The sequence below is a fragment of the Pseudomonas sp. IzPS59 genome, from assembly GCF_014863505.1.
Classification (GTDB): Bacteria; Pseudomonadota; Gammaproteobacteria; order Pseudomonadales; family Pseudomonadaceae; genus Aquipseudomonas; species Aquipseudomonas kribbensis.
Genome location: NZ_CP062251.1, coordinates 2,410,389 through 2,464,177 on the forward strand (window position 1 = coordinate 2,410,389; position 53,789 = coordinate 2,464,177).

Consider the following 53,789-nt stretch of genomic DNA (forward strand, 5'->3'; position numbering starts at 1 on the left):
TCGCGACTATGACCGTCGCGACGGGCGTCGCTACCATCGCGGCGATAACGACGACCAGTAATGGGCAAAAAGGGGCGTTCCCTCACGGGAACGCCCCTTGGCATTAAAAATGAGCGTTCGCCCGGACGCTGGATCGCGCAGGCACGGAGGCCTCGATGTCCAGCAAATGGGTGGCGAGTATGTCGCTCAGAAAGCGGAACTGATCGTTGAGGCCCACCACTTCATTGCTGAAGTGATTACTCGCGGCGGGCATCAGCAGATCTTCGAAATCTTCGTTGAACACCAGCGCCTGTGTCTTCAGCGACACCGGATGCTGGTCGTAATAGTTGTTGCCGAAGACCGGGAAGCTCACGGCGAGGGTGACGGTATGACTCATGATGTGAACTCCTCGTGGTGTGTGTCTCGGATGGGTGAATCCTGCGCCGGACGCGTCTGATGCGGAAGGCAATCGTCGTAATGGTGATCATCGACGTCAGTGATGGTTGGAACAAAAGCTGAAATCCCGCGCCCGGAATCGAGGATTGATACAACCGGACAAACGGCTGAAACCCGCACCTATACTCAAGTCGTTACCTCCAGATCTGACCCACCAAAGGACACCGCCACCGTGAACCTGCGTGCGCTGCTCGTCGCCGCACTGATGTTGCTGGCCGGTTGCGCGAGTTCGGCGCGGGGCCCGGCGAGCGCGCCGGCGGTGGTGGTTTCGCCGGGCACCTGGCAACAGATCGACCGGGATATCGTTGTGGCTTCCCGGCAGTCCACCGAACAGGTCAAGGCTTTTGCCCGCGGTTCGATGGAACATTGGCGCATTCGCGTCTACGAGCAAACTGAAGAAAAATTCATCCCGTGGTTCAGCAGCTACTGGACCCAGGAATGGCTGTCGATGAAGGTCAGCTGGTACACCCTCAGCGCCGGTGGCGAGCAGGACGCCTCATCCAAGCGTCTGGCCGCCTATTTGCTGGAGCAATATCAGGAGCGGGTGCTGGCCCCGGTGGCTCAGGAGATCGATCCGGACGCGATCCTCGCCCAGTCCACCGCGTTTTACGCGCAGCTGATGGCACAGCAGATGCCGGTCATCGCCCAGCGCTATGGCGTGCCCGTCGCCCAGCTCAACGGGCATTTGCAGAAAATTCCCGCCATCGCCCTCGGGCCACCGCCGGCCCGGGATGCCTCGCTGTATCAGGTCGTCAGCACCGAGCCGTTGAACACCTTGCCGGCCTATGCCGCGCTGATCGACAAGATTCACACCGAAGGCGGGGCCAAGGGCATCGCCTCGACCGATGCCGGCATGGCCCCGGTGGCCAAGCGTGCCAGCCAGCGCATGGAGGCGGAGATGGCGCCCCGGGGCGCGGCCAGTGCGGTGGCGGCGGCGGCCGGCAAACTTGTCGGCGGGGTGATCTCGGTCGGCGTGGCGGGCATCCGCGCCATCCTTCAGGCCAATGATCGTCCGGACAGCGAAGCGCTGATCCGCAGCAGCCTGGGCAACACGTTCGACAAGGCCTGGCTGAAACTGGTGCAGAACCCGACGACCGGCGTGATGGCCGGTACGCTACACATGGCGGCGCAGGTCGAGGGTAATCTCGGGGGAGCAGAGCAACCGTCGGTCGGATTGGGCACCACACCTGTCGAATGGCATCCGCCTGAGTCGACTAGTCAGCAGATCAATCCCTAAACCCGCAGGAGCACGACCATGGCTTACATCGATGTTTTTGTCGCACCCGTTCCGAACGCCAATCGCGAACAGTACAAAAAACACTGCGAAATCGCCGAGAAGTTGTTCAAGGAATACGGCGCCCTGGAGGTGGTTCAAGGCTGGGGCGATGACGTGCCGGACGGCAAGGCCACCTCATTTCCGATGGCGGTGAAACTCAAGGAGGGCGAAACCGTGTCGGCAGGTTGGCTGGTCTGGCCGGACAAGGCTACCCGCGACGCCGGCATGGGCAAAATGATGGAAGATCCGCGCATGCAGCCGGACGTCAATCCGATGCCATTCGATGGGATGCGAATGATTTTCGGCGGCTTCAAGAACATTCTCGAGTCTTGAGGCAGAACAGCCGGATCACTCCGCCGACGGGGTGATCCGGCAGCCTTTGCGGTTGCGAATCTGCTCGTCCGTCGGCCGCTCGCGCACGAATTCGAAACGCGGTTCTCCCTCGTTGTAATGCACCAGCCAGCCCCACTCCAGTTCGCTTTCATCCTGCCCGGGATTCGGCGGTCGGGCCCACCAGGGTTCTTTGCTGAGGATCTCGCGCATGACGTCCTCCGGTTGATGGCAATCGTTGAACTATAAACCCCAGGCCGAGAGTCGCCAGAAACGGGCGTGTAGAATCCAGGGATCTCGACGAACGAAGGAGCGTGGCCATGACGGACGAAACACGCGGGGATCAACCGTTCAAGCGGCTGTTCTTTGCCTTGGACTGCCCGCCGACGCAGCGCAAGGCGATTGCCCAGTGGCGCAGCGAACTGGGGCTGCGCACCGGCAAACCGGTGCCGGCGGACAACTTTCACCTGACGCTACTGTTTCTCGGCGCGGTGCCGTTGGCGCAGATTGGTGAAGTCTGTGAGGCGGCAGCGAAAGTGCGCACGCCGGGCGAGGCGCTGAGGATTTCGCTGGACCGGTTGCAGGTCTGGCATCGCGCCGGGGTGTTGTCGCTGGCGCCGGAGCAGGCACCACAGGGATTGCTGCGATTGGTCTACGCGCTGGAGCAGGCAATGTTGCCGTTCGGGTTTGAGGAGGCGACGCGTGAGTATCGTCCGCACCTGACGCTGGCCCGGGACTATCGCGCTCCGGAGCCGGAATCCGCCACGCCACCGGAGTTCTTCCTGCGGGCTGAACGCTTTGCGCTGTTCGAATCCCACAAGGGCCGCTACCGATCGTTGGCCGATTGGCCGCTGACCTGAGCCCACAAAAAAAGGCGCCCGAGGGCGCCTGAATTCACCTGAACCGAGGGAGGCCAGGTGAGGCCGTTCAGAGCGAGGGTGCAGCGGTGGTAAGGCGCTGCGTGAACGGAAATTGATGTGTGTTTACTTGCCAAGTTTCACGCGGGTCCAGCCCCGGGTCATGATCCGTTGCGTGGCAATCGGTTGATCCGGCACCGCGTACAGCGTGGCCATCACTTCCTGCGACGGGTACGAGCCCGGGTCGTTGCGGATCGCTTCGTCCACCAGTGGCGTGGCGGCGGCGTTGGCGTTGCTGTAGCCGTTGCTGTTGGTGATTTCGGCGATGATGTCCGGACGCATCAGGAAGTCCATGAACAGGTACGCGTTCTCGACGTTCGCCGCATCGCGCGGGATGGCGACCATGTCGTAGAAGCTGCCGGCACCTTCCTTGGGAATGCTGTAGTCGATCACCACGTTGTTGCCCGATTCCACCGCGCGGGCCTTGGCCTGCAGCACGTCACCGGAGTAACCGACCGCCACGCAGATGTTGCCGTTGGCCAGGTCCGAGATGTATTTCGACGAGTGGAAGTACGCCACGTTCGGGCGAATCTTCATGAACAGTGCCTCGGCTTCCTTGATGTGCGCGGTGTCCTTGTCGTTCACCGGATAGCCCAGGTAGTGCAGGGCAGCCGGGATCATTTCGGTCGGCGAGTCGAGGAAACTGATGCCGCAAGCCTTGAGCTTTTCGGCGTTCTCCGGTTTGAACAACAGGTCCCAGGAATTGGTCGGCGCGTTCTTGCCGAGCACTTCCTTGACCTTGGCCGGGTTGAAACCGATGCCGATCGAGCCCCACATGTACGGGAACGCATGGGCGTTGCCCGGATCACTGGCGGAGGCGTTTTTCAGCAGCACCGGGTTGAGATTCTTCCAGTTCGGCAGCTTCGATTTGTCCAGGGTCTGATAAACCCCGGCCTTGATCTGCTTGGCCAGGAAACTGTTGGACGGCACCACGATGTCGTAGCCGGATTTGCCCGCGAGCAGACGCGCTTCGAGGGTTTCATTGCTGTCGAACACATCGTAGGTCACGCGGATGCCGGTCTCGTCCTCGAACTTCTTGACGGTGTCCGGGGCGATGTAGTCCGACCAGTTGTAAACGCGCAGCACCTTGTCGTTGGCCTGGGCACCCGTGGCGATTGCGCCCAATAAGGACAGTGTCAGCAGAGTCCTGCCAAACATTTTCATCGGTACAACTCCATTCTTTTTATTCAAAAGCTTTATTCAAAAACACAAAGCGGAATTTCAGTGAATCGGTGGCGGGGGAGAGCCTCCCTCGCCACCCGGTACTCAGGCTGTCGCTGCCACTCGTTGAGGTTGCGGTTGCTGCCACGATTCGTTGGCGGTCTGATCCATCGCTTCCTGAATCGCACGCTTGCGGTTGGCTTCTGCCTTGCGACCGAAGTACCAGACCAGGAAGGTCACCAGCGACACCGCCAGCAGAATCAGGCTGGCCACGGCGTTGATCTCGGGTTTCACGCCCAGACGCACCGCCGAGAACACTTCCATCGGCAGGGTCGTCGAACCCGGGCCGGAGACGAAGCTCGCCAATACCAGGTCATCCAGCGACAGGGCGAACGACATCATGCCGCCCGCTGCCAGCGACGGCGCGATCATCGGGATGGTGATCAGGAAAAACACCTTGAACGGTTTCGCGCCCAGATCCATCGCCGCTTCTTCGATCGACAGGTCCAGCTCGCGCAAGCGGGCGGAGACTACCACCGCCACATAAGCGGCACAAAACGTGGTGTGGGCGATCCAGATGGTGACGATGCCACGCTCCTGGGGCCAGCCGATCAATTGCGCCATCGCCACGAACAGCAGCAACAGCGACAGACCGGTGATCACCTCAGGCATAACCAGCGGTGCGGTGACGAGACCACCGAACAGCGTACGGCCCTTGAAGCGCGTCACGCGGGTCAGCACGAACGCGGCGAGGGTGCCCAGCGCCACCGCTGCGACAGCGGTGTAGCAGGCGATTTCCAGCGAACGCACCACCGAGCCCATCAACTGAGTGTTGTCGAGCAAACCGACGTACCACTTCACCGACCAGCCGCCCCAGACCGTCACCAGTTTGGAGGCGTTGAACGAGTAGATCACCAGAATCAGCATCGGCAGATAGATGAACATCAGGCCGAAGATCAGCATGAACTTTGAAAATCCGAAGCGTTTCATCCCCGTCCCTCCATCTCTTTGGCCTGGCTGCGGTTGAACAGCAGGATCGGCACAATCAGGATCAACAGCATCACCACCGCCAGAGCAGATGCCACCGGCCAGTCGCGGTTATTGAAGAACTCTTGCCACAGCACGCGACCGATCATCAGGGTCTCCGGGCCACCCAGCAGTTCCGGAATCACGAACTCGCCCACCACCGGAATAAACACCAGCATGCAGCCGGCGATGATGCCGTTCTTGGCCAGCGGCACGGTGATTTTCCAGAAGTTGTTGAAGTTGCTCGAACCCAGATCCTGCGCGGCTTCCAGCAGGCTGCCGTCGTGTTTCACCAGGTTGGCGTAGAGCGGCAGCACCATGAATGGCAGGTACGCATAGACCACGCCGATATACACCGCCGTGTTGGTGTTGAGGATCTCGATCGGGTGATCGGTAAGCCCGGTCCACATCAGGAACGCGTTGAGCAGGCCGTTGTTGCTGAGGATGCCCATCCACGCATACACGCGGATCAGGATCGCGGTCCAGGTCGGCATCATGATCAACAGCAGCAGGACGTTTTGCGCTTCCTTGCTGGCCTTGGTGATCGCGTAAGCCATCGGGAAACCGATCACCAGGCACATCATCGTGCTCAGCGCCGCGACCTTCAGCGAACCGAGGTACGCCGACAGATACAGCTCGTCTTCGCCGAGCATGGTGTAGTTGCCGATGTTCAGGAACAGCTGGAATTTCTGTTCGGCGTAGGTGTAGATCTCCGAGTACGGAGGGATCGACAGCGCGGCTTCCGAGAAGCTGATCTTCATCACCAGGAAGAACGGCAGCATGAAGAACAGGAACAACCAGATGAACGGGATGCCGATGACGAACTTTCGCCCGCTGGGCACCAGGCGCAGGAATTGCTGATTGAAGGTTCTCATGAGCGCAGTACCACGCCGCTGTCGTCTTCCCACCAGACGTAGACCTTGTCGTCCCAGGTCGGACGCGCGCCACGGCGTTCGGCGTTGGCCATGAACGACTGGACGATCTTGCCGCTCGGCAATTCGACGTAGAACACCGAGTGGCCGCCGAGGTAGGCGATGTCATGCACCTTGCCTTCGGACCAGTTGTAGCGGGTCTCCGGCTTGATCGTGCTGACGAGCATTTTTTCCGGGCGGATCGCGTAGGTGATCGACTTGTCCTGCACCGACGTGCTGACGCCATGACCGACGTAGATCTTTTGCTGCAAGTCCGGGCTGTGAATGATCGCGTGACCTTCGAGGTCCTCGACCACGGTGCCGTCGAAGGCGTTCACGTTGCCGATGAATTCGCAGACCATGCGGCTGACCGGCGCTTCATAGATGTCGACCGGGCTGCCGATCTGGGCGATCCAGCCCAGGTGCATGATCGCGATGCGCTCGGCCATGGTCATGGCCTCTTCCTGGTCGTGGGTCACCATCACGCAAGTCACGCCGACGCGCTCGATGATCTCAACCAGCTCAAGCTGCATTTGCGAGCGCAGCTTTTTATCCAGTGCGCCCATCGGTTCGTCGAGCAGCAACAGCTTCGGACGCTTGGCCAGGGAGCGGGCGAGGGCCACGCGCTGACGCTGGCCGCCGGACAGTTGATGCGGGCGGCGCTTGGCGTATTGGGTCATGTGGACGAGGCGCAGCATTTCTTCGACGCGGGCGTCGATTTCGCTGGCCGGCAAACGGTCCTGCTTGAGGCCGAAGGCGATGTTCTGCGCGACAGTCATGTGCGGGAACAGGGCGTAGGACTGGAACATCATGTTGATCGGCCGCTCGTAGGGCGGCATGTCGGTGATGTCGACACCGTCGAGCAGAATGCGTCCTTCAGTCGGCCGCTCGAAACCGGCGAGCATGCGCAGCAGGGTCGATTTGCCCGAGCCGGAGCCGCCGAGCAGGGCGAAGATTTCGCCCTGATGGATCTCCAGGGACACATCGTCCACCGCAGTGGTTTCGTCGAACTTCTTGGTGACTCGATCGACTTTCACCAGAACCTTTTTCGGTTGCTGATGACCTTCAAGAGCCTTCCTGTAAGTGCTGGAGGCGTTTGCCATGTGAAACTCCCAACAGGTTTCAGTCGCCGGGCCAACGCGGCCTGGCTTAAGAGTGGATTGCAGACTTGCAAGAGCATTTCCAGTCGGACCACATCCCCTGTGGGAGCGGGCTTGCCCGCGATGGCGGCGGGTCAGTCACCTCTATGTCGAAAGTGACGGCCTCATCGCTGGCAAGCCAGCTCCCACAGGGTTTTGCATTGATCCGAATGGCACTGCTCTTGCCGATCCGTCTTGGTCGGCGCCGCCGTCCTGGCTGCCTGGGTAGTACTTGTTGTTATTACGGTTTGTTGTTTTCACGGATGACGGATGCGCAAACGCGCAGCCGCCGACCCCGCGGGGGCAGTAAATGGTTTTGCAATCGTTGGGTGGCGTCAGCGCTGGTTGCGTCGCGCCGCACGCTGGCGGCAGGCCTCGCCGAACGCCTGGAAAATTCGCAGGTAGTTCGGGTTGTCCAGCACCTGCCATTCCGGGTGCCATTGCACGCCGAGGGCAAAGGTCGGGCTGTGCTCCACCGAGACCGCCTCGATCAGGCCATCCGGCGCCACGGCTTCGGCGCGCAGGCCGGGAGCGATGCGGTCGATGCCCTGACTGTGAATCGAGTTGACCTGGAATTCACCCGGCAGCTCCAGCGCTTCGAACACGCCACCGGGCAGTACCGACACGGCATGAGCCGGGGCGTATTGCACGGCGACATCCGGGCTGTCGGCTTCGCGGTGATCGAGCATGCCCGGCAGCTCATGCACCTTCTGGTGCAGGCTGCCGCCGAACGCCACGTTCATTTCCTGGAAACCGCGGCAGATGCCGAGTAGCGGAACGCCCGCCGCGATGGCTGCACGTAATAGAGGAAGGGTAGTGGCATCCCGCGCCGGATCGTGATCCGTGCCGGGAGCGCTGGCCGGGCCCTGATAGTGGAAGGGTTCCACATTGGACGGCGAGCCGGTCAGCAACAGACCGTCGAGCTGACCCAGCAGGTCTTCGATTTCAGTCAGTTTGCCAAGTGAAGGAATGACGACGGGCAACCCCAGCGCCGCAACGCTGACAGCGCGAACGTACTTGTCGCCGCTGATGTGATAGGGGTGCAGGCCAATCTGTTTGACGCACGCAGTAACGCCGATCAATGGCTTGAATGCCATTTTTATTCACCTCGAAGTTTGACACTTGAACGAGCTTTTCCGGAGCTTAGCCTCGTTGATTTTAATTAACAACTCCCATGTAAAAAATTCTAAACGCCGTTCATCAAATCTTCATCAAGACCGGGGCTCTGGCGCCTGCGTTGGCACGAGATTGTTAAAAAAAGCCCGAAAAATAAACGCTGAACGGCCATGTGTTCGCTATTGACTTCACTTTGCCGTTCGGGTTGACTGGCTCCGCGAAACAGCAGTGAACATAATAATTAACAGCTAAATAGGTGCATCATGTCGGTCCCTCTGCGTGCCGTTCAACTCAACGAAGCAAACGCATTCCTTAAGAAACATCCTGAGGTTTTGTACGTCGACCTTCTGATTGCAGACATGAACGGTGTGGTGCGCGGCAAGCGCATCGAGCGCACCAGTCTTCATAAGGTGTACGAAAAAGGCATCAACCTGCCGGCCTCGCTTTTCGCCCTCGACATCAATGGCTCCACGGTGGAAAGCACCGGTCTGGGCCTGGACATCGGCGACGCCGACCGTATCTGCTACCCGATCCCGGGCACCCTGAGCATCGAGCCTTGGCAGAAGCGTCCGACCGCCCAACTGCTGATGACCATGCACGAACTGGAAGGCGAGCCGTTCTTCGCCGACCCGCGTGAAGTGCTGGCCAACGTGGTACGCAAATTCGACGAATTGGGCCTGACCATCTGCGCCGCGTTCGAACTCGAGTTCTACCTGATCGACCAGGACAACGTGAACGGCCGTCCGCAATCGCCGCGTTCACCGGTGTCGGGCAAGCGTCCGGTATCGACTCAGGTTTATCTGATCGACGATCTCGACGAATACGTCGACTGCCTGCAAGACATCCTCGAAGGCGCGAAAGAGCAGGGCATTCCTGCCGACGCCATCGTCAAGGAAAGCGCCCCGGCGCAGTTCGAAGTCAACCTGCACCATGTTTCCGATCCTGTTAAGGCGTGCGACTACGCCGTCCTGCTCAAGCGTCTGGTGAAAAACATCGCCTACGACCACGAAATGGACACCACCTTCATGGCCAAGCCGTATCCGGGCCAGGCGGGCAACGGTCTGCACGTGCACATTTCGATTCTGGACAAAGAAGGCAACAACATCTTCGCCAGCGAGGATCCCGAGCAGAACGCCGCGCTGCGCCACGCGATCGGCGGTGTGCTGGAGACCCTGCCTGCGCAAATGGCCTTCCTGTGCCCGAACGTCAACTCGTACCGCCGCTTTGGCGCGCAGTTCTACGTGCCGAACTCGCCGAGCTGGGGCATCGACAACCGCACCGTGGCCGTCCGCGTACCGACCGGCTCGGCGGACGCCGTGCGCATTGAACACCGTGTCGCCGGTGCCGACGCTAACCCGTACCTGCTGATGGCTTCCGTTCTGGCCGGTATTCACCACGGCCTGACCAACCAGATCGAGCCGGGCGCCCCGGTCGAAGGCAACAGCTACGAGCAGAACGAACAGAGCCTGCCGAACAACCTGCGCGACGCCCTGCGTGAGCTGGACGACAGCGAAGTCATGGCCCGCTACATCGACCCGATGTACATCGACGTGTTCGTCGCGTGCAAGGAAAGCGAGCTGGCCGAGTTCGAAAACTCGATCTCTGACCTTGAGTACAACTGGTATCTGCATACCGTCTGACGCTCGAGCGCTCACCCCGCAAGCACCGCTGCTCCCGAGGGAGCGGCGGTCACCTCTTTCTCTGTGTGAGTCACCCCCATGACCATGACCCGCAACGACTGGGAACAACGCTTCCAGTCCCTGACCCTCGAATCCCGCGCCTTCATCAACGGCGAATACCGCCCGGCCATCAGCGGCGATACCTTCGAATGCCTGAGCCCCGTCGACGGCCGTTTCCTGGCCTCCGTCGCCAGCACCGATGAAGCTGACGCCAACCTCGCCGTCGAAGTCGCGCGCCAATCCTTCAATTCCGGCGTGTGGGCGAACAAGGCCCCGGCGGAGCGCAAGCGCATCCTGATCCGCTTCGCCGACCTGATCCTGCAACACCAGGAAGAACTGGCGCTGCTCGAAACCCTCGACATGGGCAAACCGATCAGCGACTCGATGAGCATCGACATCCCGGCGACCGCCAACGCGATCCGCTGGAGCGCCGAGGCCATCGACAAGATCTACGACGAAGTCGCCGCCACCCCGCACGATCAACTGGGTCTGGTCACTCGCGAGCCAGCGGGCGTAGTCGCGGCCATCGTGCCGTGGAACTTCCCGCTGATCATGGCCAGCTGGAAATTCGCCCCGGCGCTGGCGGCGGGTAACTCGTTCATCCTCAAGCCTTCGGAAAAATCCCCGCTGACCGCGATCCGCATCGCGCAACTCGCATTGGACGCGGGCATTCCGAAAGGCGTGTTCAACGTCCTGCCAGGCTTCGGCCACACCGTCGGCAAGGCGCTGGCGCTGCACATGGACGTCGACGTGCTGGCCTTCACCGGCTCCACGGCGATTGCCAAGCAACTGATGATTTATGCCGGCCAAAGCAACATGAAACGCGTCTGGCTCGAAGCAGGGGGCAAAAGCCCGAACGTGGTGTTTGCCGACGCACCGGACTTGCGCGCGGCAGCACAAGCGGCGGCCGGCGCCATTGCGTTCAACCAGGGCGAAGTCTGCACCGCCGGCTCGCGCCTGCTGGTGGAGCGCTCGATCCGCGAGCAATTCATCCCGCTGCTGGTGGAAGCGTTGCAGGCATGGAAACCGGGCCACGCCCTCGACCCATCGACCACCGTCGGCGCCGTGGTCGATCAGCGGCAACTGGACAACGTGCTGCGCTATATCAGCATCGGCCGGGAGCAGGGCGCCGAGCTGATCGCCGGCGGCCGCCGCACTCTCGAAGAAACCGGCGGCACCTATGTCGAGCCAACGATTTTCGACGGCGTGACCAACGCCATGACCATTGCCAAGGAAGAAATCTTCGGCCCGGTGCTGTCGCTGATCACCTTCGACACCGTTGAAGAAGCACTGCAGATCGCCAACGACAGCATCTTCGGTCTCGCCGCCGGGGTCTGGACCAGCAACCTGAGCAAGGCCCACACCTTCGCCCGTGGCCTGCGCGCCGGCAGCGTCTGGGTCAACCAGTACGACGGCGGCGACATGACCGCGCCGTTCGGTGGCTTCAAACAGTCGGGCAACGGTCGCGACAAATCGCTGCACGCATTCGACAAGTACACCGAGCTGAAAGCGACCTGGATCAAGCTCTGACTCTTTTACAGCGGTGGTCGCCTGCAACCGGCGACCCTCGGAGAATAAAAAAATGAAACAACAACACGTGAACAGCTACTACGCCGCCACCCGCAACGAAGTGATCGATTTTCCGGTCCTCGAAGAGTCGGTGGAGTGCGATGTCTGCATCATCGGCGCCGGCTACACCGGCCTGTCCTCGGCGCTGTTCCTGAGCGAAGCCGGCTACAAGGTGACGGTGCTGGAAGCGGCGAAAGTCGGCTATGGCGCCAGCGGTCGCAACGGCGGTCAACTGGTCAACTCCTACAGCCGCGACGTCGACGTGATCGAAGAGCGCTACGGCGACAAGACCGCCGAAATCCTCGGCAGCATGATCTTCGAAGGCGCCGACATCATCCGTTCGCGCATCAAGGAATACGACATCAAGTGCGACTACCGCCCGGGCGGCATTTTCGCGGCGATGAACAACAAGCAGCTCAAGGGCCTCGCCGAGCAAAAGCGCAGCTGGGAACGTTACGGCAATAAAAACCTGAAGATGCTCGACGCTGCGGACATCCGCCGCGAAGTCGGCTCCGACGCCTACGTCGGCGGCCTGCTGGACATGCAGGGCGGTCACATCCATCCGCTGAACCTGGCCCTCGGTGAAGCTGCGGCCATCGTGCGTCTGGGTGGCAAGATCTACGAGCAGTCCGCTGCGGTGGAAATCAAGTACGGCGAGCCGAACGTCGTGCGCACCGCCAAAGGCCAGGTCCGCGCCAAGTACCTGCTGATCGCCGGCAACGCCTACCTGCCGCAAGGCCTCGACAACCGCGTGACCGCCAAGAGCATGCCGTGCGGCTCGCAGATTTGCGTCACCGAACCGTTGACCGAGAAACAGGCCCGCAGCCTGATCACCAATAACTATTGCGTCGAAGACTGCAACTATCTGCTCGACTACTACCGCCTCACCGCCGACAACCGTCTGCTCTACGGCGGCGGCGTGGTCTACGGCGCCCGTGAACCGGACGACATCGAAACCCTGATCCGCCCGAAGATCCTCAAGACCTTCCCGCAGCTCAAGGACGTTAAAATCGACTACCGCTGGACCGGCAACTTCCTGCTGACCATGTCCCGCATGCCGCAATTCGGCCGCATCGAGAAAAACGCCTACTACATGCAGGGCTACAGCGGCCACGGCGTCACGTGCTCGCACCTGGCCGGCAAACTGATCTCGGAAATGATCCGTGGCGACGCCGAACGCTTCGATGCCTTCGCCTCGCTGCCACACATGCCGATGATCGGCGGCCGTACCTTCTCGGCCCCGCTGACCGCCCTCGGCGCGGTGTATTACTCGCTGCGCGACCGTTTCGGCATCTGATTTACCTCGCCGGCAGCGCCCCCGAAAAGGGCGCTGCCGGCTTTTTCATGTGCCGTCCATCGAACCTGCTGAGCAACACCGACAAACGTGATTTAATAGCCGCCTTTCACGGTTCCGGGACACGGGAGCAACGTGATCCGCGCGCCTTGCGCGGCACCCGCCACCCACCCCCATTACCCTTAAGTCGTTCTCACATAAGGCTGTCATGGATACGGGTTCTCGACTCAAACTAGTACGCGAAAGCTACAAACTCTCCCAGCGCGAGCTGGCCCGGCGTAGCGGCGTGACCAATGCCACCATCTCCCTGATCGAACAGAATCGTGTCAGTCCTTCCGTCAGCTCACTGAAAAAGCTGCTCGAAGGCATCCCGATGTCCCTGGCCGACTTCTTCACCTTCGACCAGCCCCCCCGCGAACACCAATACGTCTTCCGCGCCAACGAACAACCCGACCTCGGCCGCCACGGCCTGCGCCTGCTGCTCATCGGCGCCTCGGTCCCCAGCCGCCAGATGCGCCTGCTGCGCGAGCAATACGCGCCGGGCGCGAGTTCCGGGGAAGAGCCGATCGTTCACGCGGAAGGTGAAGAGTGTGGGTTGGTGACACGCGGCACCGTGGAGTTGACGGTGGACGGGCAGGTGAGCGTGTTGAGTGCGGGGGATGGGTATTACTTCCCGACGACGCTACCGCACAAGTTCCGGAATATCGGGGCGGATGAGGCGGAGATTATCAGTGCGAATACGCCGGCGAATTTTTGAGGGCGTTGTTTGCCGAGAGTCCATTAGATAGGAAATGGCGTGTTAAACCATTTCCTTTCAACGTTCTCTTACTTTGGGTCAGGATACGGTGGAATCGTTATCTTAATTCCTGTAGACCCTGGTTCTATTGTTGGGACTTTGTAGTTGTCTTTAACCTCCTCATATTTCTCTGGAGAAAAATACTGACCGCTTTGTGGGTCGAAGTACCATCCAGGTTTGACATTTTCAGGGCATACAATATGACTCTTGTCATACATTGCTGCAACTCCGGTGGGGAGCTGGGTTTCGTCAATGACGGAGCTGACCAGCAATAAGCTGGAGCCGTGTACTTCGGTGTGAGTCGCGAAATAATCCATCTTTAACGCCTCTTGTTGTCGGCTTGAGTCGTGTAGAAGCATAAGTAAGTGCAAGATTCTAATCACCTGTCAGAATTGACAGTTTTTTAGGTTTTGTGGTTATAGGCTTTATTACGGTTTCGAATAGATTTTGGATTGGCTCAAAAACAATACTCCGGAGAATGCTGCCTTAATTATTCAAGCTTCTTTCGCTCAATCACCCTAAATAAATCACTCACATCTTGCACCATGATTCTGGCGATGTTGGTTACTGTGTAGATGTCGTGCTCGGCATGGTCGTGGAGGCGGATGCAGGCCATCAGATCCAGGTATTTGGAGAGAAAAGGTGACAGAAAAGGTGACAGATTTATTTATGTGAATCTGTCACCTTCAAATGTTCTACCCAGGAACATCAAACCCTCGTTGCTCTATAACTCGGAACACATCACTTACGTCTTGCACCATGATTCTGGCGATGGTGGTGACGGTGTTGATGTCGTGTTCGGCGTGGTCAGGTAAGTGAATGCAGGCCATGAGATCCAGAAATTTGAGGACGGCATTCAGGCGTTCGCTGAGGCAGGCGTGTAAGTCGCGCAGTGGGGTGTCGGCGTCGATGAGCAGCACCGGGTGGTCGGTGGCCGGGTGGGACATGTTCGCGCAATGGCGCATAAGTTTCGGTGTTGTCATGGTGTTAATCCTTTGTTGAGAAGAATTGCCACCGTTCTGCTGCGAAACAAAATGGGTGGCAGCTATGCGCGGGTTCGCAGACCGGAGGATTAACACCAAGACCCGGCAGACCCGAAGGTCTCCCACGCACAACCGCCATAAAATTTGCGCAGCCGGGAGTCGGCCGTGCCAGACGGAATAGGGTGTCAATCTTAAGGGCTGCGAAACCCTATCGCCAAATTCGTTCAGCGACAGACCCACTCTAGGCACCGCTCCCCACCGTCGCAATCAGCCTGTAGGACGGGAAATCACCACGTGCGGCCAAAGGTTTTGCTCTCGCTCGGCGGCGCAACCGGCGTAATTCAAGGGCTGCAGATTACGAAGGGAAAATGACTCGCCGGGTTTGGAACCGCTTCGCAGCCGCGTAAGAACAAGCCCCCTCACCACGCGGAGCAATTTCCTACGGCGTTTTCAGATCAAAAAATTCCCCACACATTCCACCCCCGGAACTTTCCACAAAACCGATGTCAATTTGATGGCGTGTCGCGACGTTCATTCATCGGCTCAAGCAGTGCCAGGCTGGTTCCTGGTCAACCATGGAAGTGTGTGATGAGACTATTACTCGCAATGTTGTTGATGTTCAGCGGCTACAGCTTTGCCAGTTGCGGCAACATTGATGACCACGATCAGCGCGCCTATTGCAATGCGAGGGAGAGCGGTAGCAGTTGCGGCAATATCGATAATCACGATCTGCGGGCGGCGTGTAACGCGGAGATGGGCGGCAGTTCCTGCGGCAACATCGACGACCATGACCAGCGCGCCTACTGCAATGCCAAAAAGAGCGGCAGCAGCTGCGGCAACATCGATGATCATGACCTGCGTGCACGGTGCAACGCGGAGCAGGGTGGCAGTTCCTGCGGCAACATCGATGACCACGACCAGCGTGCCTACTGCAATGCCACGACGGGTGGCAGCAGTTGCGGGAATATCGACAATCATGATTTGCGAGCGCGGTGTGAGGCCATGAAGCGCTGATCTGGTTTTGATTGCGTCAAGCAGTGCCAGGCTGTTTCCTGGTCGATCAAGGAAGTGTGTGATGAAGAAAATACTGGCGATGCTGTTGATGTTTGCCTTCGCCGGCCATGCCTTTGCGAGCTGCATGAATATCAACGATCCGGATCAGCGCAGATATTGCGAGGCCAAGTCCGGCAGTGGCAGCTGTAACGACATCAACAATACGGACCTGCGCAGGATGTGCGATGCGGAAAAAGGCAGTGGTAGCTGCAACTCGATCAATGACGGCGATCAACGTCGTTACTGCGAGGCCAAAACCCGTGGCGGCAGTTGCAACAGCATCAACGATACGAATCTGCGCAGGATGTGCGATGCAGAAACAGGAGGCGGTAGCTGCAACTCGATCAATGATACCGACCAGCGTCTTTTCTGTGAGGCGAAAACCCGAGGTGGCAGTTGCAACAGCATCGGCAGCCAGGACCTGCGTAATCAGTGCGAAGCGATGAAGCGTTGATTGGGTGTGATTGCGTCAACCAGTGCCAGTCTGCTCACTGGTAAGCCAAGGAAGCGTGTGATGAAGAAAATACTTGCGATGTTGTTCATGTTTGCCTTCGCTGGCCATGCTTTTGCTGGCTGCATCGGTATCAACGATCAGGATCAGCGCAGATATTGCGAAGCCAAGACTGGCAGCGGCAATTGCAGCGGGATCGGCAATCAGGATTTGCGCAGGATGTGCGAGGCAGAAACCGGCCACGGCAACTGCAGTGGGATCTCTGATCAGGATCAGCGCCGCTATTGCGAAGCCAAGTCCGGCAGTGGTAATTGCAGCGGGATTGGCAGTCAGGATTTACGCAGGATGTGCGAGGCAGAAACCGGCCATGGCAATTGCAGCGGTATCGATAATCAGGACCAGCGCCGGTTCTGTGAGGCCAAAACCGGAAACGGCAATTGCAGTGGCATCGGTGATCAGGATCTGCGCCGTCAGTGCGAAGCCATGAAGCGTTGATCGATTGACCAAACGCCATACGCAAAAAGGGACACCCAACGGTGTCCCTTTTTCGTGGACGCCTGAAACGGAATCCCCGGACCACCCAGTCAATCTTTTCACTTGCCACAACCCGGTTCATCACCAAAGGTTCCCCCCATCCGCACCACGTCGTAGACTGCGAAACAAGTTGTAACGCCTCTCCCACGGACGGAACCGCGCATGATTCAGATCGGCCATCGCAACAACGCCCCCACGCCGCAGCACAAAAGCCAGGACATCTACATCTTCAGCATCGACCTGTCACGACCGGCGACGCCGTTCTGTTTCGAGCAATCGATTGGCGGCGGGCATGTGGAGCAGGGCGGTGCGCGGTGGCTGGCGCTGGATGAGCTGGATGGCTGGCCCGGGGAGTGGCGCGAGCATCTGAAGAAGGCCAATTGTGCCTGGGTGGCCGAGTTGCTGGATGCGCATCCGGGGGAGAGTCAGGCTGATCTGGTCTCGCTGATTCTCCAGCGCTACGCCGAGCCGGCGCAGCCGACCGGGCGTTTGCAGGCGATCGGGCGCTGGTTCAAGCGTCATTTCTATATTGGCGGCCGGTATGGCGTCTGACCCGAGGAAACGCCCATGACTCAGACTCTGGAACGCGCCATCGCCATTGCCGCCACGGCCCACGCCGGGCAGGTGGACAAGGGTGGTGCGCCGTACATTTTGCATCCGCTGAAAGTCATGCTGCGCATGAGCAGCCTGGAAGAACGCATCGTCGCGGTGCTGCACGATGTGGTCGAGGATTGCGGCATCAGCCTGGATGATTTGCGCAAGGAAGGCTTCAGCGAAGAGGTTTTGTCGGCTATCGAATCGGTGACCAAAGTGCCGGGCGAATCCTACGAGGACTTCGTCGAGCGTGCGGCGCAGAACCCGATCGGGCGGGTGGTGAAACTGGCGGATCTGGAAGAGAACAGCGACCTGTCGCGGATTGCCTCGCCGAGCTGGGAGGATCTGGAGCGGATCGAAAAGTATCGGCGGGCGATTGGACGGTTGCGCGCCTGACGTCATTTGAATAGCCAGGAAGGCGACCATGAAATCCATTCTGTGTTTGTTAATTGCTGCCGGATTCGGCGCGCTGTTGCAGTTCGAGGGCGTGCCCCACGGGTTGCTGTTGGGCTCGATCCTTGTCACCGCACTGGCTGCTACCAAATTTGGCTTCGCACCCAGAACCCCCTATGGCCTGGGTTACATCCAGGTCACCCTCGGCATTGCCACAGGCTTGATGTTCGAGGCCTGGGACAGTGCGACCGTTTCGACGATGTTGCCAAGCCTTGGACTGTTGCTGCTGTGCCTGACAGTACAAGTGGCGCTGTCCGCCTGGTGGCTGGCGCGCGGTGCAGGGTGGAATCGCACCGACGCCTTGCTGGCGGTCTATCCGGGAGCGTTGGCGGCGGTGTTTGATTTGCTGGAATCGCATCAGGCCTCGAGCAAAGTCATCATCGTGCACCTGATGCGTTTGCTGCTGATCACGGTGCTGGTGAGTTTGCTGATTCCCGGTCAGGCAACGGTCGCGGTGGCCGAGGTCGATCCGCTGTCCACGGGCATGGCGTTGACCGTGTTCTCGCTGATTATTTCGAGCATCGTGGTCGGGCGATTGCTGCTGGCGATTGGTGTACCGGCGCCGTTCATGTTGACTGCAATCATCCTCACCGCTGTGTTCCTGAAATCGGGATGGCTGCACGGTTTTCACATGCCGGACTGGAGCCTGAATCTGGCGGCGTTGATTCTCGGTGTGCGGATCGGCTCACGCTTCCAGGGCCTCGGACTCGCGGAACTGGGACGTCATGGCCGCACGGCACTGGTCTCGGTTGGTTTGATGATCCTGATTGCGGCGGGGTTTGCCGAAGTGGCGGCGCGGTTGCTGGGCAGTGATGCGTTGTCGCTGTGGCTGGCCTACATGCCGGGGGCGATCGAGACCATTGCCATCGTGGCGTTTGGTGGCGGGTTGAACGTGGTGTTTATCCTGACTCACCATCTGGTGCGGATGGTGCTGCTGCACTTTGCACCGGCGTTGCTAGTTCAGGTGCGTAGAGCGCGGGAAGAGGTTTGATTTGTGCGTCGTTCACTTATTTGTGTCTTGAGGTAGGTCATGGGGTCATGGGTTCGGTGCAAATGTGATGAGCTGGTTCACAAAAACTGGTTTTGTGGGACGGGTGTATCTCTCGTGGCTTCAGAGGATGCGCTTGATCTGCCGGATGGAAATCAAATGACCGCCAATCAACTCGTCGACAAGCTGTTTGCAGAGTCCGACATGCTTCTCAGATGCTGGAATTGCTCTCGGATCATTTTGTTGAACGAGCGGGGCGGGGAGTTTGTCGTCAAGTTCTTCGCGCCCGAAGAAGATTGATCTGTTGTGACGTGATTGTGAGCCTGGGCTGCCTGGCAGCCGACAGGAAAACTCTAGATAAGGCAATTAGAGGTGCGCCGCAAATCCTTCACTACGTGATGGCGACGTCCGCGTAAATCACGCGTGCCCCAACGCAATCGCAAACGACACAACGATCATGCACGCAAACGCAAAATTGAGATTCATGAGCTGTTCATCCTGAGCCTTATTGAAGTGGGGCCATTGTGAACAGGCTGAAAGCAAAGAAAAAATTCGGCTTCATGATTTCAAAGATCGAAACAATTGATATCAGCCGGTTTGTGTTTGGCAGAGGCATTGGTTAGGCTCGCCAAACCTGCAACTACAAGCACAAACAGGCAAAACCATGCATGATCATTCCGCTTCCGAGCTTCCCTCCCTGCGTCGGCAGAAAATCCTGCTGATCCTCGAACGTGACGGCAAGGTCATGGCGTCCGAGTTGAGCCAGCATTTTGCGGTGTCCGAAGACACGATCCGCCGCGATCTGGCGGAACTGGACAATGCCGGACTGGTGCAGCGGGTGCACGGCGGGGCGCTGCCGCGACCGAAGGATACCGGCAAGGATTACTTCACGCGGATCAGTGAAACCGACGAGGTGAAAACCAGCCTTGCGCAGCTGGCGGCGGGAAGGGTGAAGGACGGTCAGATCGTGCTGTTCGATTCCGGCACCACCACGTTGCAGATCGCCCGTTCGTTGCCCTCGGATATTTCGATCACCGCCGTGACCACGTCACCGATGACGGCGATCACTCTGGCTGAATACAAGGGGATCAAGGTGATTCTGGCGGGCGGACAGCTGAATCTTGCGACGATGTCGGTCAGTGGCCACGAGACGGTGCGACTGCTGCAAAGCATCAAGGCTGACCTGTTGTTTACCGGGGTTTGCGCGATTCATCCGGAGGTGGGGTTGAGTTCGCTGTATTTCGATGAGGTGCCGGTTAAACAGGCGTTGTTCGACAGTGCGGCGCAGGTGATTGCCGTGACCACCGCCGACAAGTTGGGGGCAGTGGAGCCGTTTGTGGTGGCGCCGTGCAGCCGGGTGCAGACGTTGATTACCGAGCGGCATCTGGCGTCGGGCAGTGCCGAGGATTATCGGCGGTTGGGGATTGAGGTCGAACAACTGCAGGATTGAGATTTTGTGGTGATGCTGATGGCCCCATCGCTGGCAAGCCAGCTCCCACAAAGTCCGCCATGTACGCGATATCTATGTACAACTCCGAACCTGTGGGAGCTGGCTTGCCAGCGATGAGGCCAGTCGACTCAATGCATAAACCGGCATGCAGTCAAAAGGCGATCAGCGCAATTTTTCCAGCATCTGGTAGTACCACATGCCCGCCGCCAGCATCGGATTCCCCAGCAGATCTCCCATAGGCACGCGAATGTGCGAACACGCGGCAAACGTGTCGAACTGCTGCATTTGCCCGGTGATCGCCCGGCTCATGATTTCGCCCATGATGTGGGTCGTGGCGATGCCATGGCCGGAGTAGCCCTGGCAATACCAGACGTTGTCCGAGAGCTTGCCCAGTTGCGGAATGCGGTTGATGACGATGCCCATCGCGCAGCTCCACTGGTAGTCGATCTTCACCCCTTTGAGCGCCGGGAAGGTCTGCTCGATGCACGGCCGCAGTTCGCCGGCGATGTCCCGTGAGTCCTTGCCGCTGTAGTTGGCGCCGCCGCCGAACAGCAGGCGGCCGTCGGCGGTGAGGCGGTAGTAGTCGAGGACGAAGCGGCAGTCGTAAACGGCGAGGTCTTCGGGGTTGATCTGCCGGGCCAGATCCCCCAGCGGTTCAGTGGTGACGATGCCGCCCATGGCCGGGAAAATCTTGCCCTTGAGCTGGCCAGGTTCGAGCTTGTGGTAGACATCGCCGGCCAGCAGCACCTGATTGGCGTCGATCCGGCCATGGGCCGTGCGAACGCCCGGACTGTCGCCGTGGATGATCTCCAGCACTTCGCTGTTTTCGAAGATCAGCGCGCCAAGGCTTTCCGCCGCCCGTGCTTCACCGATGCACAGGTTGAGCGGGTGCAGATGCATGTTGCGGGTGTTCTTGATCGCGCCGTGATAAAGATCACTTTGCAGCAGGTCGCGCACCTGGCTGCGGTCGAGCAGGCTGACTTCATCGCCCATGCCTCGGCGTACGGCTTCGTCGTAGTCGCTGCGTAAACCGGCCATGTGGCTCGGCTTGTAGGCGGCGTGCAGGTGACCGTGCTTGAGGTCGCACTCGATGCCGTATTTCTCGACGCGCTGCTTGATGATTTCGTGGCCGCGCCAGCGCAGGTGCCAGATGAAGTCGTCGACCTCATCGCCCAAGGTGTTGCGCATCTGTTTGCGCATCGCGCCGTCGCCGGACAGGCTGCCGGTCACCTGTCCGCCATTGCGCCCGGTGGCGCCCCAGCCGATCTTGTGGCTTTCGACGATGGCGACTTTCAGGCCTTTTTCGGCCAGTTCGACGGCGGTGGCGACGCCGGTGAAACCGCCGCCGATGATCACCACATCGACCTTGTGCCGGCCTTGCAGGGTCGGGTAGTCGGTGTCGCGGTTGAGGGTGGCGGTGTAGTAGGAATTGCTGCGTTCAGTCATTTTAAGTTCCACACAAAATTCGGGAGGCCAAGCGCGATCCCTGTGGGAGCTGGCTTGCCAGCGATAGCGGAGTGTCAGTCACCAGAGATGTGGAATGTGCCAACCCCATCGCTGGCAAGCCAGCTCCCACAGTGGACCGAGGGGAATGTTCAGGCTTCGGTCAAATACCAGCGCCAGTCCTGCTCACCCACTTCGGCCATGAACTGCCGGTATTCCGCACGTTTCACTGCCAGATATACACCGAGAAATTCCTGCCCCAGCGCATCCCGTGCCCAGGCCGATTTTTCCAGCGCCGTGAGCGAAGTCAGCCAGTCGGTCGGCAGCAATTCCTTCGCCTGCGCATAGCCATTGCCTTGCACCGGTTCGCCCGGATCGATGTCTTCTTTTATGCCGCGATGAATGCCCGCGAGGATCGCCGCAGCCGCCAGATACGGGTTGGCATCAGCGCCGCAGATGCGGTGTTCGATGTGCCGGGTGTTGGCCGGGCCGCCGGGCACGCGCAGGCTGACGGTGCGGTTGTCGACGCCCCAGGTCGGCGCCAGTGGCGCGTAACTGTTGGCCTGGAAGCGACGGTAGGAGTTAGCGTTGGGGCAGAACAGCAGCAGCGAATCGAGCAACGAGGCGAGCATCCCGCCAATCGCGGTACGCAGCAGCGGCGTGCCGGCCGGATCCTCGGAGGCAAACAGATTGCGGCCCTCGGCATCGGCGAGGCTGACGTGCATGTGCATGCCGGTGCCCGCCAGATCATCGAAGGGTTTGGCCATGAACGTTGCCTGCATGCCGTGCTTGTGCGCCACGGCTTTGACCAGCCGTTTGTAGCGCACGGCCTGGTCCATCGCCTCCAGCGCATCGCCGTGTTCGAGGGTGATTTCCACCTGGCCCGGCGCGTATTCCGAGATCGCCGTGCGCGACGGAATACCGTGCAGTTTGCAGGCGCTGTAGAGGTCGGCGAGGAACGGTTCGATCTGCTCCAGCTCACGCAAACCGTAGACCTGCGTGTGCCTCGGTCGACCGCCGTCGGCATCCAGCGCCGGTTGCGGGCGACCGTTGTGATCGCGTTTGGCGTCGAGCAGATAGAACTCCAGCTCGCAGGCCATCACCGGGTGATAACCCTCGGCCTTGAGGGCGTCGATGACCTTGATCAGCAGGTGACGCGGATCGGCAATGCTCGCCGGCATGCCTTGTTCCGGGTGCATGCTGACCTGCACCGCAGCGGTGGGAATCTGCCGCCACGGCAGGCGCACCAGACTGCCTTCCAGCGGGTAGGCGCGGCAGTCGATGTCGCCGACGTCCCACACCAGACCGGAGTTTTCCACGTCCTCGCCGTGCACGGTCAGGCCGAGGATGGTGCTCGGCAGCGGGCGACCGCTTTCGTACACGGCGAGCAGTTCTTCGCGGTGCAACAGTTTGCCGCGCGGCACGCCGTTGGCGTCGAGGATGAACAGCTCGATCATGTCGATGTCGGGGTTCTGATCCAGAAAATTGCGTGCGTCTTCAATGGCTGCGAATTTCATAATCAATCACTCACGATGGCGCCGCACAGGCGCGCAGATTCGGTCCGGACGCAGCTCGGCAAAAGGCGCGGGCGTCCTGGCAGGGATATCGAAAAAGAGGGGGGAGCTGTCGCGGTTTTTAACGGCGCGATCAGACGGGCAGGCAGATATCCGGCGGGCGTGCGGAGTGGCGCAGCTTGGAACGGCTCAGGGCCATGGGGAGATTGACGATGCGATTCATGCGCAGCCCCTGTGAAGGAGGGCGCACAGTGCAGAGACGTTCAACGATTCTGATTGTTGTAGTGACGTGCTCATGACGCGTGTTTCCGTTGGCGGAAAACGTCGGCGGCGGGAGTGTCCCGCCATGCCGGTGTGGTTGGATAGTAAGGGGGAAGTCCGGGATAAGTAAACGCCTGATTCCGATGCGCGCGGCAAGCCACCGGCTCAGCGCAACAGATGAAACCCCAGCCCGACGAGGGCGCAAACGATCAACACCTCGATCACGCCACGCTTGAAAACAAACAACCCGAGGGTGGCGGCGAGGGCGAGCAGCAGCGCAAAAAAATCTGGCTGTGCGGCAAAACCTTTGGGCCAGAACACGTGGTAAGCAAAGAAACATGCGAGATTGAGGATTACCCCGACCACGGCTGCGGTGATCGCCGTCAGCGGTGCGGTGAACTTCAGTTCGTTGTGCGTCGACTCCACCAACGGCCCGCCGGCAAGGATGAACAGGAACGAGGGCAGGAAGGTGAACCAGGTCACCAGCGTCGCCGCCAGTGCGCCGGCGGCAAACGCATGTTCCGGGCCGAACGTCGGTTGCACGTAAGCGCCGACGAACCCGACGAATGCCACGACCATGATCAGTGGCCCCGGCGTGGTTTCGCCCAGGGCCAGTCCGTCGATCATCTGCGTCGGGGTCAGCCAGCCGTAATGCCCGACCGCGCCTTGATACACGTAAGGCAGCACGGCGTAAGCGCCGCCGAACGTCAGCAGCGCCGCTTTGGTGAAGAACCAGCCCATCTGGGTGAAGGTGCCGTCCCAGCCGAACAATGCTGTCAGCAGCGCCATCGGCAGGCACCACAGCAACGCGCCGATCAGTACCAGACGCCACAGCCTCGGCAGACTGAATCGCGCATGTTCGGGTGGTGGGGTGTCGTCATCGATCAGCGCCGGGCCGAAAGACTTTTCGCTGCCACGATGACCGCCATTGTTGAATCGCTGTGGGGACCAGCGTCCGCCGAAATAGCCGATCACTGTCGCACCGAGCACGATCAGCGGAAACGGCACGTTGAAGGCGAAGATCGCCACGAATGCCGCTCCGGCAATTGCCCACAACCACCCATTTTTCAAGGCTCGCGAGCCGATGCGATGGGCCGCGTGCAACACAATCGCGGTCACCGCCGGTTTGATCCCGTAAAACACCCCGGCCACCACCGGTACGTCGCCAAACGCGATGTACACCCAGGACAGGGCAATCAGGATCAGCAGCGAAGGCAGCACAAACAATGCGCCCGCCAACACACCGCCACGGGTTCGGTGCAGCAGCCAGCCGATGTAGGTCGCCAGTTGCTGGGCCTCGGGGCCGGGCAGCAACATGCAGTAGTTGAGCGCATGCAGAAAGCGCCGCTCGGAAATCCAGCGCCGGCGCTCCACCAGTTCCTGATGCATGATCGCGATCTGCCCGGCGGGGCCGCCGAAGCCGATGCAGCCGAGTTTGAGCCAAAAGGGCCAGGCCTGACGCAGGCTGACAGGCTGGGGGCGGGGCAAGTCCTCGGGGGGCGTTGTGCTCAAGTGCGGCTCCACGGTCCAATCGGTGCGAGCCGCTATCTAATCAGGCTTTTGTTGCAGCCGACAGTGCCCCGTCAGGCATGCGCCAGACTCCAGCGAAACGCCGCATTCTGATCACTCTCCCGTGCCTCGACCCAATGCGAACCATCAGGCGTGGTCTCACGCTTCCAGAACGGCGCACGGGTCTTGAGCACATCCATGATGAACGCACAGGCCTCGAACGCCGCATGCCGGTGCTTGCTGCTGACGCCGACAAACACGATCGGCTCGGTTACCGACAGCGCGCCGACCCGATGCACGATCTCCACCGCCAGTAGCGGCCAGCGTTCGCGGGCCTGTTCGGCGATCTGCTCCAGAGCCTTCTCGGTCATGCCCGGATAGTGCTCCAGAAACAGCTCCGTCACCGACTGCCCGACGTTCAGATCCCGCACATAACCAATGAAATTCACCACCGCGCCCACCCGTGGATTGCGCGCATGCAGATCCGCAATCAATTGACCGGCATCGAAGCCTTTACGCTGGACTCGAACCCCCATGGTTCAACCTCCCGTGACCGGCGGGAAAAACGCAATCTCGTCGAAATCCTCGATGGCCTGATCCGGCTGACACAACTCCTGGTTCACCGCACACATCAGGTTGCCGGCACCGAGTACTTCACGCCAGATATCGCCGCGCTGCATCAGCATCTGCCGCACATCCTCGACACAGGCAAGGGCGCTGCTGGCGGGAATCTTTTCACCGCCCAGATTGAGCCGGTCACGGTAGCTGGCGAAGTAGTTGATCAGGATCATTGCGGGTTCTCCCATTGAAAGTGCCCTGAGCGGCCGCCCTGTTTACTCAGCAGGCGGATGTCGCCGATGACCATCGCCCGGTCCACCGCTTTGCACATGTCGTAGATCGTCAGCGCGGCGACGCTGGCGGCGGTCAGGGCTTCGAGTTCGACGCCGGTCTGGCCGGTGAGGCGGCAAGTGCTGGTGATCTGCACGCGGTCCGGTTCGCAGGCCTTGAGTTCGACGTGGATCGAACTGAGCAACAGCGCATGACACAGCGGAATCAACTCGTGGGTGCGCTTGGCCGCCTGAATCCCGGCGATCCGCGCCACGGCGAACACGTCGCCCTTGGGGTGGCCGTTGGACTGGATCATTTGCAGGGTTTCAGGACGCATCTGCACCCAGGCTTGCGCGGTGGCTTCGCGGCGGGTCGCGGCCTTGTCGCTGACGTCGACCATGTTGGCGCGGCCCTGATCGTCGAGGTGAGTGAGGGTGTTGCTCATGCGGTTGGCTCCTGGATCGGGCTGTAGATTCGGGGGGCGTTGCGGTGTGGGACGTGGATCAGGTTCAAGCGGTGCTTGAGTGCCCAGCGCACGGTCAGCGCGGTGGGGGCGGACAGGCTAACGAGGGTGCCAAGACGGGCGCGCACGGCTTTGTGGATCAATTCGAGGCTGCAACGGCTGGTGACCACGACGAAGCCCTGACGTGCATCAAGGCCTTCGAATTGCAGGGCGCCGATCAGCTTGTCGAGGGCGTTGTGCCGGCCGATGTCTTCGCGGCACAGCAGCGCTTCGCCAGCGGCGTCGAAGTACAACGCCGCGTGCAGGGCGCCGCTGCTGCGCGCCAGTTGCTGAGCCTGTTCGATGCGCTGGCGGATGCCGTCGAAATGCGCTGCCGGTGGCAACGGTGTCGGCGTCAGGATTTCCAGTTGCGGCAGCGCCTGTTCAAGGGCCTCTACGCCGCAGAGCCCGCAACCGCTGGTGCCCGCCATTTGCCGGCGATGATCCTTCAGCGCCCAGAATGCGCGGCTGGAAATCTGCACGTCGGCCTGACAGGCCTGGTCAAAGTGAGTTAGACGGATGTCGTGGATATCATCGAGGCTGTCGACGATGGCGTTGCTCAGGCTGAAGCCGCGAATGAAGTCTTCGATGTTGCCGGGCGAGACCATCATCACCGCCTGGTTCAAGCCGTTGTAGCTGATGGCCAGTGCGATTTCCGCCGCCAGCGCCGCGTGGGACAGCGGCGCGTCGCCGAGGTATTCGCGATAAGCGACCTGCGCCGGTTGTGGCGCGGGGGCGTTGGCGTCGCCCGTTTCGATGGTTGGTTCAACCTGGCACAGCATCTTGAAAATCCCCGAAGCGCTGAAGTGGGTTCAGGCTACGGGGCAGGGAAAAGTGCGTCCAATCGCTTGTTCCGATGCAGTGATTGGATTGGTCGATCACTGAAGGCGTTAAACGGCAGGCGCCTCGATCCCGAACATCTTCCGCGCCTCGGCAAAACACTTCTCGGCAATCGCCGAGCGCGGTTCAGTCTTGCGCATCACCAGCCCCAACGGCGCGAGCACGCTGGCATCCGGCAGGTTGATGAAAGCCAGATGTTCGATCGGTTCTTCCAGACCGCTGTCCAGCGGCATGATCGAGCAGCAGAAACCCTGGTGAATCGCCTGCAGCAGTTGATAGGTCGAATCGCTTTCCATGATCGGCTGCGGATTCAACCCGCGACTGCGGAAACTCAGGTCGATGGATTTGCGGTAATGCATGCCGGTGGTGATCATCCCCAGCGGCAGTTCGGCGGCGTCTTCCCAGCTCATCTCCGGGCCTTCGAAATGGAAGTGACGGGTGTCGTAAAGCAGGCCGACGCGGGTCTCGCCGATCTCGAAAAACTCGAAATAGTTCGGGTTGACGTGGTCGAGATAACACACGCCCAGGTCCAGCTGGTTGTTGCCCAGACCCTCGATGATCTCGTCCGAACTCAGGGACGACAGGCTGTATTTCAGCTCGGGAAATATCCCGGACAACCCCTGAATGTAATTGACCGGATTGAAGTTGCTCAGCGGCACCAGCCCCAGACGCAGGCTGCCGACCAGTTGCCCGCGACAGGCAGCGGCTTCGGCGAACAACCCGTCGTGGGCGGCCAGCAGGGTGCGGGCCCAGGCCAGTACGCGTTCGCCGGCCTGGGTGAAACCTTCGAAGCGCTGGCCGCGATTGACCAGCACCAGATCCAGCTCGTCTTCCAGATTGCGCAGGCGCATCGACAGGGTCGGCTGGGTGATGTGGCAGCGCGCGGCGGCCTGGCCGAAGTGGCGGGTTTCGTCCAGCGCAATCAGGAACTTGAGTTGTTTGATGTCCACGATGGCACCTGCTCGAAGGGAAATTTGGATTGAGTATTGACGCAGATGCGTACGGCGCACGAAAAGCGCAGGTGGCGACGATCCCACTGATCGCGTTTTACGTCCAATCGGAAGCGTTGAAGAGGCTATCGAGGGATTCAATCATGGCCGGTTTCATTGGCTGGATCAGTGAGCGCCGCCCGATAAAAAACAGCCGATAGAGCGGGTCGATAATGTGGTTGGTTAGAGTGATTAGACAGTCTTCATAAGTGGCACTTAGGCTCTGGCCCAATTGAATTGACGAAGGCCGGAGAGTGCCATGAGTGTTAAAGCGGATGCCCTGTTTGTTCCCTTGAATATTGCCGTGCTGACGGTCAGCGATACCCGCGATTACGCCAGCGATACCTCCGGCCAGTTGCTGGTCAGCCGCTTGCTCGAAGCCGGCCATACCTTGAGTGAACGCAACCTGCTCAAGGACGACCTGTACAAGATCCGCGCCCAGGTCGCGCAGTGGATCGCCGACGACAACATCCAAGTGGTACTGATCACCGGCGGCACCGGTTTCACTGGCCGCGACAGCACCCCGGAAGCGGTGGCTTGCCTGCTGGACAAGCAGATCGACGGCTTTGGCGAGCTGTTCCGCGCCATTTCGATTCTCGACATCGGCACCTCGACCGTACAAAGCCGCGCACTGGCGGGCCTGTCCAACGGTACGCTGGTGTGCTGCCTGCCGGGTTCCACCGGCGCGTGCCGCACTGCGTGGGAAGGCATCCTTTCCGAACAACTGGATAACCGTCACCGCCCGTGCAACTTCGTCCCGCACCTCAAACCGGTGCAAGCCTGCGGGCCACGGGGATGAGCAAGCCTGGATTGATGCCGGTCGAGGATGCACTCGACCAGTTGCTGGCGATGGCCAACGAACAGCGCCTGCCGGACAGCGAACCGGTGCCGCTCACTGAGGCGCGCGGTCGAGTATTGGCCAGCGATCTGGTCGCCACCCTCGATCTGCCGCCATGGCCGAACAGTGCCATGGACGGTTACGCCTTGAACCTCGCCGATCTGCACCGCCAGCCATTGAGCGTCTCGCAACGGGTCTATGCCGGGCTGGCGCCGGACGCCTTGCTGCCCGGCACCTGCGCGCGGATCTTCACTGGCGCGCCGTTGCCTCCCGGTGCCAATTGCGTGGAAATGCAGGAAAACACCGAGGTACTGGAGGACGGTCGCATACGTTTCCTGCAACCGCTGAAAGTCGGCCAGAACATCCGCGCCCAGGGTCAGGAAAACCGTGTCGGCGACACTCTGCTTCGCGCCGGCAAACGCCTCGGCCCGTTCGAACTGGCGGTGGCGGCGGGGCAGGGCATGACCCATTTGCCGGTGGTCCGTCGTCCGCGTGTGGCATTGCTGTCGACCGGTGACGAACTGGTGGAACCGGGCCAGCCGTTGCGTCCCGGCAGCATCTACAACAGCAACCGCACGTTGCTCGACCACTGGTTGCGCGAACTGGGTTGCGAGGTGATCGACGCCGGTATTCTTCCCGATCGCCCGGCGCAGACCCGGCTCAAACTTGAGCAGTTGCAAGTGGCGGCCGATCTGATTCTGACCACCGGCGGCGTGTCTGCCGGTGATGCCGACTGCCTCGGCCAGGTGCTGCGTGACAACGGCAAACCGCTGTTGTGGAAGCTTGCGATCAAACCCGGCAAACCGCTGACGGTCGGGCATTTCGGCACGGTGCCGGTGATCGGTCTGCCGGGCAATCCGACCTCGGCGCTGGTGACCTTCGGCCTGCTGGCGCGCCCGTACCTGCTGCGTGTTCAAGGTGTGGAAGAGGTGATGCCGTTGAGCTTCACGGTCAACGCCGGGTTCGACTGGCCGAAACCCGGCAGCCGCCGCGAGTACCTGCGGGTGCGTCTGGAAGGCGGGCAGGCGGCGCTGTATCCGAACCAGAGCTCCGGGGTTCTGCTCGGCGCGACCTGGGCCGACGGGCTGGTGGAAATCCCGGAGAACAGCACGTTGCGAATGGGCGATCCACTGCGCTTCATTCCGTTCAGCGAGCTGTTCTGAGGACGATCAGAAGGTGTAGATCACTTGCCCGGCAAGGGACGTCTGCAGCCGACGCTCGACAATCGGGCTGTCGGCGGCTTCGTGATTCAGGTACTGCACCGCCAACACCGTCGATACGCTCCACTGTTTGTCCAGCGACAATGACCACGTCAGGTCTGCACCGCGACTGATCAACCCGGCCCGGGCCTTGTACGCGCGGAACTGGCTGCGCGAGGCCTGGGCATCGCTGACGCCGTACCAGGTGCGCATGTAGTTGCTGTCGCCGAACTGGCTGTTGAGGCCGCCGGTCACCTTGCCGAACCGTCCTTCGTAGAGCGGCGCGCTGATACTCAGCTTGAGGCGGTTCCAGGCCGAGCCGGTGTCGTGGTCATCGTCGTCCTTTTCCAGCGCATGTTCGAAACTCGCGCCGAGAATGAGCGGGCCGAGGTGGTACGTCCCGTCGAGGCCGATCACCGGGCGCGACTTGATCGAACCCATGCCGTTGAGTTCGTCCGAGCCCTTGTAGCCGGTCTTGCGATCCTTGCGCACGTCGCTGGCGCCGATGTAGACGCTGAGGCCGAAATCCTCTTCATCGAAACCCCAGCCCAGACCTCGGCTAGTGTCGAGGAACACGCCGTAGGGGCTGACGATTTCAACGCCCACCAACGGCGCCACCACCCGTTCATCACTGCCGCTGTAACGCGGCGCACTGGCGGCCCCGGCGCGCAGGGTGGTGTGCCAGTCTTCGGCGCGCAGCGAGTCGCCGGCCAGCAGCAGGCAAAGGGAGGTCAGGGACAGCGAGAACGTACGCAACGAAACCGGCATGGGGCACCCGATGGGGAATGTAGATGCGCCATGCTAGGCGGGTGCCCACCGGCAATCTTTGGCAGCTTTGTCGGGAAACTGTCAAAGACTGTGAAGGCAGCTAACGGGTCAATCCCAGCCGTTCGTGCCATTGGGCGATGGACTCTTCGGGGTAGACCTCGAATTGCCGGTCCTTCGCGCTCGCCTGCACTTCGACCCACGGCGCTTTCGAGCCGAGCATCAGGTGGGTGTGTTCCGGCGGCACCGGCAACGGTGTGTCGATGGCCGAGGCGAACGGGTGGATCAGCTCCGGCCACTCCGGGCTGAACAGCCACAGTCCGCTGCCGCACAGCGAGCAGAAGTGTCGTTCGGCGGTGCTGCGATGGGCGCGTTTTTCGCCATCGTCTTTCATTTTCGCGTGGTAGATCGTGATGTTTTTGCGACCGCGCACCTTGAGGCTGGCCGCGTCGCCGCCGAGGTTGATCGCATAGCCGCCACCGCCCTGGGTCTTGCGGCAGATCGAGCAGTAGCAGCGTTGATAAGGGTAGGGGTGGGCGCTGTCGAGGGTGAATGAAACCGCGCCGCAGTGGCAGGAGCCTTCGAGGTGCATGGTGGCCTCCGGTCTGGCGTTGTCGATGCGGTTCAGCCTAGAAGATATGTCGCGCCTGTGCCGCTGCATTCGCGGCACAACTGGACGCCCACGAAAAGCCCCGTCAGCATGTCCGCAAAAAAAGGGACTCAACCCATGCGCCGACTACCTTCCCTGGCCGCCCTGCGAACCTTCGAATGCGCCGCCCGCCACGCGCATTTCGGCCGGGCCGCCGCCGAGCTGTGCGTCACCGACAGCGCCGTCAGCCATCAGATCCGCCAACTCGAAGAGCAACTGGGCGTGTCGCTGTTCATCCGCGAGGGCCGGCAGATTCGCCCGACCATCGCCGCCGGACGCCTGATGCAGAGCCTGCAACAGGCTTTCGAACTGATCGGCGATGCCTGCGATGAATTACGCGATCCATCCTCGCTCGCCGTGTTGCGGCTGGCGGTGACGGCGGAGCTGGCGCAGAAGTGGCTGATGAACCGCCTCACCGATTTCTACGCGCGTTATCCGCACATCACCTTGCACCTCTACGAACAGCCGATCGACGCCACAGCACCCGGCGAAGACATCGATCTGGCGATCACCTACGGCACCGGCCCGGTGGACAGCAGCGCGTACTTCGTCCGCCCGTTGCCGGCGCTGCAGTTCTTCCCGGTGTGCAGCCCCGGCCTGTTCAACCAGGGCACCCTGAAAGCCCCGAAGGACCTGGCCCGGCATTGCCTGCTGCACGATGATCAGGACGGCAAGACCTGGACCGCGTGGCTCACCAGCCATGCCGGCGACCTGCGCCCGGAGCGCCAGTTGTATTTCGCCCATGCCGGGCTGGCGCTGGAAGCCGCTGCGCAAGGGCAGGGCGTGGCGATGGGCGACAACCTCACCGCGCAGGAGGATTTACAGAACGGGCGTCTGGTGCGGCCATTCACCTCCAGCATGACCGCGCTGGGTCAATATGCGCTGGTCTGCGAGCGGGTGCGGCTGGAGCGTCCGGCGGTGGCGCAGATGCTGGAATGGTTCAACGATCAACTGGCGGATTGATGAGTTGAATTCAACTGTTCCGAAATAATCATCGTTGGCGAGCCGACCGCTCGCGACCGTAGCCTGAGGTCATTCCCATCCCGATGACGAGGTTTGACCATGGCACGTTTGCTCGACACCACCCCGAAACAGGACGGCTTCCGTCTGCCCGGCGAATTCGAAGCCAAGTCCGGCTGCTGGCTCGGCTGGCCGGAACGCACCGATGTCTGGCGCAACGGCGCCAAGCCAGCACAGAAAGTCTGGGTGCAGATTGTCACCGAGATCTCCCACAGCGAACCGGTGACGGTCTGCGCCTCGGCCTCCCAGTTCGCCACTGCCCGTCGCCAGTTGCCGCCGCAAGTGCGGGTAGTCGAGATGACCTGCAACGACACCTGGTTTCGCGACAGCGGCCCGTGCTTCGTGGTCAACGACCAGAGCGGTGAAGTGCGTGGTGTCGACTTTGAATTCAACGCCTACGGCGGCCTCGATGGCGGGCTCTACTATCCGTGGGACAAGGACGACCAGATCGCCAGCAAGATCCTCGAAATCGAACGCTTCGACCGCTATCGCGCACCGTTGATCGCCGAACTCGGCGGCATTCAGAGCGACGGCCAGGGCAGCATCCTCACCACCGAACAATGCCTGCTCAACCGCAATCGCAACCAGCATCTGGGCAAGGACGAAGTGACCCGCCGGCTGACCGATTACCTCGGCGCCGAGCAAGTGATCTGGCTGCCGCGCGGCTGCAAGTTCGACGAAACCGACGGCCATGTCGACGACCTCGCGTGCTTCGTGCGCCCCGGCGAAGTGGTGCTGCAATGGACCGACAACCGCGATGACCCGCAGTGGGAAATTTATCAGGAGGCCTACGACATTCTGCGCAGTACCCGCGACAGCCGTGGCCGCGAACTGATCGTGCACAAATTGCCGCAACCGGACGTGCTGGAGTGGACCGCCGAAGAAGCCGAAGGACTCGATCAGCAGGACAGCACCCACACCCGCCAGGCCGGCACCAAAATCTGCGCCTCGTACATCAACTACTACGCCGGCAACAGCTCGATCGTGGTGCCGCTGTTCGGTGATCGCAACGATCAGGTGGCGCTGGCGACCCTCGCCGAACTGTTCCCGCAGCACAAGATCGTCGGCATCGAAAACTCCCGGGAAATCCTGCTCGGTGGCGGCAACGTCGCGTGCATCACCATGCCGCAATACGCCGGCCAGAAAAAAGGAGCCTGAGCATGGGCCTGCACAAACTGAGTAAAGCGTTATTGCTGGTGCTTGCACCCCTGTGTGTGCAGGCCGCCGAACCGGCGAAACCGGTGGTCAATCTGTATATCTGGGGCGAGTACCTGGCCCCGGATACCCTGAAGAATTTCGAGGCGAAAACCGGGATTCAGGTGGTCGCCGATCACTTCGATTCACTGGAGACCGTCGAAACCAAACTGCTCACCGGCCGCAGCGGCTACGACCTGGTGCTGACCGCCGGCCAGCACCTGTCGCGGGCCATCGAGAGCGGTGCGATCCAGACCCTGAACAAGCAGCAGCTCCCGCACTTTGCCGGAGTCGGTGAAGAGTTCCGTCAGCACATGGCGGTGTTTGATCCGGGCAACCGCTATGCCGGGATTTACGCCTGGGGCACCACCGGCGTCGGCTATCAGGAGGAGGCCGTGAAGCAGCGCCTGCCGGAGGCACCACGGGACAGCTGGGCGATGTTGTTCGATCCGGCGGTGGTGTCGAAATTCGCCGATTGCGGGGTGAGCCTGCTCAACGATCCGAACGAAGTGTTCGCGGCAGTCATGAAGTACATGGGCCTGGACATCAATCGCCAGAGCCTCGATGACCTGAAGCTCGCCGAGCAACAATTGGCGAAGATCCGCCCGTACATCCGCTACTTCGACAACGACCTGAACATCAGCGACCTGGCCAACGGCAACACCTGCGTGGCGATGTCGTGGAACGGCAACGTTGCCATTGCGGCGGGTCAGGCAGAGGCGGCGAAAAAATCGTTCAAGTTGAATTACCGGATTCCGAAGGAGGGCACGCTGATCTGGTTCGACGCCATGGTCATTCCCAAGGATGCACCGCATCCCGAGGCTGGCCTGGCATTGATGGATTATTTGATGACGCCTGAGGTGATTGCGCCGATCACCGATACGATTCACTACGCCAATGCGATCACGGCGGCGGACGGGTTGATTGATCCGGCGATTCGTAATGATCCGGGGACTTATCCGCCGGAGGCGGTGAGGGCTTCGTTGTATAGCAAGAATGACAATGGCAAGGCGTTCAACCGGGCTTTGATTCGGGCGTTCAGTCGGTTGAAGTCAGGCCTTTGAAAGCCGCCCTCACTTACGGTGAGGGCGCTTTTGGCACCCGCCACAAATACCAAGCCGCCACCGTCCGAAACGGCTTCCAATCCAACCCGATCTCAATTATCTGCTTACGCGTCGGCTGCACCTCCAGCCCCTTCAACCGCCGATACCCTTCGCGCACGCCAAAGTCATCCGCCGGCAGAATATCCGGCCGCTCCAGGCTATAAATCAGCAACATTTCGACAGTCCAGCGCCCAACCCCGCGCAAACTGACCAACCGCTCGATCAGCGCTTCATCCTCCATCGCCAGCGCAGTCGAGTAATCCGGCACCACGCCGTCCAGAGTCGCCCGGGCGATCCCCTGAATCGTCGCAATCTTGCCCGCCGAAAACCCGCAACCGCGCAGTCGATCAAAGTCCGTGGCAAGGATCTGCTCCGGACGCGGAAACGTCTGCCCGGGAAACAACCCCACCAGCCGCCCGACAATCGCGTCGCCAGCCTTGGCATGCAGTTGCTGATAGGCAATCGCCCGTACCAGCGATTCATAAGGATCGCGCGCCGGATGCGGCTGATGCAGGCAGGGGCCGACCGCAGCAATGTGGCGCTGCCAGTCGGCGTCGAGGCTGGCCAGAAACTCGCTGGCCGGTTGATAAGGATCGGGCATGGCTTACTTCAGCAAACCGTTGACTTCGCCATAGGTGAAAGCCTTGAGGTCATGAGTGTCGAGCTTGCCGCTGGCGAGGAAGCTTTTCACCAAAGAGCCCATGGCGCCGTACATGAACTCGGCGATGCCGGAGCCGGCGCTCAAGCGGCGCACGCCGAGGGTTTTCAGTTCGTCGGGGGAGGGCAGGCCGGCGAAGCCCAGGACGTTGACCGGCAACATCGTACCTTTGCAGATGGCTTCGATTTCATAGGCGGAAGTCACCCCGGCGGCGAACAGGCCATCGGCCCCGGCTGCTTGATACAGCGCGGCGCGGTGCAAGGTTTCGGCAACGCGATCCTCGGCCGGCACCAGCCCTTTGAGGTAAACGTCGGTGCGGGCATTGATGAACAACTTCACATCGCGTTTGTCGGCAACCTTGCGCGCCACTTCGATCTTGCGCGCCAGCAGTTCCGGCGTGCCGCTGCCGTCTTCGATATTGATCCCGACCGCGCCGGCGGCGACAACCGCATCGATCACTTCGGCGACCCGGTCGAGGTCATCGGAATAACCGGCCTCGATGTCCACGCTCAACGGCACCTTGATGACACGGGCAATCGACTCCACGGTGCTGATCAAACGCTCCAGCGGCAGGGTGTTGCCATCCGGGTAACCATGGGCCCAGGCCACGGCGGCGCTGCTGCTGGCCACCGCTTTGCCGCCGAGCTGCTCGACCAGTCGCGCGCCGGTGGCGTCGGCGACGTTGGTCAGGATCAGCAGGCCATCGTGGTGCAACTGGTGAAATTGTTTATCGAGCGCGTTCATCGAAATCCCTTCTTGTCGTCGTTCAGAAAGCCAGCGATTGCGTCAGTTGCACGGCAGCGTTTTCCAGCCTGAGCAGAAACGCCTTGCGCGGTTGCCCACCACCATAGCCGGTCAGCGAGCCGTCCGCACCGATCACCCGATGGCACGGCACCACGATCGACAGCCGATTGTGCCCGTTGGCCAGACCCACCGCGCGACTGGCGCCGGGTTTGCCCAGCCGTGCGGCGATGGTGCCGTAAGTGCTGGTGTGGCCGTAGGGGATTTGCCGCAGTTCGGCCCAGACCTGGCGGGCAAACTCGCTGCCGGGCAGGTGCAACGGCACACTGAATTCGCTCAGTTTGCCGGCGAAGTACAGCGCCAGCTCGTTTTCGATCTGCTGCAAGTGCGCGTTGTGCCCCGGTGCGACCACGTAGCCGTAGCGGTTTTGCAGTTCTTCGACTTCGCGGGTCAGCGCCGGGCGGTCGAGAAACTCCAGCAGCACCAGCCCACGTCGCTCGGCCATGGCGATCATCGGCCCCAGCGGTGTGGTCAGGCGAGTGAACAGCAGCGGCTCGCTGGCCGCCGCACGGCCCGGCGTAATGTGGAACGACTTCTGAAATGCATCGCGAAAACCGCTGAGGGATTCATAGCCGGAGTCGAACGCCGCGTGGTCGATGGACGTGCCTTGTTTGATCCCGCCCAGTGCCACACCGAGTCGACGGGTGCGCAGCCACGCATGGAAGGTCATGCCGAAATGCTGCTTGAACCAGCGCCGCAGTTTCAGCGGTTCGATGCCTTCGGCGAGCAATTGTGCATCGCTCCAGCGCAGTTCCGGATCGGCGTCGACGGCTTTCAATAGCCGTTGTACCCAGTCCGGGGCGATGGCGGCAGCGTCCAGCGGCTTGCAGCGCAAACAGGCGCGGTAACCGGCGGACAGGCAGTCGTCAGCGTGGGCGAAGAACTCGACGTTTTCCGGTTTCGGCTTGCGCGCCGTGCAGGTCGGGCGGCAGAAGATCCCGGTGGTTTTCACCGCCGTGAAGAACACGCCTTCATAGGCAGTGTCGCTTGCGAGCATGGCGCGAACCATTTCGGCGTGAGGGGGCAGGACAGCGGTCTGTATGTTCATGGGCCGAGGATAAAACCAGTTATTCGATGGCTCCACCGAAAAATCGACAGTGAATTTTCGGGCCGCTGCACTACAGTGATCGGGTCGCTACAACTCGGGAAATGAAGGTATGCCACCGTTCACGATTCACCACATCGATCACATCGTGCTGCGCGTCGCCGATCTGCAGCGCAGCATCGATTTCTACGACCGGGTCTTCGGTGCCGAAGTGGTCAAGCGCAACGAAAAGTTCGGTCTGGTGCACCTGCGCGCCGGCACGTCGATGATCGATCTGGTCGACCTCGACGGCGAAATCGGCCGCAAGGGCGGCGCCGCTGCCGGCAGCGAACGGCGCAATGTCGATCACTTCTGCCTGCGCATCGAGCCGTTCGATGAAGCGGCGCTGATCAGCCATTTGCAATCCTGCGGCCTGACCGTCGACAAGGCCGCCACCCGTTTCGGCGCCGAGGGCAACGGCCTGTCGCTGTACTGCTTCGATCCGGACGGCAATCAGGTCGAGCTCAAAGGTCCGTCCGAAGCTTAGGCCCGTTTGGCCATCAGCAACACCGAAGCCGCCGCCGACAACAGCCCCGCGCAGCAGCGATTGAAAATCCGTTTGCCGCGCGGCTCGGCGAACCAGCGGCGCATGTGCAGGCCCATGTAGGCGTAGGCGCTGATGGCGATCCATTCCAGCAACAGGAACAGCACGCCCAGCAGCATGAACTGCGGGGTGATGGCGCGGTTCGGGTCGACGAACTGCGGCAGGAATGCGGTGAAGATGAGAATTGCCTTCGGATTGCCTGCGGCCACTAAAAACTCCTGACGTGCCAAGGCCAGCAGCCCACTCGCCGGCGCCGCAACGGCGTCTTCGGCAGTCGGATTGGCCCGCCACAGCTGCCACGCCAGATACAACAGATACCCTGCGCCTACGATCTTGATCCCGTAGAACAACAACTCGGACGTCTGCAGCACCACCGCCAGCCCTGCCGCTGCGAGGGCGATCATCCCCGCAAATGCCAGCAACCGGCCGATACCGGCCACGCAGGCGCGACGATAACCATAACGGGTGGCGTTGCTGACCGACAGCAGGTTGTTCGGGCCGGGCGCCATGTTCAAGGCGAAACAGGCGGGCAGAAACAGGGAAAGGGTGGCGAGATCCATGGCGCGGGCTCCGGTGGCGGGACGGCTATTTTTATCACGCCGGCGGCAGGCCGGAACCGTACAGTCAGGCTGCGGAGTCGCGGTACAGCAATTGTCGGGCGTGAATCCGTTCGAACTTTCTTCTGCCCCGTCAACTCTGAAACCGTCACAGGGTGATGAATCCGCCAGAAAAAATTATCTGCCGGGTCAGAAAGGACAATTGCCGTGTAAGCTTTCGCGCCATGCGTTTTCATTCCCCAATGGCCCCAGGCGGCCCACTGTACGAGCGACTACATGCAAGCAAAGGCCCGCGAGGTTCATGTGCCACCGGTGTTGCAGGACTTGCGCGCCGGCACCGCCGAACTGCACATCGCACTGGAAAAACGCCTTCCTTTTTTCTCCGACACCCTTGATCTGCACGCTTTCGAGCGATTGATGCGCGCCTATTACGGCTTCTATCAGCCACTGGAAGCCGCAATGCAGGACAGCGGCGCCATCCCTGCCGATTTCGATCTGGCTTCACGCCTCAAGGCGCCGACCTTGCAACGGGATCTGCACGCGTTGGGCGCAAATCCGGAGGTTTCCTCAATCTGCCGCCAGTTGCCCGCCATTGATTCAGCCGCCGCATGCCTGGGCGTGCTGTACGTGCTGGAAGGCGCGACCCTCGGCGGGCAGATCCTGCGCCGGGAAATCGCCACACGACTGAGTCTGGGCGCGGACAACGGCGCGGCGTTTCTGGATATCTATGGCGCCGCCACCGGCCGGCGCTGGCGCGATTTCATCGAATACCTGGGCAGCCGCCCGATGGACGCCGACGAGCGTGAAGCCGTCGTGGCGGCCGCTCACACCACATTCAGCTGTTTCGAGCGCTGGCTCGAAAGCCAGGAGGTTCTGGTATGACCCCGCAAGACAAAGAAGCCTTTGAAGAATTGCTGGCCAACTGTGCCGACGAGCCGATCCGCTTTCCCGGTGCGATCCAGCCACACGGTCTGCTGCTGACCCTGAGCGAGCCCGACCTTTCGATCATCCAGATCAGCGCCAACGTTGAGACCTTGCTCGCGCGCCCGGCACAGGAACTGATCGGCCAGCCGCTGCAAAGCCTGATTGGCGATGCCCATGCCGCGCAGGTTCGCGAGGCCTTGCAACAGCCGACCCTGTCCGACGCGCCGCCGCTGCACTTTCGCCTCAACGGCACGGCATTCGAAGGCTTGCTGCACCGGCATCAGGATGTGCTGATCCTGGAGCTGGAAATCCACGTCGAAAACTTCCAGCCGCGCAACGTCGCCGGCACCGAAACCCACCTCGGGCGGATGCTCGCGCGCCTGCAAAAGGCCCAGAGCCTGCAGGCGCTGTACGACATCAGCGTCAAGGAAATCCAGGCCATGACCGGTTACGACCGGGTGCTGATCTATCGCTTCGAAGAGGAGGGCCACGGCCAGGTCATCGCCGAAGCGTCCGATCCATCGATGGAAGTCTTCAACGGTTTGTTCTTCCCGGCCTCGGACATCCCCGAGCAGGCCCGGGAGCTGTACCGCACCAACTGGCTGCGGATCATCCCGAATGCCGACTACCAACCGGTGCCACTGGTACCCAAGCTGCGCCCGGACACCCAGACCCCGCTGGACCTGAGCTTCGCCACATTGCGCAGCGTGTCGCCGATCCACTGCCAGTACATGAAGAACATGGGCGTGCTGTCCTCAATGAGCATTTCCCTGCTCAAGGGCGACCGGCTCTGGGGCCTGATCAGTTGCGGCAACCGTCAGCCGCTGCATGTTCCGCACGAATTGCGCACGGCGTGCCAGACCATCGGCCAGGTGCTGTCGTTGCAGATCAGCGCGATGGAAGCGCTGGAAGTCAGCCGTCAACGGGAAGAAAAGGTCGAGGCGCTGGCGTTGCTCAATCAGGCGATGATCGATTCGCCGCAGAACGTCTTCGATGGCTTGGCCAACCAGCCGCAGGTCCTGATGGCGCTGGCCAATGCCGGCGGCATCGCGATCATTGAAGACAAGCAATTGCACCGTTACGGCAACTGCCCGGAGCCGGAAGAGATTCGCGCCTTGCACAAATGGTTGCAGGAGCGTGGCGAGCCGGTGTTTGCCAGTCATCACCTGGCCAGCGTCTATCCGCCGGCAGCGCAGTATCAGCAGGTCGCCAGCGGCGTGCTCGCCATGAGTCTGCCCAAACCGGTGGACAACGGCGTGCTGTGGTTCCGCCCGGAAGTCAAAGAGAACATCAACTGGAGTGGCGATCCGCGCAAGCCGCTGGACCTGGAAAACTCCGACGCCGGACTGCGTCTGCGGCCGCGTACTTCGTTCGAAATCTGGAAGGTCGAAATGGCCGGGATTTCCACCAAGTGGAGCCACGGCGATCTGTTTGCGGCCAACGACCTGCGCCGCTCGGCACTGGAAAACGACCTGGCCCGCCAGGTGCGCCGCGAGCAGGAAGCGGTGCGCGCCCGTGATGAACTGGTGGCGGTGGTATCCCACGATCTGCGCAATCCGATGACGGTCATTTCGATGCTGTGCGGCATGATGCAAAAGGCCTTCAGCTCCGACGGGCCGCACACTTCGCGGCGCATCTCCACCGCCATCGACACCATGCAGCAAGCCGCCGGGCGCATGAACACGTTGCTGGAAGACTTGCTCGACACCTCGAAAATCGACGCCGGGCGCTACACCATCGCGCCGCAGAAACTCGATGTCGCGCAGATGTTCGAAGAGGCGCAGTCACTGCTCGCGCCGCTGGCGCTGGACAAGGACATCAGCATCTCGTTCGAGGCCGATCCCGATCTGAGCATTCATGCCGACCCGGAGCGGCTGTTCCAGGTGCTGTCGAATCTGGTCGGCAATGCGATCAAGTTCACACCGCGTCTGGGCACGGTCGATGTGTTTGCCAAATCAGTTGGCGACGATATCGTTTTCACGGTGCGCGACAGCGGCGAAGGCATTCCCAAGGATCACTTGCCGCATGTATTCGACCGCTACTGGACGGTGAAGGAAGGCAACCCGAACGGCACCGGGCTGGGCTTGTACATCACGCAGGGCATCGTCGAAGCCCACGGCGGGCGGATCGTGGCCGAGAGCGAGCCGGGGCAGGGCAGCGAATTCCGCTTCACCGTGCCACGTCTGGACTGAGCAGCGGCTCGCGGCGGGTGGCCTGCAACAGGGCCACCCATTCGGCGGCGAATCGATGGCAGTCACCGGGCCATCGGGCCGTCAGCAATTGGCCGTCGCGCACCACAAAACCGCTTTGCGGGTTCTCTGCCTGATCGCGTTTGGCAATGAGCGGCCCGCGTATGAAGTCGGCCTTGTTGGCCAATGCGGTTTTCACTTCTGCCTCGACGGTTTGCTTGTAGGTGCGGTAGTAGCGCCCCAGCCACGCAGCGGTCATCAGCCACGCCGGCAATTCCATGGTTGCCGCCAGCAACGCCGTGACCTTGCGCCCGAACAACACCGAACGTCCGGTGTCGGGATCGAGCGTACGCGCCAGCAACAACACGCCATGACACACCGCTGCCACGGGCTTTTCGGCCTTGAAAAATTGCAGGGCGATCTGCTGGGCCTGTTTGGATTCCAGCAGTGTGCGCATCCCCTTGGCATGACCACCGGGAATCAGCAGGCCATCGAACTGGCTCGGGTCGACATCGGCATACGCGAGCGGATTTTTGAACGCTTCGGACTCGATCATCCGCGTGTAACTGTCCAGATCGGCCTTGCGCGTCATCAGCATCGAACTCAGCAGGCCGAAACCGATGTCCACCAGTCGTGAGTCGGCGTGGGCGGGCAAGCCTTGCGGGGTGGCAAAACGTACTTCGATGCCCGCATCGCGCATGGCCTGCCAGGGCACGCTGCTTTCGGTGGGGTCGTAATCGGCGGCTGGCAACAGAATCAGAATCATCGCGGGCGACTTCCTGGTCGAGAGTGGTCACTGAGGTAGAGCGTAGTGGGTCTGCGGGCGCGGGGGTAATTTCGTTCAATACTCAGGGCTGGACGCTGGTTACCGTGAGCGCCTTGTTCCTCGATCTGAAGCAGGTGTGCGATGAGTCTGATTGTGTCGATGGCGGCGTTTGCCCTGGCCGCGTCCATTACCCCGGGGCCGGTGAATATCGTGGCGTTGAGTTCGGGGGCGCAGTTCGGTTTTCGTGCCAGCCAACGGCATGTGGCCGGGGCGACGCTGGGGTTTGTGTTGTTGCTGGTGTTGATGGGACTCGGTCTTCACGAAGTGTTGAAACTGTGGCCGGCGCTGACCCGTGTGGTGCAACTCGCCGGGGTGGCGTTTCTGCTGTTCATGGCCTGGAAACTGGCCACCGATGACGGGCAATTGAATACGGGAGAATCGGGCAGGGCGCCGTCGATGCTCTATGGTGCAGTCATGCAATGGCTCAACCCCAAGGCCTGGCTGGCCTGCGTGGCGGGCATGGGCGCGTTTGTCGCCGATGGCGAGGCGCGGTTGGTGTGGCAGTTTGCGGCGGTGTATCTGGTGATCTGTTATCTGTCGCTGGGGTGTTGGGTGTATGCCGGGACGTTTCTGCGCGGCTATCTGGGCAACCCGGCGGGGATGCGGTTGTTCAATCGGGTGATGGCAGCGTTATTGGCGATTAGTGCGGGGTATTTGTTGCTGCCGTGAGCGGGGCGGGCCTTGGGTTTAAAGGTGTTTAAGGATGCTTCCGGCAAGCTACGACACCTTGCGCCATTGCCTACGCATCCGCCAGAATCCGCCGGCTTGTGGGCCTTGGGGCCGGGTTCTATCGTGTGTCGGTCGCTGACGAATCAGCGACCGGACTTGACCGTCCGACTCAATCAAGGCGCCAGCGTGCCGTTTCCGTTCAGCTCTCGTGGCTGTTCGTTTTATGGCGGTTGTGCGCGGGATACCTTCGGGTATGCCGGGTTCCTTGATTCCCGGTCGGTCAACCCGCGTACAGCTGCCACCTGTTTCGATTGACCGCGAACGGTTGCAGCTCCGCCTATCAAGGAGCTTCACCATGATCAAACCTACGCCAAACCCGCCCGAAACCGACCCGACCTCGCCCTACGAAACCCTCGACTCCAAGAAATTCCACGAAGCCGCCGACCGCGCCCTCGATCACTACCTCAATCCGTTCCATCCCAGAAAGCCCCTGCTCAAACCCAACACCCGCTACCTCATCGCCCCCGGCATCCCGAATGAAGAACTGCTGGCCGACGCCTGCGAGACCCTGACCTCGGCCAAAACCATGGCCAGCGACTTCGCCGGGATGATCGATGCGCCGCAGCGGCATGTGCTGCTGGGCATCGGGCAACTGATCATGCTGGCGGAACTGGCGGTAAATCGGGTGCTGGATAATCTGGATGTGGCAGCAGAGCCCCGGCCCTGAATGCTGAAACTGAAACGGCCCCTTTGCGGGGCCGTTTTTGTTTCTGCAGGAAAACCGTTCACCGATGACCATTCGTCTTGAAGTCAGGCTCGCCTGTCAGATCTGACAGGTGACGGTTCTCTCCTTTCGCGGTGTCATGAACCTCGCCCCGAAGATGGCTTCCCACCGCACGCAGGAGAGCAACATGAGCATCAACATCAATTCGACACAGATCAGCGCCTTGCTCCAGCTGTATCCGATGGCCATCCCGGGCGCAGAAGAAAACCTGCAACCGCCAGGGGTTTACCATCTCGGCATTCCCGAAAGCATTCATTCGCCATCCACCAAACTCTTCATGGTGATCGACCCGGTCACGTTGTTTTCTACTCCCTTCGAGGCAGGTGACTCCGTAAGGCTGTGGGTCAACAGCCAGGCGACATCCGTGATCAAGCCTATCAAGCCGGGCGAAGAGAACGACCGCATTTTTATGGAGTTGCCTTGGGGATGGTTGAAGGATGGTCTCAATACGCTGTACTACGAAGTCACCCGGGTCAGCGGTAATAAAGATAAGTCCGATCCGATACTGAACGTGCTGTTCAATAACCCGGTCTCCGGTATCACGGTCAGCCATCCGGCCAGCATCGGCCCGGGGCAACCGGCCAAGTTCACTTTAACGCGCAGCAACCCCCGCGAATTTGACGTGATGGAACTGTTCATTAGGAGGTGGACCAAAATTATCCCCTACGTCCATCCTGCCAACCCGGTCACCTACACCCTGACGGCCACTGACCTTCAGCAGATCGGTGACGGCACCCATCAGGTGTACGCCACGGTGGTCGATCAGCTGACCAACAGCAATGTGTCGCCGACGACTTCCATCACCATTACCGCCAATCAGAAAGTGTATAACCCGCCGATCATCGTGCAGGGGGAACCGGGCAAGATTCTCGACGTTCCATCACTGAACGGAAAAGACGCCACGATTCACGGTCTGATTTGGACAGGAATCGCGGCGGGGCAGCAGGTCTGGCTGAAACTGACCGGACAGAAACCCGACGGCTCGACCGTCACCTTGCAGATCTGGAATGGCGGGGCCAGTCAGGTCAATGCGACCTGGGTCAGCCAGGGGTTCTGGCCCAAACCGTTGCCGGCCAGTTTTCTGTCCCAACTGGCCGATGGCTCCAGTTTGCGGATGGAGTTCTGGGTATCGGAGGACAAGAGCAACAACTTTGCGACGGCGACGAAGTTTGCGGATCAGGTGTATACGATCAAGGCTGTGCAACAGGTGTTGAATTCCCCGATCATCGTGGAAGCCGAGACAAACAAAAAAGTGCTGGACGTAACGGCGTTGAATGGCAAAGACGCAACACTGCATGCACTGACCTGGAGCGGGATGGTAGATGGTCAACCATGCTGGCTGAAGCTACTGGGGTTCAAGGCTGACGGCAGCGCACATGACCTGCAAATCTGGAATGGTTTGCCAGCGAGAACCAACCCGACGTGGATCAGTACAGGCAAGTATGTGCAGAAGGTGCTCAACAGCTATCTGGCGCAACTGGGTGACGGTAAGTCGTTGACGGTGCAGTTCTGGGTGTCGATGGACAAGAGCAACAACTTTGCGACGGCGACGAAGTTCCCGGATCAGGTGTATACCGTCAGCCGGCGGGTGCTCCACCGGCCCATTATTCTGGAAGCCGAGGTCAATGGCGGGGTGCTGGACGTTGCAGCATTGGCAGGCAAGGACGCAACATTGCATGCACTGACCTGGAGCGGCATGGAAGATGGCCAACCATGCTGGCTGAAGATGCTGGGGTTCAAGGCTGACGGTAGTGCACATGACCTGCAAATCTGGAACGGTTTGCCAGCGAGAACCAACCCGACGTGGATCAGTACAGGCAAGTATGTGCAGAAGGTGCTCAACAGCTATCTGGCGCAACTGGGAGATGGTAAACCATTGACGGTGCAGTTCTGGGTGTCGATGGACAAGAGCAACAACTTTGCGACGGCGACGAAGTTTCCGGATCAGGTGTACACGATCAAGGCTGTGCCTCTCGTTGTACCGACCCTCGTCAACGTGACCGAAAACACCGAAACCGGTAAATCTGTTGCGAACGCAGGATTCACCACGGCGACCACGCTGGTGATCAGCGGCAAGTTGAGCCCCGGTCAACAGGGCGAGTTATACGATGGCAGCGGCGCGAGCGCGCAGCCGTTGGGCAAGGTGACCGCCGATGCGGAGGGCGACTATTTGATCACCATCATGGTCGCGCTGGGCGCCCATCAATTCTCTGTTCTGTCGCTGTATCACCCCGGGGCTGTGTACTCCAATGTTTGGACGTTGACTGTTGTTGCTCTCGTCAACGCAACCATCACCAAGGTGAACGAAAATACCGCCACCGGTCCACTCGTTCCGAACAGAGGAGCGACCTACGCGACCAGACTGGTGATCAGTGGTGCGGCGAGTGCAGGCCATCAGGTTCAGGTGCTCAAAGGTGGGGCGCTGGTGGGCACGGTCACGACCAGTCCAACAGGTACTTTCTCGTATACCCACGCGGATGCGACGCAGGGTGCGCGCAGTTATACGGTCAAGGGGTTGTATGGAACGTCGCCGGTTTCGGCCCCCTGGTCTTTGACAGTCAAAGTCGATACCTGGCGCGACTCAATCGTGGATTTCAACGGTGGCAATCCTGGAGGCTGGGTGATGGGGCCCGCTTCGAGCACTGCAAGGTTCATGAACGGTTATTACGAAAATTTGACTTACCCAGTTTCAGGCAACAGTGGGAATATATTAACTAAAACGTTCCAATTAGAAGCAGCTAGAACTTATCGGCTCAGCTACAGCATAGTTAACCTGGTTGTTGATCTTCTAAATGTTCCACCTGTAATCAGCGTTAAACTCAGTAACGGCTCGCAAATTCTCAATCCATTTTCTGTACCGAAAACCAACGCCTATTACCAACAAACGGCTAATTTCAAGGTCGGCGCTGATGGTAATTACACCATTATTTTTTTCAATCACGAAGATCGAGGCGGGTACGGGGGAGCTAACGGAGGAAATGATTTCCGAATCTCATATATTTATGTTCAACGCCTTTAAATAGTTTCTCCTACGGACAACTAAAAAGAACAAATAGAGCAAAGGGGGGCGAATCTATTTATAACAAAGGTGGCGGACTTGTTAAATTAAGTCCTTCCTTTTTTACGGACAAAGGTATAAGGCAAAAGGGGACGCATTTATATACCGGCGGCAAAGTCATGGTGAATGGCTTCGCCAATTACCCTAACGGCCCGCAGCAATGCGGGCCGTTTTTGCTTTTAACCTCGATACTGCCCCGGCGTCGCCGCCAGATGCTGCTTGAACGCTCGCTGAAAATGCGCCTGATCGGCAAACCCTGCCTCCAGCGCCACATCCGCAATCAACTGCCCGCGCCGCAGACACTCACGCGCAAACTGAATTCGCTGATTGACCAAAAACGCGTGGGGCGTCATGCCGAAGTGTTGTTTGAAGGCGCGGATCAGGTACGACGGTGACAGCTCGGCAGCGGCGCAGATGTCGTCGAGGCTGAGCAGGTCGGTGCAGTGCCGGCGGATGAAGTCGGCGGCGCGTTCGAGTTTGAAGTTGGGTTCGCGCAACGGTTGTTCGATGGGGTTCAGGCGCAGTTGCAGGTCGCTGAAGAACTCCACCGCTGCGCTTTGTTTGCGCAGCACGTCTTGCTGCTCGTCGACCAATATCGCGTACAACGCATTCAGGTCGCGAAACAGGCGAGCGTCATTCAAATGGGTATCGGAAAACCGCCGAAACTCAAGCTCCGCACTGAAACTCAGCTGATGCTGCAGATCCGTCAACCACGGCGTTTCCACATACAACATCAAGTATGACCACGGCTGATCGTCGATCGGGTTGCACGCGTGCACATCCCCCGGATTCATCAGCACCACCGTGCCGGCCGCCACTTCGAACGATGATTGCTCGTGCACATAGGTGCTGCGCCCGGCGGTGATGGCGCCGATGGAAAAGTGCGCGTGGGAGTGCCGTGAATAGCAGACCTCGCGCCCGTCGGCGATGGCCCGGGCTTCGATGAAGGGCAGGGCATCGTCGCGCCAGAAGCGCGGGGCTTGTTCGGGGTTCCTGGTGGCGGCTTTCATTGTCGGGGTTCTCGGCAGGCCAGTGCCCGAGTGTATTAGCTCTGGCCGGCGAAGGCTCGCTCGAGTTCGGCGATGTCGAGTTTTTTCATCCCGAGCATGGCCTGCATCGCCCGTTGGGCCTTGGTCTGGTCGGCGTCGGTCATCATGTGCATGAACGCCACCGGCACGATCTGCCACGACACGCCGAACTTGTCCTTGAGCCAGCCGCATTGCTGCGCCTCCACCGGCCCGCCCGCACTTAGGTTGCCCCAGAAATGGTCGACCTCTTCCTGGTTCTGGCAATTGACCTGAAACGAGATCGCCTCATTGAACTTGAACATCGGCCCACCATTGAGGCCGGTGAAGGTGTGACCGTCGAGTTCAAAACTGACGGTCATCACCGAGCCTTCCGGGCGGCCGTGAAACTCCTGGCCGGCCTTGCCGTAGTGGGTGACGGCGGTGATTTTCGAGTGATCGAAGATCGAGCAGTAAAACTTCGCCGCCGCCTCGGCCTGATCGTCGAACCACAGGCACGGGGTCAGCTTTTGAAAGCGTTGCATGGCAGTCATCCTCGGCAGGTTGGACACGCTGGATTAATAGCGTAGCCAGTCTGTGCTCGGCTGGCGGTGCCGCGGATCGATGGTTGGATGCAATGAAGATGCAGTGTAGTCGTATTGACGTTGTAAGTTGTCAAAATGACTCTTTTGTGTTTGTGTCAAATTGACTCGTGGTTTCGCAACCGGCTGATATTGCTGGGCGAATAATCTGGCACGCAAGTTGAAGTGTCTTGCGTACAAACTGATCCGCTCAGGAGTACGAAAACATGTTCACTTTCTTCGAGAGTCCGCTGAACGTTCTGCACCTGTCGAGCAAAGTGCTCGTCGCCGGCCTGGTCATGTTGCTGGCCGGGATCTATGGCGCTTATCTGTATCAGGGCCACATGCCGATTGCGTTGCTGGTGGGGATGCATGCCATGACCATCGTCGGCCCGACGCTGATCAAGATCGGTTACGTCATGCGTCTGTTGTCGCAGTATCGACTGGCTCGATTCCCTGTCATGGCGGTGGCCTGAAATGCGCAGACTCGCTGCAGCGCCCGTGTTCAGCCTGGGTTTTCGGCCGCTGTTTCTGGCAGGTGCCGGATTCGCCGCAATGGCGATCCTGGTCTGGGGTTTGTGGCTTTATGGCCATTGGTTCGACCTGCAACCGGCGGGCGGCATGGTGGCCTGGCATCGGCATGAAATGCCGTTCGGTTTCGCGGCGGCGATCGTTGCCGGGTTTCTGCTGACGGCGGTGCCCAACTGGACCGGAATTCCCGGCGTGCGCGGCGGGGCGTTGATTGCGTTGGTGATCGTCTGGTTGCTCGGTCGAGTGGCGTGGTGGATGCCGTTGCCCGTGGCATTGATCCTCGCGCTGCAATGGGCCTTTCTGCCCCTGCTGGCGGTGATGCTGGCACGGGATCTGATCGCTGCGGGCAAGCGCGATAACTACCCGATTGTGCTGGTGCTCGCGCTGATGGCCGGTTGTCAGGCACTGACCTTGATTGGCCTGTTCAACGATGACGCCGGTTTGCAGCGCCAAGGCGTGCTGGGCGCGTTGTGGCTGATTGCGGCGCTGATGACCGTGATTGGCGGGCGGGTGATTCCGTTCTTCATCCAGCGTGGCTTGAACCGTCCACCCGTACCGGCAGCTCATCCATTGCCCACGCAATTGCTGTTGATCGGCAGTCTGCTGACGGCGATCACGTTTGCGGCGGGTCTCAACGATTCACCCCGGCCGTGGCTGGCAGCACTGTTTGCGCTCACCGGCAGTTTGCAAATGCTGCGTCTGATCCGCTGGCATGATCGCGGGATGTGGCGGGTGCCGCTGCTCTGGTCGTTGTACCTGGCTTACGCCTGGATGGCGCTGGCGATCTGGGCCATGGCGGCGTGGCATCTGGGGCTGATCGGCCAGCAAAGCCTGGCGACCCATGCGCTGGCCGTTGGCGGTGTCGGCGGCTTGATTCTGGCGATGATTGCGCGGGTCAGCCTCGGTCACACCGGGCGGTTGTTGCAACCGCCGAAAGCCGTGGTGCTGGGGTTTGCACTGGTGTTGATCGCGGCGGGTTGTCGGGTGTTGCTGGTGCCGTTTTCCAGTCTGGGGCTCGGGCTGTCCGTGGTGCTCTGGTGCGCTGCGTTTGCTCTGTTTTTACGGCATTACACCGGGATCCTGCTCAAACCGAGGCTGTAGCTTTTTCAGCCACGACCCTCGGCAATCATCAGCAACGACTGCGGCACGGGGCTTTGCGGATGTTGCGGCTCCCGCAGGCTGGTCAACTGAAACCCGGCCATATCCAGCGCATTCAGCCAACTGGACAAGGTGCGGAAATACCACGGCATCGGCTGCCACTGGCCTTTGAATCCGTTGAAGGTTTCTTCCCGCCAGCCATCCTGATAATCACCCGCTGCCACCGACCATGGATGCAGCGTCTGGATCACCAGCGCACCGCCGGGCACGAGCAGCGCGTTCATGGCGGCGAGCAGCGGGATGATGTCCTGATGCAGCAGGGAAAAGTTGGCGCAGATCAGGTCGTAGCCATGGCCGATGTCGACTTTCGCTTCCACCAGCTCTTCATAACTGGCGACGTACACGGGAGACGATCCCGCCGCTTGTGCGGCCTCGACCAGCGTGGCATCACCGTCCACGCCGACCACTTCGATCCCGCGTTCGGCCAATGCCCGCAACAGCCAGCCTTCGCCGCATCCCAGATCGAGCACGCGCTCCGGCTGGCGCCCCATCACCGCCAACAGAATCGCCTGATCGGTGACTTGTTGGCGGCTTTCGATGGCGCCGCTGCGGATGGCTTCGGTCCAGGCTTGGGCGTTGTGGTGCCAGCTCTGGAGGAGGGTGGATTCAGGCGAGGACATGACAAACTCCAAGAAAGCGGGTGCAGGCAAGGATAGGTCAGGTGCAGTCCGCCAGACGAATCCGGTTGCGTCCGCCGCGCTTGGATTCGTAGAGCGCGCTGTCACCCTGTTCGATCAATGCCGCGAGGCTGGCCGGTGGCTGGTCGAAGACCTTGGCGCCGATGCTCAGCGTTACCGCTTCCGGGGTGACGTAGGATTGAGAAGTCATCTGCTGAAACTGCTCGCGCAGCTCGCTGCCCAGCACCATGATCTGTTCATGGGAAGCATCGCCCAGCAACATGACGAATTCATCACCGCCCAGCCTTGCCGCCAGCGCGCCCTGAGGCAGCTGCGAGCGGATCATTTCGCTGAGCGAGATCAGCAGGCGGTCGCCGGCGGTGTGGCCATACAGATCGTTGACCAGTTTGAAGTTGTCGATGTCGATCAGCAGCAGCGCGCCGGGGCGGGCGCTGGAGACTTGATCGAGCAGGCGCGGCGCGCGGACTTCGAGGGCGCGGCGGTTGTACAGCGCGGTCAGCGGATCCCGGGCGGCCAGTTCGGCGATCTGTTTTTCCCGGCGGTAGCGCTCGGTGCCGGTCATCGACAGTGCGATCAGCATGATTGCCATCGCGCCTTCGACCAGGGAAATCTGGATGATCGTGCCGCGAAACGCCGCCAGGTCGATCAGCGTGCCCGGGAGCACCGCCGTAATTGCCTTGGCGAAATAAAACAGCCCGTGAATCAACAGCACATAACGCAGTTGCACGGCGCCAATGCTCAATGATTTGCCGTGAGGGCGCAGCAGCAGACTGGCCCGCAGCATCAGCACGGCCACCAGCAGCGAGTTGGCCACCAGCATGATCTTCGACCACGACGGATCTTCCGGTAACAGCAGCAACCCCAGCCAAACGAGGAACATCAAGTACCAGGCTCGCGACAACGACCGTTGGGTAAACCGCGCGACGCCCAGCAGGAACAGCCAGTGCGCAACGACCAGCAAACCGTTGGCGAACCAGATGCCGATCAACGGATAACCGTTGGCGCGCAGCAGGGCAAGGCTCGAGCCGACGGTGATGGTGGCGAAACCGGCGCTCCAGAACAGCAACGAGGATTCGCGGATGCTGCGCCATTCGACCGCCAGGTAAAGGGCGGCCGCCGCTGCCAGGGCGGTGGAAATGGTCAACATCGTAAGGGGGTCGAGCGCCATGAAGGGAGTGGTCTGTCTGAATGGTGGTAATGGGCCACGATTGTAAGCGTTCCCCCAGTGCGCTGCTATTTTCACTCACCGGATATTCCATTTGCGGGAGGTGTGCCATGGATCGACTGACGGGCGGTTGTCTGTGCGGCGCAGTGCGGATCGAAACGACGGGCCGACCCTGGCGGGTTGGGGTTTGCCATTGTCTGGATTGCCGCAAACATCACGGCGCGCTGTTTGCGTCGGCGGCGATCTTTCCGGCGGAGGCGGTGACCATCACGGGCGAGACCCGGGACTACGACGGGCGGTTTTTCTGTCCGCGCTGTGGATCGTCGGTGTTCGGGCGCAGTGGTGATGAAATCGAGGTCAGTCTGGGTGCGCTGGATGCGCCCGATCAATTGCAGCCGACTTATGAACTCTGGACGGTGCGTCGCGAGTCGTGGCTGCCGGCGTTTCCATTGGCCAGACACTATGTGGGTAATCGCGAGGGGGCCGGGAGAACCGAAGAGTAGCCGGGGGCAGGTATCGCACCTGACCCCGGCCAATAAAATCAGCCGCGAATAAAGGCCAGCAAATCCGCGTTGATCGTCGGCGCCTCGGTGGTCGGCATGCCGTGGGGGAAGCCCGGATAAATCTTCAGCGTGCTGTTTTTCAGCAGTTTGGCGGAGAGCACACCGGAGTCTTCATACGGAACGATCTGGTCGTCATCGCCGTGCATCACCAGCACCGGGATCGAGATGCCTTTCAGGTCTTCGGTGAAGTCGGTCTGTGAGAACGCAACGATGCCGTCGTAGTGAGCCTTGGCGCCGCCCATCATGCCCTGACGCCACCAGTTGAGGACGACGGGTTCCGAGGGCTTGGCCCCCGGCCGGTTGTAGCCATAAAACGGACCGGCCGGCACATCGTGATAGAACTGCGCGCGATTGGCCGCCAATTGGGCCTGAAGATCGTCGAACACCGACTTCGGCAGACCACCCGGATTGCTTTCGGTTTTCACCATCAACGGCGGCACGGCGCTGATGATCGCCGCTTTGCTTACCCGATCCTCGCCATGCCGGGCAATGTAATGGATGACTTCGCCGCCTCCGGTGGAGTGGCCGACATGCACGGCTTTCTGCGTTCCCAGATGATTGACCACCGCTGCCACGTCGTCAGCGTAGTGATCCATGTCGTGGCCGTCCCAGACCTGGCTCGAGCGACCGTGACCCCGTCGGTCGTGGGCCACCACCCGGAAGCCCTGAGCGAGGAAGAACAGCATCTGCGCATCCCAGTCGTCCGAGCTCAGCGGCCAGCCGTGGTGGAAGTGGATCACCGGGGCGTCTTTCGGACCCCAGTCCTTGTAGAAGATTTCGACGCCGTCTTTCGTTGTGACATAGCCCATGTTCGCTACTCCTGAAAATGCGGAACGGAAACGTGAAGGGGTGAAGACAAGCGCTATGAACTCTAGGATTGAAGTGCACTTCAAGGTCAAGCAAGTTCCGAACGGTCATCGCTGGCGTGAATGGTGGGCCATAGCCGTTGTGCGCTTGACCTTAAAGTTTGGTTGAACCTTAGAGTGGCGCTGACCGGCCACCTGCCGGGCCACTCATCGAGAAAGGTCAGCGAACATGAGCAAGCGCTTTACAGAAGTCGAATTTGGATCGCACAAGGTCGAGGTGCTGGAGGGCGGCTACTACGACCGTTTCCGCATGAACCCCAACCTCGACGAAGTGGCCCGGGACAAGGCTGCCGGCAACATCGACTTCTTCCGGCGCATTCCCAAGCAGCAGGTCGCGTCCAGAGTCGGGCCGACCTGGGCACCAAACTTCTATTACCGAT

At 60.6% G+C, this 53,789-nt stretch carries 60 protein-coding genes and 1 pseudogene (2 of these 61 cut by a window edge); 31 read left to right on the plus strand and 30 right to left on the minus strand.

The features are described from left to right. Positions 1–61, plus strand: partial view of a hypothetical protein gene (locus IF189_RS10900; protein ID WP_085708661.1) — the final stretch only. It extends 149 nt beyond the left edge of the window; 61 of the gene's 210 nt are visible here — the last part of the coding sequence; the start codon falls outside the window, past its left edge; the stop codon is at positions 59–61. Positions 62–103: 42 nt separating this feature from the next. On the opposite strand, the gene IF189_RS10905 is transcribed toward IF189_RS10900, so the two are convergent. Further along, on the minus strand, positions 104–376 hold the full coding sequence (locus tag IF189_RS10905) for a hypothetical protein (RefSeq protein WP_065260350.1): 273 nt from the start codon (positions 374–376) through the stop codon (positions 104–106). Positions 377–607: 231 nt separating this feature from the next. On the opposite strand from IF189_RS10905, the gene IF189_RS10910 reads away from it, so the two are divergent. Together IF189_RS10910 and IF189_RS10915 are read left to right on the plus strand one after the other, a co-directional pair. Further along, positions 608–1,672, plus strand: a complete 1,065-nt coding sequence (locus IF189_RS10910) for a hypothetical protein (protein ID WP_192553270.1) — start codon at positions 608–610, stop codon at positions 1,670–1,672. Positions 1,673–1,690: 18 nt separating this feature from the next. Then, positions 1,691–2,044, plus strand: coding sequence for a DUF1428 domain-containing protein (locus tag IF189_RS10915; protein ID WP_192553271.1), 354 nt, complete (start codon positions 1,691–1,693; stop codon positions 2,042–2,044). Positions 2,045–2,059: 15 nt separating this feature from the next. On the opposite strand, the gene IF189_RS10920 is transcribed toward IF189_RS10915, so the two are convergent. Next, the gene (locus tag IF189_RS10920; RefSeq protein WP_192553272.1) at positions 2,060–2,254 is read right to left on the minus strand and encodes a hypothetical protein; all 195 of its coding nucleotides are present in this window, start codon (positions 2,252–2,254) and stop codon (positions 2,060–2,062) included. Positions 2,255–2,361: 107 nt separating this feature from the next. Here IF189_RS10920 and thpR point away from each other — a divergent pair, with 107 nt between their 5' ends. Continuing rightward, positions 2,362–2,901 carry an RNA 2',3'-cyclic phosphodiesterase gene (thpR, locus tag IF189_RS10925; protein ID WP_134827306.1) on the plus strand — a complete coding sequence of 180 codons (540 nt, stop codon included), beginning with the start codon at positions 2,362–2,364 and terminating at the stop codon, positions 2,899–2,901. A 123-nt stretch (positions 2,902–3,024) separates the two neighbouring features. Here thpR and IF189_RS10930 read toward each other — a convergent pair whose 3' ends face one another. From IF189_RS10930 to IF189_RS10950, 5 genes are all read right to left on the minus strand, one after another. Beyond that, a complete protein-coding gene (locus IF189_RS10930; RefSeq protein WP_085708656.1) occupies positions 3,025–4,122 on the minus strand; it encodes a polyamine ABC transporter substrate-binding protein in 1,098 nt (365 codons plus the stop codon). A 102-nt stretch (positions 4,123–4,224) separates the two neighbouring features. After that, positions 4,225–5,109, minus strand: a complete 885-nt coding sequence (locus tag IF189_RS10935) for an ABC transporter permease subunit (protein ID WP_085708655.1) — start codon at positions 5,107–5,109, stop codon at positions 4,225–4,227. After that, positions 5,106–5,987: an ABC transporter permease subunit gene (locus IF189_RS10940; protein ID WP_371321054.1), complete on the minus strand. Its 882-nt coding sequence runs from the start codon at positions 5,985–5,987 to the stop codon at positions 5,106–5,108. The genes IF189_RS10935 and IF189_RS10940 overlap by 4 nt, the downstream gene beginning before the upstream one ends. A gap of 29 nt (positions 5,988–6,016) precedes the next feature. Beyond that, complete coding sequence (gene potA / locus IF189_RS10945) at positions 6,017–7,159, minus strand: polyamine ABC transporter ATP-binding protein (protein WP_007957110.1); 1,143 nt, start codon at positions 7,157–7,159, stop codon at positions 6,017–6,019. 371 nt (positions 7,160–7,530) lie between these two features. Beyond that, positions 7,531–8,292: a gamma-glutamyl-gamma-aminobutyrate hydrolase family protein gene (locus IF189_RS10950; protein WP_192553273.1), complete on the minus strand. Its 762-nt coding sequence runs from the start codon at positions 8,290–8,292 to the stop codon at positions 7,531–7,533. 282 nt (positions 8,293–8,574) lie between these two features. On the opposite strand from IF189_RS10950, the gene IF189_RS10955 reads away from it, so the two are divergent. From IF189_RS10955 to IF189_RS10970, 4 genes are all read left to right on the plus strand, one after another. Further along, positions 8,575–9,951 carry a glutamine synthetase family protein gene (locus tag IF189_RS10955; protein ID WP_085708652.1) on the plus strand — a complete coding sequence of 459 codons (1,377 nt, stop codon included), beginning with the start codon at positions 8,575–8,577 and terminating at the stop codon, positions 9,949–9,951. A 78-nt stretch (positions 9,952–10,029) separates the two neighbouring features. Further along, positions 10,030–11,520 (plus strand): aldehyde dehydrogenase, encoded by a 1,491-nt coding sequence (locus IF189_RS10960; protein ID WP_192553274.1) that lies wholly within the window; start codon positions 10,030–10,032, stop codon positions 11,518–11,520. A gap of 52 nt (positions 11,521–11,572) precedes the next feature. Beyond that, positions 11,573–12,856 carry an NAD(P)/FAD-dependent oxidoreductase gene (locus tag IF189_RS10965; protein ID WP_085686396.1) on the plus strand — a complete coding sequence of 428 codons (1,284 nt, stop codon included), beginning with the start codon at positions 11,573–11,575 and terminating at the stop codon, positions 12,854–12,856. A 205-nt stretch (positions 12,857–13,061) separates the two neighbouring features. Next, positions 13,062–13,610 (plus strand): cupin domain-containing protein, encoded by a 549-nt coding sequence (locus tag IF189_RS10970; RefSeq protein ID WP_011333561.1) that lies wholly within the window; start codon positions 13,062–13,064, stop codon positions 13,608–13,610. Positions 13,611–13,678: 68 nt separating this feature from the next. On the opposite strand, the gene IF189_RS10975 is transcribed toward IF189_RS10970, so the two are convergent. The 3 genes and pseudogenes from IF189_RS10975 to IF189_RS10980 all read right to left on the minus strand — a co-directional run bounded on the left by IF189_RS10975 (position 13,679) and on the right by IF189_RS10980 (position 14,632). Continuing rightward, entirely contained in the window at positions 13,679–13,966 is a 288-nt protein-coding gene (locus IF189_RS10975) for a hypothetical protein (protein WP_192553275.1), read from the minus strand. 173 nt (positions 13,967–14,139) lie between these two features. Next, positions 14,140–14,280 (minus strand): annotated as a pseudogene (locus IF189_RS28840) (fructose-bisphosphate aldolase); the annotation flags it as partial. A 64-nt stretch (positions 14,281–14,344) separates the two neighbouring features. After that, positions 14,345–14,632, minus strand: a complete 288-nt coding sequence (locus tag IF189_RS10980) for a fructose-bisphosphate aldolase (RefSeq protein WP_134827302.1) — start codon at positions 14,630–14,632, stop codon at positions 14,345–14,347. 588 nt (positions 14,633–15,220) lie between these two features. Here IF189_RS10980 and IF189_RS28845 point away from each other — a divergent pair. The 8 genes from IF189_RS28845 to IF189_RS11020 all read left to right on the plus strand — a co-directional run bounded on the left by IF189_RS28845 (position 15,221) and on the right by IF189_RS11020 (position 20,155). Next, positions 15,221–15,646 (plus strand): hypothetical protein, encoded by a 426-nt coding sequence (locus IF189_RS28845; RefSeq protein WP_179695544.1) that lies wholly within the window; start codon positions 15,221–15,223, stop codon positions 15,644–15,646. A gap of 124 nt (positions 15,647–15,770) precedes the next feature. Continuing rightward, the gene (locus IF189_RS10990) at positions 15,771–16,139 is read left to right on the plus strand and encodes a hypothetical protein (protein ID WP_413038526.1); all 369 of its coding nucleotides are present in this window, start codon (positions 15,771–15,773) and stop codon (positions 16,137–16,139) included. Then, positions 16,140–16,631: a hypothetical protein gene (locus IF189_RS10995; protein WP_413038522.1), complete on the plus strand. Its 492-nt coding sequence runs from the start codon at positions 16,140–16,142 to the stop codon at positions 16,629–16,631. It abuts the gene before it with no gap. 201 nt (positions 16,632–16,832) lie between these two features. Beyond that, entirely contained in the window at positions 16,833–17,222 is a 390-nt protein-coding gene (locus IF189_RS11000; protein WP_134827299.1) for a hypothetical protein, read from the plus strand. Positions 17,223–17,237: 15 nt separating this feature from the next. After that, positions 17,238–17,660, plus strand: coding sequence for an HD domain-containing protein (locus tag IF189_RS11005; RefSeq protein ID WP_085708646.1), 423 nt, complete (start codon positions 17,238–17,240; stop codon positions 17,658–17,660). Positions 17,661–17,688: 28 nt separating this feature from the next. Then, positions 17,689–18,708 (plus strand): AbrB family transcriptional regulator, encoded by a 1,020-nt coding sequence (locus IF189_RS11010; protein ID WP_192553277.1) that lies wholly within the window; start codon positions 17,689–17,691, stop codon positions 18,706–18,708. Between the two features lie 156 nt (positions 18,709–18,864). Then, positions 18,865–19,005, plus strand: coding sequence for a hypothetical protein (locus tag IF189_RS11015; RefSeq protein ID WP_167748769.1), 141 nt, complete (start codon positions 18,865–18,867; stop codon positions 19,003–19,005). Between the two features lie 364 nt (positions 19,006–19,369). Continuing rightward, a complete protein-coding gene (locus IF189_RS11020) occupies positions 19,370–20,155 on the plus strand; it encodes a DeoR/GlpR family DNA-binding transcription regulator (RefSeq protein ID WP_134827296.1) in 786 nt (261 codons plus the stop codon). Positions 20,156–20,317: 162 nt separating this feature from the next. Here IF189_RS11020 and IF189_RS11025 read toward each other — a convergent pair whose 3' ends face one another. From IF189_RS11025 to IF189_RS11060, 8 genes are all read right to left on the minus strand, one after another. After that, positions 20,318–21,601 carry an NAD(P)/FAD-dependent oxidoreductase gene (locus IF189_RS11025; protein ID WP_114882248.1) on the minus strand — a complete coding sequence of 428 codons (1,284 nt, stop codon included), beginning with the start codon at positions 21,599–21,601 and terminating at the stop codon, positions 20,318–20,320. Positions 21,602–21,750: 149 nt separating this feature from the next. Continuing rightward, the gene (locus IF189_RS11030) at positions 21,751–23,115 is read right to left on the minus strand and encodes a glutamine synthetase family protein (RefSeq protein ID WP_134827295.1); all 1,365 of its coding nucleotides are present in this window, start codon (positions 23,113–23,115) and stop codon (positions 21,751–21,753) included. 423 nt (positions 23,116–23,538) lie between these two features. Beyond that, complete coding sequence (gene chrA, locus IF189_RS11035; protein ID WP_192553278.1) at positions 23,539–24,885, minus strand: chromate efflux transporter; 1,347 nt, start codon at positions 24,883–24,885, stop codon at positions 23,539–23,541. Between the two features lie 71 nt (positions 24,886–24,956). Next, positions 24,957–25,418, minus strand: coding sequence for a molybdopterin synthase catalytic subunit MoaE (moaE, locus tag IF189_RS11040; RefSeq protein ID WP_134827293.1), 462 nt, complete (start codon positions 25,416–25,418; stop codon positions 24,957–24,959). 3 nt (positions 25,419–25,421) lie between these two features. Next, complete coding sequence (locus IF189_RS11045) at positions 25,422–25,673, minus strand: MoaD/ThiS family protein (protein WP_134827292.1); 252 nt, start codon at positions 25,671–25,673, stop codon at positions 25,422–25,424. Next, on the minus strand, positions 25,670–26,155 hold the full coding sequence (moaC, locus tag IF189_RS11050; protein ID WP_039770876.1) for a cyclic pyranopterin monophosphate synthase MoaC: 486 nt from the start codon (positions 26,153–26,155) through the stop codon (positions 25,670–25,672). Before moaC ends, IF189_RS11045 begins: the two co-directional genes overlap by 4 nt. Next, positions 26,152–26,994 (minus strand): formate dehydrogenase accessory sulfurtransferase FdhD, encoded by an 843-nt coding sequence (fdhD, locus tag IF189_RS11055; RefSeq protein ID WP_192553279.1) that lies wholly within the window; start codon positions 26,992–26,994, stop codon positions 26,152–26,154. The genes moaC and fdhD overlap by 4 nt, the downstream gene beginning before the upstream one ends. A 108-nt stretch (positions 26,995–27,102) precedes the next feature. Beyond that, entirely contained in the window at positions 27,103–28,002 is a 900-nt protein-coding gene (locus tag IF189_RS11060; RefSeq protein WP_085708636.1) for a LysR family transcriptional regulator, read from the minus strand. A gap of 298 nt (positions 28,003–28,300) precedes the next feature. On the opposite strand from IF189_RS11060, the gene moaB reads away from it, so the two are divergent. Together moaB and glp are read left to right on the plus strand one after the other, a co-directional pair. Further along, positions 28,301–28,840 carry a molybdenum cofactor biosynthesis protein B gene (moaB, locus tag IF189_RS11065; RefSeq protein ID WP_134827290.1) on the plus strand — a complete coding sequence of 180 codons (540 nt, stop codon included), beginning with the start codon at positions 28,301–28,303 and terminating at the stop codon, positions 28,838–28,840. Next, complete coding sequence (gene glp / locus IF189_RS11070) at positions 28,837–30,042, plus strand: gephyrin-like molybdotransferase Glp (protein ID WP_134827289.1); 1,206 nt, start codon at positions 28,837–28,839, stop codon at positions 30,040–30,042. Before moaB ends, glp begins: the two co-directional genes overlap by 4 nt. 6 nt (positions 30,043–30,048) lie before the next feature. Here the strand turns inward: glp and IF189_RS11075 are convergent, their stop codons facing one another. Both IF189_RS11075 and IF189_RS11080 read right to left on the minus strand, forming a co-directional pair. Next, entirely contained in the window at positions 30,049–30,846 is a 798-nt protein-coding gene (locus IF189_RS11075; RefSeq protein WP_192553280.1) for a MipA/OmpV family protein, read from the minus strand. A 100-nt stretch (positions 30,847–30,946) separates the two neighbouring features. After that, positions 30,947–31,435, minus strand: coding sequence for a GFA family protein (locus tag IF189_RS11080; protein ID WP_192553281.1), 489 nt, complete (start codon positions 31,433–31,435; stop codon positions 30,947–30,949). A 135-nt stretch (positions 31,436–31,570) separates the two neighbouring features. On the opposite strand from IF189_RS11080, the gene IF189_RS11085 reads away from it, so the two are divergent. The 3 genes from IF189_RS11085 (at position 31,571) to IF189_RS11095 (ending at position 34,770) form a co-directional block, all read left to right on the plus strand. Next, the gene (locus IF189_RS11085; RefSeq protein WP_134827286.1) at positions 31,571–32,455 is read left to right on the plus strand and encodes a LysR substrate-binding domain-containing protein; all 885 of its coding nucleotides are present in this window, start codon (positions 31,571–31,573) and stop codon (positions 32,453–32,455) included. A gap of 99 nt (positions 32,456–32,554) precedes the next feature. Further along, the gene (gene aguA / locus IF189_RS11090) at positions 32,555–33,670 is read left to right on the plus strand and encodes an agmatine deiminase (RefSeq protein WP_192553282.1); all 1,116 of its coding nucleotides are present in this window, start codon (positions 32,555–32,557) and stop codon (positions 33,668–33,670) included. A gap of 2 nt (positions 33,671–33,672) precedes the next feature. Continuing rightward, the gene (locus IF189_RS11095) at positions 33,673–34,770 is read left to right on the plus strand and encodes an extracellular solute-binding protein (RefSeq protein WP_192553283.1); all 1,098 of its coding nucleotides are present in this window, start codon (positions 33,673–33,675) and stop codon (positions 34,768–34,770) included. A gap of 13 nt (positions 34,771–34,783) precedes the next feature. On the opposite strand, the gene IF189_RS11100 is transcribed toward IF189_RS11095, so the two are convergent. From IF189_RS11100 to IF189_RS11110, 3 genes are read right to left on the minus strand one after another with little or no spacing between them, the layout of a single operon-like run. Continuing rightward, positions 34,784–35,410: a DNA-3-methyladenine glycosylase family protein gene (locus IF189_RS11100; RefSeq protein WP_192553284.1), complete on the minus strand. Its 627-nt coding sequence runs from the start codon at positions 35,408–35,410 to the stop codon at positions 34,784–34,786. Positions 35,411–35,413: 3 nt separating this feature from the next. Continuing rightward, entirely contained in the window at positions 35,414–36,211 is a 798-nt protein-coding gene (locus IF189_RS11105; protein WP_192553285.1) for an isocitrate lyase/PEP mutase family protein, read from the minus strand. Positions 36,212–36,233: 22 nt separating this feature from the next. Then, positions 36,234–37,316, minus strand: coding sequence for a bifunctional transcriptional activator/DNA repair enzyme AdaA (locus IF189_RS11110; protein WP_192553286.1), 1,083 nt, complete (start codon positions 37,314–37,316; stop codon positions 36,234–36,236). Between the two features lie 109 nt (positions 37,317–37,425). On the opposite strand from IF189_RS11110, the gene IF189_RS11115 reads away from it, so the two are divergent. Further along, on the plus strand, positions 37,426–37,839 hold the full coding sequence (locus IF189_RS11115; RefSeq protein ID WP_085733099.1) for a VOC family protein: 414 nt from the start codon (positions 37,426–37,428) through the stop codon (positions 37,837–37,839). Here IF189_RS11115 and IF189_RS11120 read toward each other — a convergent pair. After that, complete coding sequence (locus IF189_RS11120; RefSeq protein WP_192553287.1) at positions 37,836–38,456, minus strand: LysE family translocator; 621 nt, start codon at positions 38,454–38,456, stop codon at positions 37,836–37,838. The two genes, IF189_RS11115 and IF189_RS11120, sit on opposite strands and share 4 nt — an antisense overlap. A 273-nt stretch (positions 38,457–38,729) precedes the next feature. On the opposite strand from IF189_RS11120, the gene IF189_RS11125 reads away from it, so the two are divergent. Continuing rightward, entirely contained in the window at positions 38,730–39,335 is a 606-nt protein-coding gene (locus tag IF189_RS11125) for a biliverdin-producing heme oxygenase (protein WP_134827278.1), read from the plus strand. Then, the gene (locus IF189_RS11130; protein ID WP_192553288.1) at positions 39,332–41,569 is read left to right on the plus strand and encodes an ATP-binding protein; all 2,238 of its coding nucleotides are present in this window, start codon (positions 39,332–39,334) and stop codon (positions 41,567–41,569) included. The genes IF189_RS11125 and IF189_RS11130 overlap by 4 nt, the downstream gene beginning before the upstream one ends. On the opposite strand, the gene IF189_RS11135 is transcribed toward IF189_RS11130, so the two are convergent. Beyond that, on the minus strand, positions 41,547–42,332 hold the full coding sequence (locus tag IF189_RS11135; protein ID WP_192553289.1) for a type 1 glutamine amidotransferase domain-containing protein: 786 nt from the start codon (positions 42,330–42,332) through the stop codon (positions 41,547–41,549). The genes IF189_RS11130 and IF189_RS11135 overlap by 23 nt on opposite strands. Positions 42,333–42,473: 141 nt before the next feature. Between IF189_RS11135 and IF189_RS11140 the strand changes: the two genes are divergently transcribed. From IF189_RS11140 to IF189_RS11150, 3 genes are all read left to right on the plus strand, one after another. Beyond that, positions 42,474–43,061: a LysE family translocator gene (locus tag IF189_RS11140; protein ID WP_192553290.1), complete on the plus strand. Its 588-nt coding sequence runs from the start codon at positions 42,474–42,476 to the stop codon at positions 43,059–43,061. A 355-nt stretch (positions 43,062–43,416) separates the two neighbouring features. Next, positions 43,417–43,788: a DUF6124 family protein gene (locus IF189_RS11145; RefSeq protein WP_085708242.1), complete on the plus strand. Its 372-nt coding sequence runs from the start codon at positions 43,417–43,419 to the stop codon at positions 43,786–43,788. 184 nt (positions 43,789–43,972) lie between these two features. Further along, entirely contained in the window at positions 43,973–46,864 is a 2,892-nt protein-coding gene (locus IF189_RS11150; RefSeq protein ID WP_134827274.1) for a hypothetical protein, read from the plus strand. Between the two features lie 218 nt (positions 46,865–47,082). On the opposite strand, the gene IF189_RS11155 is transcribed toward IF189_RS11150, so the two are convergent. Then, entirely contained in the window at positions 47,083–47,913 is an 831-nt protein-coding gene (locus tag IF189_RS11155; protein ID WP_192553291.1) for a helix-turn-helix transcriptional regulator, read from the minus strand. 35 nt (positions 47,914–47,948) lie between these two features. Continuing rightward, positions 47,949–48,452, minus strand: coding sequence for a VOC family protein (locus IF189_RS11160; protein ID WP_114882271.1), 504 nt, complete (start codon positions 48,450–48,452; stop codon positions 47,949–47,951). A gap of 263 nt (positions 48,453–48,715) precedes the next feature. On the opposite strand from IF189_RS11160, the gene IF189_RS11165 reads away from it, so the two are divergent. Continuing rightward, entirely contained in the window at positions 48,716–48,964 is a 249-nt protein-coding gene (locus IF189_RS11165; RefSeq protein ID WP_134827271.1) for a transmembrane sensor/regulator PpyR, read from the plus strand. Position 48,965: 1 nt separating this feature from the next. After that, positions 48,966–50,120 (plus strand): NnrS family protein, encoded by a 1,155-nt coding sequence (locus IF189_RS11170; RefSeq protein WP_134827270.1) that lies wholly within the window; start codon positions 48,966–48,968, stop codon positions 50,118–50,120. Between the two features lie 5 nt (positions 50,121–50,125). Here the strand turns inward: IF189_RS11170 and IF189_RS11175 are convergent, their stop codons facing one another. Beyond that, positions 50,126–50,797, minus strand: a complete 672-nt coding sequence (locus IF189_RS11175) for a class I SAM-dependent methyltransferase (protein ID WP_134827269.1) — start codon at positions 50,795–50,797, stop codon at positions 50,126–50,128. A gap of 37 nt (positions 50,798–50,834) precedes the next feature. Next, positions 50,835–51,983 carry a GGDEF domain-containing protein gene (locus IF189_RS11180; RefSeq protein ID WP_134827268.1) on the minus strand — a complete coding sequence of 383 codons (1,149 nt, stop codon included), beginning with the start codon at positions 51,981–51,983 and terminating at the stop codon, positions 50,835–50,837. Between the two features lie 107 nt (positions 51,984–52,090). Here IF189_RS11180 and IF189_RS11185 point away from each other — a divergent pair, with 107 nt between their 5' ends. Further along, positions 52,091–52,483, plus strand: coding sequence for a GFA family protein (locus tag IF189_RS11185; RefSeq protein WP_192553292.1), 393 nt, complete (start codon positions 52,091–52,093; stop codon positions 52,481–52,483). Positions 52,484–52,521: 38 nt separating this feature from the next. On the opposite strand, the gene IF189_RS11190 is transcribed toward IF189_RS11185, so the two are convergent. Then, positions 52,522–53,352 (minus strand): alpha/beta fold hydrolase, encoded by an 831-nt coding sequence (locus IF189_RS11190; protein WP_085708611.1) that lies wholly within the window; start codon positions 53,350–53,352, stop codon positions 52,522–52,524. 226 nt (positions 53,353–53,578) lie between these two features. Here IF189_RS11190 and IF189_RS11195 point away from each other — a divergent pair, with 226 nt between their 5' ends. Beyond that, positions 53,579–53,789, plus strand: partial view of an acetoacetate decarboxylase family protein gene (locus IF189_RS11195; RefSeq protein WP_192553293.1) — the beginning only. Its footprint extends 689 nt past the window's final position; the window shows 211 of its 900 coding nt (coding positions 1–211); its start codon is at positions 53,579–53,581; its stop codon lies beyond the right edge, outside the window.

What these genes read in the sequence shown, in the direction of transcription:
- IF189_RS11000 (WP_134827299.1), top strand. Translation starts at nt 16,833, where the DNA reads ATGATTCAGATCGGCCATCGCAACAACGCCCCCACGCCGCAGCACAAA.
- IF189_RS11125 (WP_134827278.1), top strand. Translation starts at nt 38,730, where the DNA reads ATGCAAGCAAAGGCCCGCGAGGTTCATGTGCCACCGGTGTTGCAGGAC.
- IF189_RS11160 (WP_114882271.1), bottom strand. Translation starts at nt 48,452, where the DNA reads ATGCAACGCTTTCAAAAGCTGACCCCGTGCCTGTGGTTCGACGATCAG.
- IF189_RS10915 (WP_192553271.1), top strand. Translation starts at nt 1,691, where the DNA reads ATGGCTTACATCGATGTTTTTGTCGCACCCGTTCCGAACGCCAATCGC.
- IF189_RS11155 (WP_192553291.1), bottom strand. Translation starts at nt 47,913, where the DNA reads ATGAAAGCCGCCACCAGGAACCCCGAACAAGCCCCGCGCTTCTGGCGC.
- IF189_RS11085 (WP_134827286.1), top strand. Translation starts at nt 31,571, where the DNA reads ATGCGCCGACTACCTTCCCTGGCCGCCCTGCGAACCTTCGAATGCGCC.
- aguA (WP_192553282.1), top strand. Translation starts at nt 32,555, where the DNA reads ATGGCACGTTTGCTCGACACCACCCCGAAACAGGACGGCTTCCGTCTG.
- IF189_RS11150 (WP_134827274.1), top strand. Translation starts at nt 43,973, where the DNA reads ATGAGCATCAACATCAATTCGACACAGATCAGCGCCTTGCTCCAGCTG.
- IF189_RS10980 (WP_134827302.1), bottom strand. Translation starts at nt 14,632, where the DNA reads ATGACAACACCGAAACTTATGCGCCATTGCGCGAACATGTCCCACCCG.
- IF189_RS11105 (WP_192553285.1), bottom strand. Translation starts at nt 36,211, where the DNA reads ATGAACGCGCTCGATAAACAATTTCACCAGTTGCACCACGATGGCCTG.
- IF189_RS11115 (WP_085733099.1), top strand. Translation starts at nt 37,426, where the DNA reads ATGCCACCGTTCACGATTCACCACATCGATCACATCGTGCTGCGCGTC.
- IF189_RS10975 (WP_192553275.1), bottom strand. Translation starts at nt 13,966, where the DNA reads ATGGATTATTTCGCGACTCACACCGAAGTACACGGCTCCAGCTTATTG.
- IF189_RS11180 (WP_134827268.1), bottom strand. Translation starts at nt 51,983, where the DNA reads ATGGCGCTCGACCCCCTTACGATGTTGACCATTTCCACCGCCCTGGCA.
- IF189_RS11100 (WP_192553284.1), bottom strand. Translation starts at nt 35,410, where the DNA reads ATGCCCGATCCTTATCAACCGGCCAGCGAGTTTCTGGCCAGCCTCGAC.
- IF189_RS11140 (WP_192553290.1), top strand. Translation starts at nt 42,474, where the DNA reads ATGAGTCTGATTGTGTCGATGGCGGCGTTTGCCCTGGCCGCGTCCATT.
- IF189_RS11095 (WP_192553283.1), top strand. Translation starts at nt 33,673, where the DNA reads ATGGGCCTGCACAAACTGAGTAAAGCGTTATTGCTGGTGCTTGCACCC.
- IF189_RS10990 (WP_413038526.1), top strand. Translation starts at nt 15,771, where the DNA reads ATGAATATCAACGATCCGGATCAGCGCAGATATTGCGAGGCCAAGTCC.
- potA (WP_007957110.1), bottom strand. Translation starts at nt 7,159, where the DNA reads ATGGCAAACGCCTCCAGCACTTACAGGAAGGCTCTTGAAGGTCATCAG.
- IF189_RS11120 (WP_192553287.1), bottom strand. Translation starts at nt 38,456, where the DNA reads ATGGATCTCGCCACCCTTTCCCTGTTTCTGCCCGCCTGTTTCGCCTTG.
- IF189_RS10930 (WP_085708656.1), bottom strand. Translation starts at nt 4,122, where the DNA reads ATGAAAATGTTTGGCAGGACTCTGCTGACACTGTCCTTATTGGGCGCA.
- IF189_RS10935 (WP_085708655.1), bottom strand. Translation starts at nt 5,109, where the DNA reads ATGAAACGCTTCGGATTTTCAAAGTTCATGCTGATCTTCGGCCTGATG.
- IF189_RS11110 (WP_192553286.1), bottom strand. Translation starts at nt 37,316, where the DNA reads ATGAACATACAGACCGCTGTCCTGCCCCCTCACGCCGAAATGGTTCGC.
- IF189_RS11130 (WP_192553288.1), top strand. Translation starts at nt 39,332, where the DNA reads ATGACCCCGCAAGACAAAGAAGCCTTTGAAGAATTGCTGGCCAACTGT.
- IF189_RS11190 (WP_085708611.1), bottom strand. Translation starts at nt 53,352, where the DNA reads ATGGGCTATGTCACAACGAAAGACGGCGTCGAAATCTTCTACAAGGAC.
- IF189_RS28845 (WP_179695544.1), top strand. Translation starts at nt 15,221, where the DNA reads ATGAGACTATTACTCGCAATGTTGTTGATGTTCAGCGGCTACAGCTTT.
- IF189_RS11010 (WP_192553277.1), top strand. Translation starts at nt 17,689, where the DNA reads ATGAAATCCATTCTGTGTTTGTTAATTGCTGCCGGATTCGGCGCGCTG.
- IF189_RS10950 (WP_192553273.1), bottom strand. Translation starts at nt 8,292, where the DNA reads ATGGCATTCAAGCCATTGATCGGCGTTACTGCGTGCGTCAAACAGATT.
- IF189_RS10960 (WP_192553274.1), top strand. Translation starts at nt 10,030, where the DNA reads ATGACCATGACCCGCAACGACTGGGAACAACGCTTCCAGTCCCTGACC.
- moaE (WP_134827293.1), bottom strand. Translation starts at nt 25,418, where the DNA reads ATGGGGGTTCGAGTCCAGCGTAAAGGCTTCGATGCCGGTCAATTGATT.
- moaC (WP_039770876.1), bottom strand. Translation starts at nt 26,155, where the DNA reads ATGAGCAACACCCTCACTCACCTCGACGATCAGGGCCGCGCCAACATG.
- IF189_RS11005 (WP_085708646.1), top strand. Translation starts at nt 17,238, where the DNA reads ATGACTCAGACTCTGGAACGCGCCATCGCCATTGCCGCCACGGCCCAC.
- IF189_RS11170 (WP_134827270.1), top strand. Translation starts at nt 48,966, where the DNA reads ATGCGCAGACTCGCTGCAGCGCCCGTGTTCAGCCTGGGTTTTCGGCCG.
- IF189_RS11045 (WP_134827292.1), bottom strand. Translation starts at nt 25,673, where the DNA reads ATGATCCTGATCAACTACTTCGCCAGCTACCGTGACCGGCTCAATCTG.
- IF189_RS10965 (WP_085686396.1), top strand. Translation starts at nt 11,573, where the DNA reads ATGAAACAACAACACGTGAACAGCTACTACGCCGCCACCCGCAACGAA.
- IF189_RS11030 (WP_134827295.1), bottom strand. Translation starts at nt 23,115, where the DNA reads ATGAAATTCGCAGCCATTGAAGACGCACGCAATTTTCTGGATCAGAAC.
- IF189_RS10920 (WP_192553272.1), bottom strand. Translation starts at nt 2,254, where the DNA reads ATGCGCGAGATCCTCAGCAAAGAACCCTGGTGGGCCCGACCGCCGAAT.
- IF189_RS11080 (WP_192553281.1), bottom strand. Translation starts at nt 31,435, where the DNA reads ATGCACCTCGAAGGCTCCTGCCACTGCGGCGCGGTTTCATTCACCCTC.
- IF189_RS10955 (WP_085708652.1), top strand. Translation starts at nt 8,575, where the DNA reads ATGTCGGTCCCTCTGCGTGCCGTTCAACTCAACGAAGCAAACGCATTC.
- IF189_RS11185 (WP_192553292.1), top strand. Translation starts at nt 52,091, where the DNA reads ATGGATCGACTGACGGGCGGTTGTCTGTGCGGCGCAGTGCGGATCGAA.
- fdhD (WP_192553279.1), bottom strand. Translation starts at nt 26,994, where the DNA reads ATGCTGTGCCAGGTTGAACCAACCATCGAAACGGGCGACGCCAACGCC.
- glp (WP_134827289.1), top strand. Translation starts at nt 28,837, where the DNA reads ATGAGCAAGCCTGGATTGATGCCGGTCGAGGATGCACTCGACCAGTTG.
- moaB (WP_134827290.1), top strand. Translation starts at nt 28,301, where the DNA reads ATGAGTGTTAAAGCGGATGCCCTGTTTGTTCCCTTGAATATTGCCGTG.
- IF189_RS11015 (WP_167748769.1), top strand. Translation starts at nt 18,865, where the DNA reads ATGACCGCCAATCAACTCGTCGACAAGCTGTTTGCAGAGTCCGACATG.
- IF189_RS10970 (WP_011333561.1), top strand. Translation starts at nt 13,062, where the DNA reads ATGGATACGGGTTCTCGACTCAAACTAGTACGCGAAAGCTACAAACTC.
- IF189_RS11025 (WP_114882248.1), bottom strand. Translation starts at nt 21,601, where the DNA reads ATGACTGAACGCAGCAATTCCTACTACACCGCCACCCTCAACCGCGAC.
- IF189_RS11020 (WP_134827296.1), top strand. Translation starts at nt 19,370, where the DNA reads ATGCATGATCATTCCGCTTCCGAGCTTCCCTCCCTGCGTCGGCAGAAA.
- IF189_RS10905 (WP_065260350.1), bottom strand. Translation starts at nt 376, where the DNA reads ATGAGTCATACCGTCACCCTCGCCGTGAGCTTCCCGGTCTTCGGCAAC.
- IF189_RS11175 (WP_134827269.1), bottom strand. Translation starts at nt 50,797, where the DNA reads ATGTCCTCGCCTGAATCCACCCTCCTCCAGAGCTGGCACCACAACGCC.
- IF189_RS11165 (WP_134827271.1), top strand. Translation starts at nt 48,716, where the DNA reads ATGTTCACTTTCTTCGAGAGTCCGCTGAACGTTCTGCACCTGTCGAGC.
- IF189_RS11075 (WP_192553280.1), bottom strand. Translation starts at nt 30,846, where the DNA reads ATGCCGGTTTCGTTGCGTACGTTCTCGCTGTCCCTGACCTCCCTTTGC.
- IF189_RS11145 (WP_085708242.1), top strand. Translation starts at nt 43,417, where the DNA reads ATGATCAAACCTACGCCAAACCCGCCCGAAACCGACCCGACCTCGCCC.
- thpR (WP_134827306.1), top strand. Translation starts at nt 2,362, where the DNA reads ATGACGGACGAAACACGCGGGGATCAACCGTTCAAGCGGCTGTTCTTT.
- IF189_RS11135 (WP_192553289.1), bottom strand. Translation starts at nt 42,332, where the DNA reads ATGATTCTGATTCTGTTGCCAGCCGCCGATTACGACCCCACCGAAAGC.